Annotated in this window: 59 protein-coding genes (1 of these 59 cut by a window edge); 16 read left to right on the top strand and 43 right to left on the bottom strand. The window is 68.4% G+C overall.

What is annotated here, in order from left to right; all coding sequences use genetic code 11:
- The 3 genes in view from BMZ18_RS02725 to BMZ18_RS02715 are tightly spaced (each overlapping or abutting the next) and all read left to right on the top strand, a layout consistent with a single transcriptional unit that may run on beyond the window.
- Nucleotides 1-465 carry the 3' portion of a tripartite tricarboxylate transporter TctB family protein gene (locus BMZ18_RS02725; protein ID WP_068363637.1) on the top strand. It extends 90 nt beyond the left edge of the window, so 465 of the gene's 555 nt are visible here — the last part of the coding sequence; its start codon lies off the left edge, out of view; it ends in the stop codon at nucleotides 463-465.
- Nucleotides 465-1,970, top strand: a complete 1,506-nt coding sequence (locus tag BMZ18_RS02720) for a tripartite tricarboxylate transporter permease (protein WP_068363634.1) — start codon at nucleotides 465-467, stop codon at nucleotides 1,968-1,970. The genes BMZ18_RS02725 and BMZ18_RS02720 overlap by 1 nt, the downstream gene beginning before the upstream one ends.
- Nucleotides 1,967-3,220, top strand: coding sequence for an NADP-dependent isocitrate dehydrogenase (locus tag BMZ18_RS02715; RefSeq protein WP_068363631.1), 1,254 nt, complete (start codon nucleotides 1,967-1,969; stop codon nucleotides 3,218-3,220). Before BMZ18_RS02720 ends, BMZ18_RS02715 begins: the two co-directional genes overlap by 4 nt.
- A gap of 307 nt (nucleotides 3,221-3,527) precedes the next feature.
- On the opposite strand, the gene BMZ18_RS02710 is transcribed toward BMZ18_RS02715, so the two are convergent.
- Complete coding sequence (locus tag BMZ18_RS02710; protein ID WP_068363628.1) at nucleotides 3,528-3,827, bottom strand: hypothetical protein; 300 nt, start codon at nucleotides 3,825-3,827, stop codon at nucleotides 3,528-3,530.
- Between the two features lie 350 nt (nucleotides 3,828-4,177).
- Between BMZ18_RS02710 and BMZ18_RS02705 the strand changes: the two genes are divergently transcribed.
- The gene (locus BMZ18_RS02705) at nucleotides 4,178-4,546 is read left to right on the top strand and encodes a histone-like nucleoid-structuring protein Lsr2 (RefSeq protein ID WP_068363625.1); all 369 of its coding nucleotides are present in this window, start codon (nucleotides 4,178-4,180) and stop codon (nucleotides 4,544-4,546) included.
- Nucleotides 4,547-4,674: 128 nt separating this feature from the next.
- Here the strand turns inward: BMZ18_RS02705 and BMZ18_RS02700 are convergent, their stop codons facing one another.
- Genes BMZ18_RS02700 through BMZ18_RS19995 form a run of 3 tightly spaced genes read right to left on the bottom strand, consistent with a single transcriptional unit; the run spans nucleotide 4,675 to nucleotide 6,336 of the window.
- Nucleotides 4,675-5,232, bottom strand: coding sequence for a hypothetical protein (locus BMZ18_RS02700; protein WP_068363622.1), 558 nt, complete (start codon nucleotides 5,230-5,232; stop codon nucleotides 4,675-4,677).
- A complete protein-coding gene (locus tag BMZ18_RS02695; protein ID WP_068363619.1) occupies nucleotides 5,229-5,807 on the bottom strand; it encodes a hypothetical protein in 579 nt (192 codons plus the stop codon). The genes BMZ18_RS02700 and BMZ18_RS02695 overlap by 4 nt, the downstream gene beginning before the upstream one ends.
- A 25-nt stretch (nucleotides 5,808-5,832) precedes the next feature.
- Nucleotides 5,833-6,336, bottom strand: a complete 504-nt coding sequence (locus tag BMZ18_RS19995) for a lytic transglycosylase domain-containing protein (protein ID WP_068363616.1) — start codon at nucleotides 6,334-6,336, stop codon at nucleotides 5,833-5,835.
- A gap of 1,365 nt (nucleotides 6,337-7,701) precedes the next feature.
- Between BMZ18_RS19995 and BMZ18_RS02670 the strand changes: the two genes are divergently transcribed.
- On the top strand, nucleotides 7,702-8,946 hold the full coding sequence (locus BMZ18_RS02670; RefSeq protein ID WP_074921751.1) for a serine/threonine-protein kinase: 1,245 nt from the start codon (nucleotides 7,702-7,704) through the stop codon (nucleotides 8,944-8,946).
- Between the two features lie 9 nt (nucleotides 8,947-8,955).
- On the opposite strand, the gene BMZ18_RS02665 is transcribed toward BMZ18_RS02670, so the two are convergent.
- The 3 genes from BMZ18_RS02665 to BMZ18_RS02655 are packed head-to-tail and all read right to left on the bottom strand — an operon-like array spanning nucleotide 8,956 to nucleotide 11,890.
- A complete protein-coding gene (locus BMZ18_RS02665; protein WP_068365685.1) occupies nucleotides 8,956-9,903 on the bottom strand; it encodes an endonuclease/exonuclease/phosphatase family protein in 948 nt (315 codons plus the stop codon).
- Entirely contained in the window at nucleotides 9,900-10,559 is a 660-nt protein-coding gene (locus BMZ18_RS02660; protein ID WP_068365684.1) for a response regulator, read from the bottom strand. The genes BMZ18_RS02665 and BMZ18_RS02660 overlap by 4 nt, the downstream gene beginning before the upstream one ends.
- Nucleotides 10,556-11,890 carry an ATP-binding protein gene (locus BMZ18_RS02655; RefSeq protein ID WP_074921749.1) on the bottom strand — a complete coding sequence of 445 codons (1,335 nt, stop codon included), beginning with the start codon at nucleotides 11,888-11,890 and terminating at the stop codon, nucleotides 10,556-10,558. Before BMZ18_RS02655 ends, BMZ18_RS02660 begins: the two co-directional genes overlap by 4 nt.
- A 133-nt stretch (nucleotides 11,891-12,023) precedes the next feature.
- Between BMZ18_RS02655 and BMZ18_RS02650 the strand changes: the two genes are divergently transcribed.
- The gene (locus tag BMZ18_RS02650; RefSeq protein WP_068365682.1) at nucleotides 12,024-13,358 is read left to right on the top strand and encodes a PspC domain-containing protein; all 1,335 of its coding nucleotides are present in this window, start codon (nucleotides 12,024-12,026) and stop codon (nucleotides 13,356-13,358) included.
- Nucleotides 13,351-13,512 (top strand): hypothetical protein, encoded by a 162-nt coding sequence (locus tag BMZ18_RS19585; protein WP_156511650.1) that lies wholly within the window; start codon nucleotides 13,351-13,353, stop codon nucleotides 13,510-13,512. The genes BMZ18_RS02650 and BMZ18_RS19585 overlap by 8 nt, the downstream gene beginning before the upstream one ends.
- A gap of 28 nt (nucleotides 13,513-13,540) precedes the next feature.
- Here the strand turns inward: BMZ18_RS19585 and guaA are convergent, their stop codons facing one another.
- The 4 genes from guaA to guaB form a co-directional block, all read right to left on the bottom strand.
- Nucleotides 13,541-15,085, bottom strand: coding sequence for a glutamine-hydrolyzing GMP synthase (gene guaA / locus BMZ18_RS02645; RefSeq protein ID WP_068365687.1), 1,545 nt, complete (start codon nucleotides 15,083-15,085; stop codon nucleotides 13,541-13,543).
- 94 nt (nucleotides 15,086-15,179) lie between these two features.
- Complete coding sequence (locus BMZ18_RS02640; protein WP_068365681.1) at nucleotides 15,180-16,961, bottom strand: FAD-dependent oxidoreductase; 1,782 nt, start codon at nucleotides 16,959-16,961, stop codon at nucleotides 15,180-15,182.
- Nucleotides 16,962-17,057: 96 nt separating this feature from the next.
- Nucleotides 17,058-18,200: a GuaB3 family IMP dehydrogenase-related protein gene (locus BMZ18_RS02635; RefSeq protein ID WP_068365680.1), complete on the bottom strand. Its 1,143-nt coding sequence runs from the start codon at nucleotides 18,198-18,200 to the stop codon at nucleotides 17,058-17,060.
- Nucleotides 18,201-18,282: 82 nt separating this feature from the next.
- Nucleotides 18,283-19,749 (bottom strand): IMP dehydrogenase, encoded by a 1,467-nt coding sequence (gene guaB, locus BMZ18_RS02630; RefSeq protein WP_068105962.1) that lies wholly within the window; start codon nucleotides 19,747-19,749, stop codon nucleotides 18,283-18,285.
- Nucleotides 19,750-19,983: 234 nt separating this feature from the next.
- Between guaB and BMZ18_RS02625 the strand changes: the two genes are divergently transcribed.
- Entirely contained in the window at nucleotides 19,984-20,388 is a 405-nt protein-coding gene (locus tag BMZ18_RS02625; RefSeq protein WP_068105965.1) for a DUF5319 domain-containing protein, read from the top strand.
- Between the two features lie 67 nt (nucleotides 20,389-20,455).
- On the opposite strand, the gene BMZ18_RS02620 is transcribed toward BMZ18_RS02625, so the two are convergent.
- The 3 genes from BMZ18_RS02620 to BMZ18_RS02610 all read right to left on the bottom strand — a co-directional run bounded on the left by BMZ18_RS02620 (nucleotide 20,456) and on the right by BMZ18_RS02610 (nucleotide 22,821).
- Nucleotides 20,456-21,403: an anti-sigma-D factor RsdA gene (locus BMZ18_RS02620; protein ID WP_068366700.1), complete on the bottom strand. Its 948-nt coding sequence runs from the start codon at nucleotides 21,401-21,403 to the stop codon at nucleotides 20,456-20,458.
- Entirely contained in the window at nucleotides 21,393-21,974 is a 582-nt protein-coding gene (locus tag BMZ18_RS02615) for a sigma-70 family RNA polymerase sigma factor (protein WP_068102193.1), read from the bottom strand. Before BMZ18_RS02615 ends, BMZ18_RS02620 begins: the two co-directional genes overlap by 11 nt.
- Nucleotides 21,975-22,113: 139 nt before the next feature.
- Nucleotides 22,114-22,821 (bottom strand): hypothetical protein, encoded by a 708-nt coding sequence (locus BMZ18_RS02610; protein ID WP_139203791.1) that lies wholly within the window; start codon nucleotides 22,819-22,821, stop codon nucleotides 22,114-22,116.
- 329 nt (nucleotides 22,822-23,150) lie between these two features.
- Here BMZ18_RS02610 and BMZ18_RS02605 point away from each other — a divergent pair, with 329 nt between their 5' ends.
- The gene (locus tag BMZ18_RS02605) at nucleotides 23,151-23,444 is read left to right on the top strand and encodes a WhiB family transcriptional regulator (protein WP_068102197.1); all 294 of its coding nucleotides are present in this window, start codon (nucleotides 23,151-23,153) and stop codon (nucleotides 23,442-23,444) included.
- A 73-nt stretch (nucleotides 23,445-23,517) separates the two neighbouring features.
- Here the strand turns inward: BMZ18_RS02605 and groL are convergent, their stop codons facing one another.
- The 3 genes from groL to BMZ18_RS02590 all read right to left on the bottom strand — a co-directional run bounded on the left by groL (nucleotide 23,518) and on the right by BMZ18_RS02590 (nucleotide 26,794).
- Nucleotides 23,518-25,134: a chaperonin GroEL gene (gene groL / locus BMZ18_RS02600; protein ID WP_068366694.1), complete on the bottom strand. Its 1,617-nt coding sequence runs from the start codon at nucleotides 25,132-25,134 to the stop codon at nucleotides 23,518-23,520.
- An 81-nt stretch (nucleotides 25,135-25,215) separates the two neighbouring features.
- Nucleotides 25,216-25,515, bottom strand: coding sequence for a co-chaperone GroES (gene groES / locus BMZ18_RS02595; protein WP_027503792.1), 300 nt, complete (start codon nucleotides 25,513-25,515; stop codon nucleotides 25,216-25,218).
- Nucleotides 25,516-25,702: 187 nt separating this feature from the next.
- On the bottom strand, nucleotides 25,703-26,794 hold the full coding sequence (locus BMZ18_RS02590) for an LLM class flavin-dependent oxidoreductase (RefSeq protein WP_068366691.1): 1,092 nt from the start codon (nucleotides 26,792-26,794) through the stop codon (nucleotides 25,703-25,705).
- Between the two features lie 200 nt (nucleotides 26,795-26,994).
- Here BMZ18_RS02590 and BMZ18_RS20140 point away from each other — a divergent pair, with 200 nt between their 5' ends.
- Nucleotides 26,995-28,584 (top strand): Hsp70 family protein, encoded by a 1,590-nt coding sequence (locus BMZ18_RS20140; RefSeq protein ID WP_074921747.1) that lies wholly within the window; start codon nucleotides 26,995-26,997, stop codon nucleotides 28,582-28,584.
- A gap of 12 nt (nucleotides 28,585-28,596) precedes the next feature.
- On the opposite strand, the gene tsaD is transcribed toward BMZ18_RS20140, so the two are convergent.
- From tsaD to BMZ18_RS02550, 7 genes are read right to left on the bottom strand one after another with little or no spacing between them, the layout of a single operon-like run.
- A complete protein-coding gene (tsaD, locus tag BMZ18_RS02580; protein ID WP_074921746.1) occupies nucleotides 28,597-29,643 on the bottom strand; it encodes a tRNA (adenosine(37)-N6)-threonylcarbamoyltransferase complex transferase subunit TsaD in 1,047 nt (348 codons plus the stop codon).
- Complete coding sequence (gene rimI / locus BMZ18_RS02575; RefSeq protein WP_074921789.1) at nucleotides 29,640-30,104, bottom strand: ribosomal protein S18-alanine N-acetyltransferase; 465 nt, start codon at nucleotides 30,102-30,104, stop codon at nucleotides 29,640-29,642. Before rimI ends, tsaD begins: the two co-directional genes overlap by 4 nt.
- A gap of 14 nt (nucleotides 30,105-30,118) precedes the next feature.
- Nucleotides 30,119-30,802, bottom strand: a complete 684-nt coding sequence (gene tsaB / locus BMZ18_RS02570) for a tRNA (adenosine(37)-N6)-threonylcarbamoyltransferase complex dimerization subunit type 1 TsaB (RefSeq protein ID WP_074921744.1) — start codon at nucleotides 30,800-30,802, stop codon at nucleotides 30,119-30,121.
- A gap of 11 nt (nucleotides 30,803-30,813) precedes the next feature.
- Nucleotides 30,814-31,284 (bottom strand): tRNA (adenosine(37)-N6)-threonylcarbamoyltransferase complex ATPase subunit type 1 TsaE, encoded by a 471-nt coding sequence (tsaE, locus tag BMZ18_RS02565; RefSeq protein WP_068102211.1) that lies wholly within the window; start codon nucleotides 31,282-31,284, stop codon nucleotides 30,814-30,816.
- Nucleotides 31,277-32,350, bottom strand: a complete 1,074-nt coding sequence (locus BMZ18_RS02560) for an alpha/beta fold hydrolase (RefSeq protein ID WP_371828475.1) — start codon at nucleotides 32,348-32,350, stop codon at nucleotides 31,277-31,279. Before BMZ18_RS02560 ends, tsaE begins: the two co-directional genes overlap by 8 nt.
- On the bottom strand, nucleotides 32,347-33,501 hold the full coding sequence (gene alr / locus BMZ18_RS02555) for an alanine racemase (RefSeq protein ID WP_074921743.1): 1,155 nt from the start codon (nucleotides 33,499-33,501) through the stop codon (nucleotides 32,347-32,349). Before alr ends, BMZ18_RS02560 begins: the two co-directional genes overlap by 4 nt.
- Complete coding sequence (locus tag BMZ18_RS02550) at nucleotides 33,498-34,958, bottom strand: NAD(P)H-hydrate dehydratase (RefSeq protein ID WP_068360442.1); 1,461 nt, start codon at nucleotides 34,956-34,958, stop codon at nucleotides 33,498-33,500. The genes alr and BMZ18_RS02550 overlap by 4 nt, the downstream gene beginning before the upstream one ends.
- 32 nt (nucleotides 34,959-34,990) lie before the next feature.
- On the opposite strand from BMZ18_RS02550, the gene BMZ18_RS02545 reads away from it, so the two are divergent.
- Nucleotides 34,991-35,362, top strand: coding sequence for a cupredoxin domain-containing protein (locus BMZ18_RS02545; RefSeq protein ID WP_244516392.1), 372 nt, complete (start codon nucleotides 34,991-34,993; stop codon nucleotides 35,360-35,362).
- 107 nt (nucleotides 35,363-35,469) lie between these two features.
- Here the strand turns inward: BMZ18_RS02545 and glmS are convergent, their stop codons facing one another.
- Entirely contained in the window at nucleotides 35,470-37,332 is a 1,863-nt protein-coding gene (glmS, locus tag BMZ18_RS02540; protein WP_068360446.1) for a glutamine--fructose-6-phosphate transaminase (isomerizing), read from the bottom strand.
- Between the two features lie 91 nt (nucleotides 37,333-37,423).
- On the opposite strand from glmS, the gene BMZ18_RS02535 reads away from it, so the two are divergent.
- On the top strand, nucleotides 37,424-38,290 hold the full coding sequence (locus tag BMZ18_RS02535; protein ID WP_068360449.1) for a dienelactone hydrolase family protein: 867 nt from the start codon (nucleotides 37,424-37,426) through the stop codon (nucleotides 38,288-38,290).
- Here the strand turns inward: BMZ18_RS02535 and BMZ18_RS02530 are convergent.
- The 3 genes from BMZ18_RS02530 to BMZ18_RS02520 are packed head-to-tail and all read right to left on the bottom strand — an operon-like array spanning nucleotide 38,263 to nucleotide 40,441.
- Entirely contained in the window at nucleotides 38,263-38,526 is a 264-nt protein-coding gene (locus tag BMZ18_RS02530; RefSeq protein ID WP_068360452.1) for a hypothetical protein, read from the bottom strand. The two genes, BMZ18_RS02535 and BMZ18_RS02530, sit on opposite strands and share 28 nt — an antisense overlap.
- Nucleotides 38,523-40,130, bottom strand: coding sequence for a hypothetical protein (locus BMZ18_RS02525; RefSeq protein WP_068360454.1), 1,608 nt, complete (start codon nucleotides 40,128-40,130; stop codon nucleotides 38,523-38,525). The genes BMZ18_RS02530 and BMZ18_RS02525 overlap by 4 nt, the downstream gene beginning before the upstream one ends.
- Complete coding sequence (locus tag BMZ18_RS02520) at nucleotides 40,127-40,441, bottom strand: hypothetical protein (protein WP_074921741.1); 315 nt, start codon at nucleotides 40,439-40,441, stop codon at nucleotides 40,127-40,129. The genes BMZ18_RS02525 and BMZ18_RS02520 overlap by 4 nt, the downstream gene beginning before the upstream one ends.
- A 169-nt stretch (nucleotides 40,442-40,610) precedes the next feature.
- Here BMZ18_RS02520 and BMZ18_RS02515 point away from each other — a divergent pair, with 169 nt between their 5' ends.
- Nucleotides 40,611-41,651, top strand: a complete 1,041-nt coding sequence (locus tag BMZ18_RS02515) for an LLM class F420-dependent oxidoreductase (RefSeq protein ID WP_068102229.1) — start codon at nucleotides 40,611-40,613, stop codon at nucleotides 41,649-41,651.
- A gap of 67 nt (nucleotides 41,652-41,718) precedes the next feature.
- Here the strand turns inward: BMZ18_RS02515 and glmM are convergent, their stop codons facing one another.
- The 5 genes from glmM to BMZ18_RS02490 form a co-directional block, all read right to left on the bottom strand.
- Nucleotides 41,719-43,077 (bottom strand): phosphoglucosamine mutase, encoded by a 1,359-nt coding sequence (gene glmM, locus BMZ18_RS02510; RefSeq protein WP_068360457.1) that lies wholly within the window; start codon nucleotides 43,075-43,077, stop codon nucleotides 41,719-41,721.
- Nucleotides 43,078-43,210: 133 nt separating this feature from the next.
- The gene (gene rpsI, locus BMZ18_RS02505) at nucleotides 43,211-43,720 is read right to left on the bottom strand and encodes a 30S ribosomal protein S9 (RefSeq protein WP_139203828.1); all 510 of its coding nucleotides are present in this window, start codon (nucleotides 43,718-43,720) and stop codon (nucleotides 43,211-43,213) included.
- 44 nt (nucleotides 43,721-43,764) lie between these two features.
- Nucleotides 43,765-44,208, bottom strand: coding sequence for a 50S ribosomal protein L13 (gene rplM / locus BMZ18_RS02500; protein WP_068105976.1), 444 nt, complete (start codon nucleotides 44,206-44,208; stop codon nucleotides 43,765-43,767).
- Nucleotides 44,209-44,375: 167 nt separating this feature from the next.
- Complete coding sequence (locus tag BMZ18_RS02495; protein WP_068360496.1) at nucleotides 44,376-44,732, bottom strand: TraR/DksA family transcriptional regulator; 357 nt, start codon at nucleotides 44,730-44,732, stop codon at nucleotides 44,376-44,378.
- A gap of 142 nt (nucleotides 44,733-44,874) precedes the next feature.
- On the bottom strand, nucleotides 44,875-45,153 hold the full coding sequence (locus BMZ18_RS02490; RefSeq protein ID WP_068148789.1) for a WXG100 family type VII secretion target: 279 nt from the start codon (nucleotides 45,151-45,153) through the stop codon (nucleotides 44,875-44,877).
- A 256-nt stretch (nucleotides 45,154-45,409) separates the two neighbouring features.
- On the opposite strand from BMZ18_RS02490, the gene BMZ18_RS02480 reads away from it, so the two are divergent.
- From BMZ18_RS02480 to BMZ18_RS19270, 3 genes are read left to right on the top strand one after another with little or no spacing between them, the layout of a single operon-like run.
- Nucleotides 45,410-46,681: a TIR domain-containing protein gene (locus BMZ18_RS02480; protein ID WP_074921738.1), complete on the top strand. Its 1,272-nt coding sequence runs from the start codon at nucleotides 45,410-45,412 to the stop codon at nucleotides 46,679-46,681.
- A 23-nt stretch (nucleotides 46,682-46,704) separates the two neighbouring features.
- On the top strand, nucleotides 46,705-47,235 hold the full coding sequence (locus tag BMZ18_RS19275; RefSeq protein WP_139203787.1) for a hypothetical protein: 531 nt from the start codon (nucleotides 46,705-46,707) through the stop codon (nucleotides 47,233-47,235).
- Nucleotides 47,232-47,714, top strand: coding sequence for a hypothetical protein (locus BMZ18_RS19270; protein WP_139203785.1), 483 nt, complete (start codon nucleotides 47,232-47,234; stop codon nucleotides 47,712-47,714). Before BMZ18_RS19275 ends, BMZ18_RS19270 begins: the two co-directional genes overlap by 4 nt.
- Before the next feature lie 149 nt (nucleotides 47,715-47,863).
- Here BMZ18_RS19270 and BMZ18_RS02475 read toward each other — a convergent pair whose 3' ends face one another.
- The 10 genes from BMZ18_RS02475 to BMZ18_RS19580 all read right to left on the bottom strand — a co-directional run bounded on the left by BMZ18_RS02475 (nucleotide 47,864) and on the right by BMZ18_RS19580 (nucleotide 55,538).
- The gene (locus BMZ18_RS02475; RefSeq protein ID WP_139203783.1) at nucleotides 47,864-48,265 is read right to left on the bottom strand and encodes a hypothetical protein; all 402 of its coding nucleotides are present in this window, start codon (nucleotides 48,263-48,265) and stop codon (nucleotides 47,864-47,866) included.
- On the bottom strand, nucleotides 48,265-48,642 hold the full coding sequence (locus BMZ18_RS02470; protein WP_068360469.1) for a hypothetical protein: 378 nt from the start codon (nucleotides 48,640-48,642) through the stop codon (nucleotides 48,265-48,267). The genes BMZ18_RS02475 and BMZ18_RS02470 overlap by 1 nt, the downstream gene beginning before the upstream one ends.
- Complete coding sequence (locus tag BMZ18_RS02465) at nucleotides 48,643-48,963, bottom strand: hypothetical protein (RefSeq protein ID WP_139203781.1); 321 nt, start codon at nucleotides 48,961-48,963, stop codon at nucleotides 48,643-48,645.
- 175 nt (nucleotides 48,964-49,138) lie between these two features.
- Nucleotides 49,139-50,014, bottom strand: a complete 876-nt coding sequence (locus tag BMZ18_RS02460) for a phage major capsid protein (RefSeq protein WP_068360474.1) — start codon at nucleotides 50,012-50,014, stop codon at nucleotides 49,139-49,141.
- A gap of 132 nt (nucleotides 50,015-50,146) precedes the next feature.
- Nucleotides 50,147-50,584: a phage scaffolding protein gene (locus BMZ18_RS02455; protein WP_074921736.1), complete on the bottom strand. Its 438-nt coding sequence runs from the start codon at nucleotides 50,582-50,584 to the stop codon at nucleotides 50,147-50,149.
- On the bottom strand, nucleotides 50,581-51,918 hold the full coding sequence (locus BMZ18_RS02450) for a phage portal protein (protein WP_068360477.1): 1,338 nt from the start codon (nucleotides 51,916-51,918) through the stop codon (nucleotides 50,581-50,583). The genes BMZ18_RS02455 and BMZ18_RS02450 overlap by 4 nt, the downstream gene beginning before the upstream one ends.
- A gap of 92 nt (nucleotides 51,919-52,010) precedes the next feature.
- Nucleotides 52,011-54,062, bottom strand: a complete 2,052-nt coding sequence (locus BMZ18_RS19075) for a phage terminase large subunit family protein (RefSeq protein ID WP_139203779.1) — start codon at nucleotides 54,060-54,062, stop codon at nucleotides 52,011-52,013.
- On the bottom strand, nucleotides 54,059-54,496 hold the full coding sequence (locus BMZ18_RS02440; RefSeq protein ID WP_068360483.1) for a hypothetical protein: 438 nt from the start codon (nucleotides 54,494-54,496) through the stop codon (nucleotides 54,059-54,061). Before BMZ18_RS02440 ends, BMZ18_RS19075 begins: the two co-directional genes overlap by 4 nt.
- Before the next feature lie 284 nt (nucleotides 54,497-54,780).
- Nucleotides 54,781-55,038 (bottom strand): HNH endonuclease signature motif containing protein, encoded by a 258-nt coding sequence (locus BMZ18_RS20280; RefSeq protein WP_074921787.1) that lies wholly within the window; start codon nucleotides 55,036-55,038, stop codon nucleotides 54,781-54,783.
- A gap of 359 nt (nucleotides 55,039-55,397) precedes the next feature.
- Entirely contained in the window at nucleotides 55,398-55,538 is a 141-nt protein-coding gene (locus BMZ18_RS19580; RefSeq protein ID WP_156511582.1) for a hypothetical protein, read from the bottom strand.
- Between the last annotated feature and the right edge of the window lie 145 nt (nucleotides 55,539-55,683).

Below are 55,683 nucleotides of genomic sequence, written 5' to 3'. Positions count from 1 at the left end.
GTCGCAGGACTCGTTCTCGCACTGGCGATCTACCTGACCCACGGCATCCTCACGATGGAGGTGCCCGGCAGCGCTGCGACCCCCGGACCGGCCTTCTTCCCGGTGATCCTCACCGTCTGCGCGTACCTCCTCGCGATTCTGCTCGCGGTCCAGGTGCTGCGCACTCCCGACAGTCCCGACCCCGACATCGTTCAGCCGCGGGGCGGGAGGCACCGCACGCAGAGCGACTGGCGTGCGCTGGGCATCACTCTGGCCGCGTTCCTGCTCTTCACCGCGATGCTCGTCCCCGTCGGCTGGGTCATCTCCGCCGCCGTGTTGTTCTGGGGTGTCGCGTACGCCATGGGGAGCCCCCGGCCCACCATGGACCTCGGCATCGCCCTGGTCTTCTCCTGCGGGGTTCAGGCGTTCTTCTCCGCCGGCCTCGGCTTGAACCTGCCCGCCGGGATTCTGGAAGGACTTCTGTGATGGACAGCCTCGATCTGCTCCTGGGCGGCTTCGCTCAGGCCCTGACACCGATGAACCTGCTCTGGGTCTTCGTCGGAGCGTTCCTCGGCACCGCGGTCGGCGTCCTGCCGGGCCTCGGATCGGCCATGGCCGTCGCCCTGCTCCTTCCGGTCACGTTCTCCCTCGACCCGACCGGCGCATTCATCATGTTCGCCGGCGTCTACTTCGGCGGCCTGTTCGGTGACTCGACCATGGGCATTCTGATGAACACCCCCGGCGGTTCGACGGCCATTGCCACCTCGTTCGAGGGACATCGCATGGCGAAGCGGGGACGCGCGCCCCAGGCTCTGGCCACCTCGGCCATCGGCGCCTTCATCGGTGGACTCATCGCCACCACCCTCGTGGTGTTCTTCGCCCCGTCGCTCGCGGACCTCGCCATCAACTTCGGCCCCGCCGAGTACTTCGCTCTGGCGATCTTCGCGTTCATGGCCGTCGCGTCCGTCGTCTCCGACTCCGTTCTGAAGGGACTGGCGGCTCTGCTCATCGGGCTGAGCTTCGCCGTCGTCGGCATCGACGGCATCACGGGCACCCAACGCTTCACGCTCGGTGTTCCCGAACTGTTCGACGGGGTCAGCATCATCGTCATCACCGTCGGTGTGCTCGCCCTCGGCGAGGTCTTCTACGTCGCATCGCGTATCCACCGCACCCGTGTCCAGGAGATGGGCGGCGTGACCGGACGCCCCTATCTCTCGCGACGGGAATTCCGCGAGGCAATCCCAGCGTGGCTGCGTGGCACCGGCTTCGGCGTCCCGTTCGGGGTCATCCCCGTCGGCGGCGCCGAGGTACCGACCTTCATGGCCTACAGCGCGGAGCGGCGTCTCGACCGCAGAAGGAAAGACCCCCAGTTCGGCCACGGCGCGATCCGCGGCGTGGCCGGCCCCGAAGCCGCCGGCAACGCGACCTCGGGGACCGCGATGGGAGCACTGCTCGCCATGGGACTGCCCACGTCCGCGACCGCGGCGATCATGCTGGCCGCGTTCCAGCAGTACGGCCTCCAACCCGGCCCGTTGCTGTTCGAGCGCAACGCCGATCTGGTCTGGGCCCTACTCGCGTCGCTGTTCGTCGGACTGCTGATGCTGCTGATTCTCAACCTGCCGTTCGCACCCGTGTGGGCGAAGCTGCTGCTGATCCCGCGGCTGTACCTGTACGCCGGCATCACCGTCTTCTGTGCACTGGGCGTGTACGCCACCTCGGCAGCGGTCACCGACCTGCTCCTCGTGTTCGGCATCGGGTTCGTAGGATTCCTCATGCGTCGCTACGGGTTTCCCCTCGCTCCCGTCATGATCGGCGTCGTCCTGGGTCCCCTGGCCGAGACGAGTCTGCGTAACGCGATGATGTCCAGCGGTGGCGACGCCTCCGTGCTGGTGGGCAGCCCGATCACCTGGACGCTCTACGGCGTCCTCCTCGCGGTGCTGGTGTACACGGCATTCTCGCGCGTGCGCAACCGCACTCGGGCGGACACATGAGCAGGATCCGCGTCGCCGGTGCCGTCGCCGAACTGTGCGGGGACGAGATGGCGGCGGTGATGTGGCAGATGGTCACCACCGAGCTCGTGCATCCGTTCCTCGAGATCGAGATCGACCGGTACGACCTGTCCCTGGCTTCGCGTGATCGCACCCACGACCGGGTCACGGTCGCAGCGGGGCACGCCGTGCTCGAGCACGGTGTGGGCGTCAAGTGCGCCACGATCACCCCCACCGTGGCGCAGGCCGACGAGTACGGGCTCGCCGAGCGCTGGCGATCGCCGAACGCGACCCTGAGAACGATGCTGGGCGGCACCATCTTTCGATCTCCGATCATCATGGAATCGATTCCGCGACTCGTACCGGGGTGGCGCGAACCGATCGTCATCGCCCGGCACGCGTTCGGCGATCAATATCTGGCGGGTGAGATCACCGTGCCCGGGCCCGGCACCGTGACGTTGACGTACACACCCGACGACGGATCGGCCCCCGTCGAGCGAACGGTGGCCAGGTTCGCCGAGCCCGACGGCGGCGGAGTCGTTCTGGGACAACACAATACGACTCGCTCCATCGAGGAGTTCGCTCGCGCGACGTTCCGCTACGCGCTGGTGGTGTCGTACCCGGTGTACCTCACGACCAAGAACACCGTGCTGGCGACGTACGACGGCCACTTCACCGACGTCTTCGCCCGCGTGTTCCGCACCGAGTTCGCCGCCGAATTCACCGAGCGCGGCCTGACCTACGAGCACCGCCTCATCGACGACATGGTCGCCGCGGCCCTGCGGTGGCCCGGTGGTTACGTGTGGGCCTGCAAGAACTACGACGGCGACGTGCACTCCGACGTCGTGGCGCAGGGGTTCGGCTCGCCCGGCCTGATGTCGTCGGTGCTCCTGACCCCTGACGGCCGAACCTGCCTGACCGAAGCCGCGCACGGCACCGTGACGCGCCACTACCGCCGACACCGACGCGGCGAGGCCACCTCGACCAACCCCATCGCCGTCATCCACGCCTGGAGCAGAGCCCTCGCCCACCGCGCATCGCTGGACGGCAACGAACGGCTTCACGACTTCGCCCACACGATGGAACGCTCCGTCGTCGAGGTCGTCGACAGTGGCGTGATGACCGCAGACCTCGCCGCCCTCGTTGGCCCGGAACGACGACCCGTCTCGACCATCGACTTCGTCCGCGCGGTGGGCTCTCGACTCCACCACATTCGGAACACCAACCACGACGGGCGCCGATCCGACGCATAATCCGTGCATGCCGCACCGAATGCCGGCGCACGGGTCACACTGTCGCGTGCGCCCCGAGGCGGCCTACTCGACGCCCGCAACCCGAACGCGGACGACAGGTCGGCGCAGACGCCACGGCAGGAAAGCGCGAGGAGTGCGCCGAGCTCAACTTTGCTCGTCGCCCTGGCCGCGCATGGGTGATTCCTCGGTCAGGGTCGAGGGCTTCGCAATCGGGGTGTGACCGACCTCATCGCCAGTGCTTTCTCGGCACCAGCCGGGCGAACCGAGCACCTCGGCGGTTTCCGCGCGTGGACCGCAAGGTGGTTCGTCAGAACATCGCTAGCTGCGCGGGATCGCCCGGACCCCGCCGCGAGGGCGTGGTGCGAATCGCTGGCGGGGCGTAACCGGCGGCCACCAGAATCGCCGATCTCACCGCCTGGCGTTCTCGGGGCGAGAGCGACGGGCGGCGGAATTCCGCCAGCCATCGGTTGCTGCCGGGTTGCGGTGCGCTCACGACGCGATCGGTGAGCCGGTCGAGGAGAACGTCGACCCGATCTTGGAGCACCGTCGCAGCCTCCGTCACCGCCGCGGCGGAGACCGACGGCGGGACGCCTCGACGGCCGGTCACCGCGTCTCTTTCATCGCCGCCGTCGACTCGTCCCGCTCGACTACCGCAGCTGCGTTCGCGGTATGCGCAAGAACAATGGTCCGGCAGGTGTCAGCGACGAGTTCGTGGGGAAGCGGCGGCCCTGCCAGAGTTCTGATGCGCATGACTGCACTCTGCACTCCCCCACCGACACAGCGCTCACCCCACAAAGAAATCCCGTACCGGCCGCTCCGAATGGTTCAACCCTTCGACCTGAGTTCTGTCGAGAGCGCGGCAACATTGTGCTCCGCGCCGAATTTCGTAGATGCGCGAGAAGTCGTGATACAACTCGATCGATCAGTATTCGTAACGACGAACAGGACGATCACCCCGTGGCCAAGCAATACGTCATCGAATTGACCGACGACATCGACGGAACCGCCATCGCCGAAGGAACCGGGGAGTCGATCAGTTTCTCGGTCAACGGGATCGACTACAGCATCGACCTCAAGGACAAGAACGCCACCGAATTTCACCGCAAACTCGACTACTACATCCAGCACGCCGAGCGCGTGGGTGGACGTAAGCGCAAGGCCGCCACCCCGAAGCCGTCCGCGGCGGCCGAGTCGGCACCGTCGACGAAGCGAGATCCCGAGCAGACCCGCGCCATTCGCGAGTGGGCCAATGCCAACGGCTACACCGTCAACTCCCGCGGCCGCATTCCCGCCGACATCGTCGAGGCCTACGACGCCGCAAACTGATACGCCGCAAACCCCGCGTCGTTCTCACATCGCCGAGCCCCGCATCGCGTCACGCTTCAATGACGTGGTCGCTTCGGCTCCATCCGCTCCGCGTCCGGTAAATCAACTCCTGCCGGACGTGGAGCGAGTCAGCGAGTACTCAGCGCTCCGGTGACGGTGGTCATCTCCGTCGCCACGCGCCGAAGGTGCAGCACGGTGGTCTGGTCGGGCCCGGCCTCCCACGGCACCGGCGGCCCGGACCGAGCCCGCAGGTACCGCACGATGGACTCCACGGTGTCGGCGACCGCGGCGGCGAGCACCCGATACCCGGCAGCCGGGTCTCCACAGGAGCAATCGGCCAGCTGCAGCACGTCGCAGAGGTCGTCGAACGCGGCCCGCGCCTCCCACGACGCGGCGTCAGCGTCGCGGCCGAGCGCGACGTACCAGCTCTCCGCGGCCCGACACACCTGATCCCGAGCGGTGTCGAGTGCGCCGGCCAGCACCGGGTCGGCGTCGACGGTGCGGTGCACCAACCGCAGCGCGAACGCCACCGTCTGCACGTCCGCAGGTGTGAGGTCGTCCCCCCACGGCACGGCCAGCAACGCCGCGGTGGCCGCAGCTACCGGTGCGGTGTCGCAGCGACCAGGTCCGGTGTGTCGGGTGCGCATCGATCGGCCTCCGTCGTTGCTGTTGTCGTGGTCGGTCACAGGGTGCTGCTCAGGATGCGGTAGTTCGCCACTGTCCACGAGTCGTCGACCCGGTGCAGGGTGACGTCGGCGGTGTAGGTGGTGAACGGAGTGCTCTCCCGCGAGCGGTGCAACACCGTCTGGCTGATGGTCACCGGCACCGTCGCCGAGTCCCCGTCGACGACCGTTTCACCGGACGCCTCGACGGCGGCGGTGACGGTGTCGTCGCTGCGCGACCACCCCGCCCACTCGCTGATCGGCCTCGGAGCCGGATCGGGCGGTGTCGCGGCAGCGATGGCGATCGGCCCGGTCAGAAACGCGCTCTGGGTGTTGAGGGCGTCCCAGGTGGAGTCCTGCACCGACGGTTGCCAGGTATAGATGCCGGCCATGACCACGGTGGCCACCGAGGTCGGATCGTCGGAGATGGGGTCGAGGGCGAAGCCGGCGTCGGTGCCGCCCCGCTCGCCCTCACCGCTGGTGGTGCCGGTCAGAACGACCAGGGCGGTACCGACCGCGATGAGAGCGACGACGGCGACGGCCGCGAGGACCGCGGCGACGACGCCGGGTGCGCGGAAGGTGGTGCGGGAGACAGGCATCGGTGATGAGTCCGTTCTTCTGTCGTCAGCGCGCGAGGTCGTAGGCGGCGGCGGTGCCGGTGATAGTGGTGACGTAATTCTGTGTTTCTGCATAAGGCGGGGTTCCGCCGAACTGCTGGACGGCGCCGGGGCCGGCGTTGTAGCCGGCGAGCATCAACGCCACCGGATCACCGCTGATGGCACCGGATTCGATACCCGGCCTCAGCGTGTCGGCGACGGCGCAGTTGTAGCGGCCTTGCGCCATGACGGCGTCACCGACGTCGTTGGGATCCCCGGCCCCGGCAGGGCCGGTGACCTGCCCGGCCTCGTCGACCGGGTATCCGTAGGAGGCCCAGGTGCCGGGAAGGAACTGCGCGTACCCCTGCGCCCCGGACGGGCTGGTCAGCCCCACGGTGAACCCCGACTCCTGCTTCAGTTGCGCGGCGAGGATCGCCGGGCACAGCTCGCGGCACTGCGCCGCCGAGAGCGGCAACCATTTCTCGAATTCCGGCGGGATCTGCCCCGCGGCGAGGTCGGCGTGGTCGCCCAACCCGGCACCGGGCGCGGTGGTGCAGGTGCCGTTCGCCTTCGGTGCCGATCCAGCCCCGTCGGGGGCGGGTCCGTAGGTTCGGCCGGGTGCGGGCGGTCCGTGGCCGACGACGGTGACGTGGACGTGGTCGAAGTGGTTCTGTGTCGGTGATCACCCGGTCCCCGACCTTCAACAAGACGCCGTCGGCGAACATGTGGCCGTAGACGGTGGAGACGAGTTGGCCGTCGATGTTGTGGTCGAGGACGATTCCAGTTGCCGAACCCCGACGCGGGACCGGCCTGGGAGACGACTCCGTGGGCGTAGGCGTAGATGGGGGTGCCGATCGGGCCGGCGATGTCCATCCCGTTGCGGTGCGCCGCTCCGCCGACCGCAAGGCCGCCCCGCGGGACCAGGAGGTCACCATGTCCTGCTCGGCAGTAGTGAACTTGAGCTCGCCGGAGAGGCGTTCGACCTCACCGATGGGCAGACCCCCGCAGACGACCATGCCGAGCATGGTGGTCAGGGCGACGTACTCGGCTTTGATGTCCCCGGCGACGATCGGCGTCTGACCCCACGCGGTGGCCCCGAGCAGGACCTTCCGGATCAGCGAGGACTTACCCAGCCCGGGGAGGGAGAGGACGAACATCGACGGGTTGGCGATGTGGTTGTCACGGAAGTAGGCGAACGGATCGCACGCCACCGCTTCTCCGGTGACGGCGTGCTGACCGACGATGGTGCCCGAGTTCGGGGCGGCCGCACCGATGGCCCACGGGTTGAGCCCGCACAGCTGCACCGACGACGCCTCGTACTCGATCGGGGCGGGCACCGACGTCATTCGACCGCCGCCGGCGCCCCGCGCCCCGTCCGCCGTGGTCACTAGCGCCGACCGCCACGACGGGTCCGCGCGGTGATTCCCCTGCGGCGCAGCGGTGTTGGAGCCAGAACCGGCATCGTCGCTGTGGGTGTCGCGCCAGCGGGCCAGGCCGATCCCGATACGGCTGAGCTTTGCCGGTTCAGGCGCGTCGCCGGCCTCGATGCGGGCGGCGAGGTCGGCGTAGTCGAGGTCCGGGACGAACCCGCGCCGCCGCGGCGGCTCATCGGGATCGGTCGAGGCTCTGCGGGTGTCGGTGAGTGTCATCGGTGGTCGCCTCCTTCCGAGGGTGAGGGGGTCAGCTGCGGAGGGTGAGGGCGGAGGTGGTGATGTGGTCGGGCAGCAGCACCCCGAGTCCGAGGCCGGCGGCGAACCCGGCGTCCTGGAATCCGTGCGCGCGCCGCAGCCGCAGCCGGGCGCGGGCGGCGAGCGATTCGGTGCCCGAAAACCCCTGGTCGGACGCCTCGATCAGGACCGAGAGTCACGGAGAGCCACCGTCGGATAACCTCGACGCCGTGACGGATCCCCAGCCTTCCGGTGACGCCGCGACCCCTGCGCGCCGCACCCGCCCGGCCGTCGGACCCGACTATCTCCTGGCCGGTCGCTACCGCCTGGACAGCAAGATCGGCGGCGGCGGCATGGGCGCAGTCTGGCTGGCGAGCGACACCCTTCTCCGACGCAAGGTGGCGGTGAAACAGGCCACCTCCACCGTCGATCTCGAGCCGGAGGCGGCGCGCGAGGTTCGCGACCGCGCGCTCCGCGAGGGCCGGATGGCCGCGCAGCTGAACAATCCTCATGCGATCGCCATGCACGACGTCGCGATCGACGGCGGCGAGCCGTGGCTGATCATGGAGTACCTGCCCGCGCGCAGTCTCGCCATGGCTCTCAACATCACCGAGACGCTGCCGCCGACCGAGGTGATCCAGATCGGCGCTCAGATCGCCGACGCCCTCACCGCCGCGCACGCCGCCGGCATCCTGCACCGCGACATCAAGCCCGGCAACATTCTGGTGGCCGACCGCGGCAGCGCCCTCGGCATGGTCAAGATCAGCGACTTCGGCATCTCCCGGGCCAAGACCGACACGCACGAGGAGAACAGCGCCGTCATCACCGGCACCCCGGCGTATTTCGCCCCCGAGGTCGCGCGCGGCGCGGATCCCACCGAGGCGAGCGACGTCTTCTCCCTCGGCGCCACCCTCTACACCGCCACCGAGGGACAACCGCCGTTCGGCATCGACGCCGATTCCATCGCCCTGCTGCACCGGGTCGCCGGCGGTCGGATCACGCCGCCGCGGCGCAGCGGCCCCATGACGGCGACCCTGCTGCACATGCTCGAACCGGACCCGTCGCGTCGTCCGTCGATGGCCGAGGTCCGCGACCGCTTCGTCCGCCTGGCCGTCGGCAAGAACGGCAGCCCCTCCGCGGTGCTGAACACGCCGCTGCGTGCGCAGGACGGTCAGGTCCCGTTCTGGGCCTCCCGCGGAGCCCGGGTCCCGACGTCCACCCGCCGCGCCGAACGCATCCACGGCCGCACCATGACCGGTCTGCCGGCCGCCCCCACCGCCGTTCCTCTGGACCGGGTTCCGCGGCCGAGCGCCGACGGAACCACCCCCGATCGGGAGGCACCCCGGCCCACCTACGCGCCGCCCCCCTTCGAGCCGCCGACCCGCCGGTCGGGGCCGTCGGAGAACCTGGTGCTGTGGCTCGGTGTCGGCGCGGGTGTCCTGGTGCTGATCCTGGTGCTCGTGTTGGTGCTCTGACCGACCGACCTAGCCGAGCGCCAGGTCCACGACCAGCCCCCGGTGGTCGGAGCCGGCGATGTCGACGACGGCCCGGGACGTCGCGCCGACACCCCGCACCAGGACGTGGTCGATCCCCACCAGGGGTGGGTAGCTCTTGTCGGTGGGATAGGTCGGCACGATGCCCGCCCCGACGGCGTCCCCGACGTCGACGTAGCCGTCGGTCAGCAGCGCCCGGAACCGCGCGTGGGCGTGCGTGGCGTTGAAGTCACCGCCCACGATCACCGGCTCGGGAGAGCCTGCGGCCGTGCGGAGTTCGTCGCGCAGCATCGACATCTCCTGCGCCCAGACGGCCGTCGGCGTCGGATACGGCGGCACGGGATGCACGGCGTAGACCCGCACCGGACCGGTGCCGAGGTCCACGCGCGCGGTGACGCTCGAGAGCAGATAGCCGTCCAGTTCCCGGCCGTCGGTCACCGGAACGCGGCTGTAGATCCCGGCCCCCGCCCCGCCGGGATAGGGCATGACGAACCGGTAGGGCAGGACGTCGCCGAGCCCCGCGTCGTCGAGGGCGTCGACGAACTCCGGGGTGAGTTCCTGCGCGGTCAGCACGTCGACGCCGCGGTCCCGCACGGACGCCACCAGCGCCGCCGAATCCGCCTCCCCCAGCATCACGTTGGCCTGCATGAGGGTGATCGGCGTGCCGGACGGGGCATCCCCGTCCGCGACGTACAGGGGCACCACGACCGTCGCGGCGATCGCCAGTACCAGCGCGGAAGCCCCCGCGACCCACCAGCGCCGCGCCGTGAGAGCGAGGAGCATCCCCACGACGGTGCAGCACAACAGGATCGGCGCGAACGACGCCGGTCCCACCACGATCATCCGGGGAATGTCGACCCCGGACGTCGCGACGGCCACCACCCCGGCGAGCAGGCCGAGTGCGGCGAGGACGGTCGCGACCGGGCGCAGTCGCCTCATTCGATCCGGCGGCGGTGGGCCCACCGGGTCAACGCGTTGCGGTTGGACTGCTGCGTCTTCCGCAGCACGTTGGACGCGTGGGTCTCGACGGTCTTGACCGAGATGAACAGCGTCTCCGCGATCTCCCGGTAGGTGTACCCGCGCGCGAGAAGGCGCAGCACCTCGAGTTCGCGCGGGGTCAGCGAGTCCAGTTCCGGGTCCAGCGCCGGTTCCGGCGCCGAGGATCGGCCGGTGAAGGAGTCGAGAACGAACCCCGCCAGTCGCGGTCCGAACACCGCGTCCCCGCCCGCGACGCGGCGGACGGCGTCGGCCAGGTCCGCCCCCGAGATCGACTTGGTCACGTAGCCGCGCGCGCCCGCGCGGATGACGGCGATGACGTCCTCGGCGGCGTCGGACACCGACAGCGCGAGGCACACCGGGCCGTCGTCGATCGCCTGCAGGACCGCGACGCCGCCCCCGTCGGGCATGTGCACGTCGAGAAGCACGACGTCCGGCCTCGTCGTGGCGATGCCGCGCACCGCGTCCGCGACCGAGCCCGCCTCGCCCACCACGGTGATGTCGTCGACCCGGCCGAGTTCGGCGCGGACCCCGGAGCGGAAGACCGCGTGATCGTCGACCAGGAAGACGGAGAAGGTACGGGTGGCCGGGTCGGTCACGCGGATCGATCCTCTCGCTCGTGGTCACGACGGTCGTCGCGGTGGTGGTCCTCGACGGTGTCCTTCCGGCCGAGACCCCGGGGAACGACGATACCGATCTCGGTGCCGCGGCCGGGAGTCGAGCGCACTTGCACGGTCCCGCCGCGGCGCTCGATCCGCCCCCGCACGCTCTTGGCGAGTCCCTGCCGGTCCGGCGCCACCGCGGCCGGGTCGAACCCGCACCCGCGATCGCGCACGTAGACCTCGACGGACTCCTCGGTCACCTCCGCGTAGAGGTCCACCGAGGCGACTTCGGCGTGCTTGGCGGCGTTGACCAACGCCTCGCGGGTCGCCCCCAGCACGGCGGTGGCGGCCTCCCGACCCAACCCGCCCGCCTCCGGCGTGTCGTCGAGAGGAAGATCGCCCACCGTCACCGGGTCGACGGTGATGCCGTAGTGGTCCTCGACCTCACCGGAGATGGTGGTGAGCGCGCGCACCAGGCTCGCGTGATCCTCCCGGCCACCGCCGAACAGCCACTTGCGCAGCTCCCGTTCCTGACTGCGCGCAAGCCGCATCACCTCGGCCGAATCGTGCGATTGCTTCTGGATCAGGGCCAGCGTCTGCAGAACCGAATCGTGCAGATGCGACGCGATGTCCTCACGTTCCTCGGTGCGGATGCGCGCCGCCCGCTCGTCACCGAGGGCGCGCCAGAGCCGCATCCACAACGGCACGGTCAGGAGCACGATGCCCACGACCGTGACGGCCACGGCGACGAACGAGGACTGCAGTGCCGCCATGTCCGCGCGGGAGAGTACGACGACGCACAGCCCGACCACCACGAGCGTGGCGCCGGCGACGATGCGCGCCCAGCCCAGAACCGACGTGCGCTGTCCCCGCGGCGACGCCGATCTCGTTCCGGCCGAGTCGAATTCACGCCACACCACCGTCGCGCCGACCGCCACGACGACCACCGGGACGACGACGGCCGAGGACAGTCCGATGGGGCCGGACCCCAGTACGAGCGCGCCGAGGATGCCGAGCGCGGCGAGTCCCCACGCCCGACGACGTTCCCGGCCAGTCGGTTTCGTGGTGTCGTCGCCCGCGGAGGTGAACACCCACAGCAGGGCGTAAGCGACGATGCCGGCGCCCGCCATCGCACAGAGCACCGCGAACGTCGCGCGAACGCGGACCACGTCCACCGACAAGTGATCGGCGAGACCGCCCGCCACTCCGGCGATGACCCGTCCACCGGCTCGACGCCGCAGCACCGGCTGCGCGGTGTCCTGTCGCGCGGACCCGGCGGGCACACGCGTCGACCCGGGAGCGGGTTCGACGGCGGGCAGCGTGGACACGCCTTCGATCCTGACACGACGGACGGCGGAACGGTATCGGGGTTCACCCCCATGTCGCGGCGTCCGACGCGCGGTCCCGAATTCAGGGTTCGCCCCGATGTGCCGACCGCCGGCGATCACCAGGATGAATGCCATGACCACGCCCACCGCTTCCGCGCAGCTGTCCGAGATCTGGCGAACCCGACCGTCCCGGCTACGCGATGCCGGGCCCGGCGCCGGCGTCGCCGCGGGTGTCGCGCACCGCTACCGGGTCGATCCGGTGCTGGTGCGCGTCGCGTTCGTCGTCTCCACCCTGTTCGGCGGTTCCGGCCTCGTGCTGTATCTCGCCGCGTGGCTGACGTTCCCCCGAGCGGGCGAGACCACGTCCGCCGCGGAGTCGCTGCTCGGTCGCGGCCGCAACTCCGAGTCGCACACCACCGCCGTCGTCCTCGCGGTGGTGCTCGCGATCGCCCTGGTCAGCACCGGCCCGATCGGCGCCGGGTCGGGCCTCGTCTCGACGATCGCCATGCTGGGCGGCTGGTACCTCCTCCATCGTCGGACGCCGGAACCGCCGGCGGGCGTCGGCCCGCTCGTCGACTCCGGCGCGCCGTGGCCAGCGACGCCGCCGGCACCGGGAATGCCGCTGCCGCAGCAACACTGGCCGTCGCCGACGCCGCAGCAGTGGTCCCCGTACACCCGTCTCCCCGAGCGCTACGTCCCCGATCCGCAGCCCGCACGCGCCGCCGGTGATGCCCCGGTCTCGCTGAGCAAGGACCGCACCGACACCGCCGGGCCCACCGGAGCGACTCCGGCCGCACCGCCCGCCTGGGATCCGCTGGGCGTCGCGCCCTTCGCGTGGGATCTGCCCGAGCCCCGCCGCGCGGCCGTTCCGGCCGTCGCCGCACCACGGTCGTCGCACCTGACGTCCACCACGATCGGCATCGCCGTCGTCGCGTCGGCCGTCACGGTCGCCCTCGGCGCCGTGCTCGGAACCTCGTGGGTCTCCGCGACAACCGTCGGCGCCGTGGCCCTCGCCGTGATCGGGGTGGGGCTCGTCGTCGGCGCGTTCCGACGACGCGGCTACGGACTGCTCGTCGTCGCCGCCCCGCTCGCCGGCTTCGTCGTCGTGTCCGCCTTGGTCGGTATCGACTCCGGCGCCCCGCGGATGGGCAACGTGACGGCGGCGCCGACGAGCATGGCGGCCCTGGCCGGCTCCTACTCGACGTCCGTCGGCAACGTCGACCTCGATCTGCGCGGCCTGACGTTGACAGAGGACCGCCGGATCCGCGTGGACACGTCGGTGGGCAACGCGAGCGTCACCGTGCCGCCGTCGATGAACGTGGTGGTGAACTGCGATTCGAGTGTCGGCAACATGGACTGCATCGGCAGCCCGGGCCGGCGCGTCGACGGAACCGACGGGGCCGACGCCCCGGTGCTCACCATCGACGCCGACACCGCACTCGGCAACGTGGAGGTCACCCGTGGCTGAGCAGACGCCCCGCGTCGGGGACGACTCTCTCGGCGACGCGACGGACGACCGTCGCCGGGGCCCGTCGATCGTGCTGCTCGTCTCCGGCCTGGCGACGACGGCCCTCGCCGCCGTCGTCCTGGCCGGGGTCGATCCGACCCCGTGGTTTCAGTGAGACGTGACCGGACCCGACCGGGCGGGACTCACTCCCACTCGATGGTGCCCGGCGGCTTGCTGGTCACGTCGAGCACCACGCGGTTGACCTCGCGGACCTCGTTGGTGATGCGGGTGGAGATCCGCTCGAGCACGTCGTAGGGCAGGCGGGTCCAGTCGGCCGTCATCGCGTCCTCGCTGGAGACCGGCCGCAGCACGATCGGGTGGCCGTAGGTCCGGCCGTCACCCTGGACGCCGACGCTGCGCACGTCCGCCAGCAGCACCACGGGGCACTGCCAGATCTGCGCGTCGAGCCCGGCGGTGGTGAGCTCCTCGCGGGCGATCGCATCGGCGTGACGCAGGGTCTCCAGCCGGTCCGGGGTGACCGCGCCGATGATGCGGATCGCGAGACCCGGGCCGGGGAACGGCTGGCGCGCGACGATCTCCTCCGGCAGTCCCAGCTCGCGGCCGACGGCCCGCACTTCGTCCTTGAACAGCAGCCGCAGCGGTTCGACCAGGGAGAACTGCAGGTCCTCCGGGAGACCGCCGACGTTGTGGTGGCTCTTGATGTTGGCCGTGCCCGTCCCGCCGCCGGACTCCACGACGTCGGGATACAGGGTGCCCTGGACGAGGAAGTCGATGCTCTCCCCGTGCGCTGCGCTGTCGCCGAGCTCGGCCGACACGGCACCTTCGAACGACCGGATGAACTCGCGGCCGATGATCTTGCGCTTGGTCTCGGGATCGGACACGCCGTCCAACTCGCGCAGGAACGTCTCGACGGCGTCGACGGTCACCAGGCGTGCGCCCGTCGCGGCGACCAAGTCCTGCTGCACCTGCTCGCGCTCACCGGCCCGCAGCAGACCGTGGTCGACGAAGACACAGGTCAACCGGTCCCCGATGGCGCGCTGCACCAGCGCGGCGGCGACGGCCGAGTCCACACCGCCGGACAGGCCGCAGATCGCCCGCCCGTCCCCGACCTGCTCACGAACCTGCTTGACCAGGGCGTCGGCGATGTTCGCGGCGGTCCAGGCGGGGGCGATGCCCGCGATGTCGTGCAGGAAGCGCGAGAGCACCTGCTGGCCGTGCGGGGAGTGCAGGACCTCCGGGTGGTACTGGACCCCCGCGAGTCGGCGGGCGCGGTTCTCGAATGCGGCGACCGGCGCACCGGCGCTGGTGGCCACGACCTCGAAGCCCTCGGGTGCCTCGGTGACCGCGTCGCCGTGGCTCATCCACACCGGCTGCGTGCCGGGGAGCCCGTCGTGCAGGGTGCCGCCGGAGACGGTGAGATCGGTGCGGCCGTACTCGCGCGTGCCGGTGTGGCTGACGGTGCCGCCGAGCGCACCGGCCATGGCCTGGAAGCCGTAGCAGATGCCGAACACGGGGACGTCGAGGTCGAAGATCGCCGGGTCCAGTTGCGGCGCGCCCTCGGCGTACACGCTGGACGGGCCGCCGGAAAGGACGATGGCCGCCGGCTTCTTCGCCGCGATCTCCTCGACGGAGGCGGTGTGGGGCACCACCTCGGAGAAGACCCGAGCCTCCCGGACACGACGGGCGATCAACTGCGCGTACTGGGCACCGAAGTCGACCACCAGCACCGGGTTCGCGTTCCCGGTGGTTGCGGCGACCGTCTCGGCCTGGAGTGTCTCGTCCGTCTCGCTCACGCGGTCAGTCTAAAGAGCGCCGCATCGCTCACGCCGCGCCGGTGCTGCTGGGGACCCGGGTGTCCTCCTGCTGAACCGCCGGGGTGCGGGACCCACTCGTGATCGCGACGATGGGCAGCCGCAGCGCCGCGGGCGCGTGCTCGGGCACGACCGGGCTGTGCGGGGCGATCGGCTGCAGCCGTCGGTACTCCTCGCCCTGCGCCGGACGCAGGTCCTCCTCGCCCTTGTTCGGCCACAGCGAGGCCGCCCGCTCGGCCTGCGCCGAGATGGTCAGCGACGGGTTGACGCCGAGATTCGCCGACACCGACGAGCCGTCGACGATGCTCAGCGTGGGGTAGCCGTGCACCCGGTGGTACGGGTCGATGACCCCGTCCTTCGCGTCCTCGGAGATCACGGCCCCGCCCAGGAAGTGGGCGGTGAGCGGGATGTTGAAGATCTCGCCCCAGGTGCCCCCGGCGACGCCGTCGATCTTCTCGGCGATGCGGCGGGTGGCCTCGTTGCCGACCGGGATCCAGGTGGGGTTCGGCTCGCCGTGGCCCTGCTTGCTGGTGACGCGGCGGCCGAACGGCCCCCGCTTGGTGTAGGTGGTGATCGAGTTGTCGAGGTTCTGCATGACCAGCGCGATGATGGTGCGCTCGCTCCAGTGCCGGGTGTTCATCATGCGCACGAACCGGCGCGGGTTACGGCCCACCTCGCCGAGAAATTTCGCCCAGCGCGGCGTCCGGCCGCCGCCGTCGGTCATCAGCGTCTGCAGCAGGCCCATGGCGTTGGAGCCCTTGCCGTAGCGGCACGGCTCGATGTGCGTGTCCGACGTCGGGTGGAACGACGACGTGATGGCCACGCCGCGGGTGAGGTCCACCGAGGGATCGTGGGTCAGCTTGCCCGCACCGACGATCGACTCGGAGTTGGTCCGCGTCAGCCGGCCCACCGTGGGCGAGAGCTTCGGCAGCGCGTCGGAGTCCTTGTGCGCGTGCAGCAGCTGCTGCGTGCCCCACGTGCCGGCGGCCAGCACCACGTGCCGCGCGGTGTACTGCGTGCGGTCCTTGCGCACGCGGGCGCCGGTCCGCCGGGTGGAGACCACCCACGACCCGTCGGACTGCGGGGCGAGGTCGGTGACGGTCGTCATCGACATCACCTCGGCCCCACCGCGCTCGGCCAACCCGAGGTAGTTCTTGAGCAGCGTGTTCTTCGCGTTGTGGCGGCAGCCGGTCATGCACTCGCCGCACTCGATGCAGCCGCGCCGATCCGGGCCCACCCCTCCGAAATAGGGGTCCGGAACGGTCTTACCGGGCTCGTCGCCGAAGAACACCCCGACCGGGGTCTGGATGAACGTCTCCCCCACACCCATGTCCTCGGCCACCGACTTCATGACCTCGTCGGCCGGCGTCATGTGCGGGTTCTGCACCACGCCGAGCATCTTCTGCGCCTGCTCGTAGAACGGGGTGAGCTCGTCGTGCCAGTCGGTGATGTGTGCCCACTGCTGGTCCTGGAAGAACGACCGCGGCGGCTGGTAGAGCGTGTTGGCGTAGTTGAGCGATCCACCGCCGACGCCGGCGCCCGCGAGGATCAGGCAGTCCCGCAGCAGGTGGACGCGCTGAATGCCGAAGCACCCGAGAGCCGGCGCCCAGAGGAACTTCTTCAGGTCCCAGCTGGTCTCCGCGAACTCGTGATCCTCGAACCGACGACCCGCCTCGAGCACGCCGACCCGGTAGCCCTTCTCCACGAGCCGCAGCGCGGTCACGCTGCCGCCGAAGCCGGATCCGACGATCAGGACGTCGTAATCACGTGTGGGGGTCGACTGGCCACGCATGCGGGCACCTTTCGCCGGGATCGGTGAGGAACACCACTGATCCTAGCGTAGGTGTGAACGCCGGTGACAGAAACCGGCGGGGTCGTCGCGACGCGGTCAGCCGCGGATGTTCAGTCCCACCTTCTGGAACTCCTTGAGATCCGAGTAGCCCGACTTGGCCATGGACCGACGCAGGCCGCCGACCAGGTCGAGCGAGCCGAACGGATCCGTCGACGGGCCGAACAGCACCCGGTCGAGGCTCGGCCGATCGTCACCGAACGCGGCTTCGAGCAGCGCGCCGCGCGGCATCGACGGGTGTGCCGCCGCGGACGGCCAGTACCAGCCGCGGCCCGGAGCCTCCTCGGCCACGGCGAGCGGGGCACCGAGCACGACGGCGTCGGCACCGCACGCAATGGCCTTCGCCACGTGCCCCGACGTCGTGATGTCGCCGTCGGCGAGCACGTGCACGTACCGGCCCCCGGTCTCGTCCAGGTAGTCCCGACGCGCCGCGGCGGCGTCGGCGATGGCCGTGGCCATGGGCACGCCGATACCGAGGACCTCGCCGGTGGTGGTCGCACCCTCGGTCGAGCCGTAGCCCACGATGACACCCGCGGCGCCGGTCCGCATGAGGTGCAGCGCGGTGCGGTGATCGCTCACGCCGCCCGCGACGACGGGCACGTCGAGCTCGGCGATGAACGTCTTGAGGTTCAGCGGCTCCTCGCCGCCGGCGGACACGTGCTCGGCCGAGATGATGGTGCCCTGCACCACCAACAGATCGACCCCCGCGGCGACGAGACCCGGGGTGAGCGCGAGCGCGTTCTGCGGACTGACGCGCACGGCGACCGTCACTCCCGCCTCGCGCACCGTCGCGACGGCGGCGGCCAGCAGATCCGGCTGCAGCGGCGCGGCGTGCAGTTCCTGCAGGAACGCCACCGCGGCGTCCGCGTCGACCTCGCGGGAGGCGATGTCGGTGAGCCGCTCGATGGCTGCGTCGACGTCCGCGTGGCGCGCCCACAATCCCTCGCCGTTGACGACGCCGAGGCCGCCTCGCTTGCCGAGCTCGATGGCGAACGACGGCGAGACCAACGCGTCCGTCGGGTGGGCGACGACCGGGATGTCGAACCGGTAGGCGTCGAGCTGCCAGGCCGTCGAGACGTCCTTCGACGAGCGCGTCCGCCGCGACGGGACGATGTCGACGTCCTCGAGTTCGTAGGTACGACGGGCCGTGCGGCCCATGCCGATCTCCACCAGGTCGCGCACGCGCGTGCCTTCTTTCTTCGGAGTCCGACCCCCCAGCGGGTCGCTGTGAGGGTCGCTGTGGGGTCGCTGGGTGCAGCCGGAATCAGCGAGCGGTGTAGTTGGGGGCCTCGACGGTCATCGTGATGTCGTGCGGGTGGCTCTCCTTGAGACCCGCGGAGGTGATCTGCACGAACTGCGCCTCCTGCAGGTGCTCGACCGACGTGGACCCGGTGTAGCCCATCGCGGCCCGCAGACCGCCGGTCAGCTGGTGGATGACCTGCGAGAGCGGCCCGCGGAACGGCACCCGGCCCTCGATGCCCTCCGGCACCAGCTTGTCCTCGGCCAGCACGTCGTCCTGGAAGTACCGGTCCTTGGAGAAGGACTTGGCGGCGCCGCGGCCCTGCATCGCGCCGAGGGAGCCCATGCCGCGGTAGCTCTTGAACTGCTTGCCGCCCACGAGGATCAGCTCGCCCGGTGACTCGGCGGTGCCGGCGAGCAGCGAGCCCAGCATGGCGGTCGACGCACCCGCGGCCAGCGCCTTGGCGATGTCGCCGGAGAACTGCAGGCCACCGTCGGCGATCACGGGCACCCCGGCCGGCTTGCACACCGCGACGGCCTCGAGAATGGCCGTGATCTGCGGGGCACCGACACCGGCGACGACGCGCGTCGTGCAGATCGAGCCCGGTCCGACACCCACCTTGACCGCGTCCGCGCCGGCCTCGACCAGCGCACGGGCGCCGGCGCGGGTGGCGATGTTGCCGCCGACCACCTGCACCCGGTCGCCGACCTCGGCCTTGACCTTGCTGACCATCTGCAGCACCTGCGAGTTGTGGCCGTGGGCGGTGTCGACCACGAGCACGTCGACGCCCGCGTCGGCCAGCAGCATGGCGCGGGACCAGGAATCGTCACCGACACCCACGGCGGCACCGACCAGCAGGCGGCCGTCGCGGTCCTTCGTCGCCAGCGGGTGCTGCTCGGTCTTGACGAAGTCCTTGACGGTGATGAGGCCCGTCAGCATGCCCTTGCCGTCGACGATGGGCAGCTTCTCGATCTTGTGGCGGCGCAGCAGACCCAGGGCCGCGTCCGCGGTGACCCCTTCGCGCGCGGTCACCAGCGGCGCCTTGGTCATCACCTCCGCGACGGTGCGGGACTGGTCCACCTCGAAGCGCATGTCGCGGTTGGTGATGATGCCGACCAGTTCCCCGCGCTCGTCGGTCACCGGCAGACCGGAGATGCGGAACTTCGCGCACAGGGCATCGACCTCGGCCAGCGTGTCCGTGGGCTTGCACGTGACCGGATCGGTCACCATGCCGGCCTCGGACCGCTTGACCACCTCGACCTGCGCGGCCTGATCCTGCGCGGAGAGATTGCGGTGCAGCACGCCCATGCCGCCGGCGCGGGCCATCGCGATGGCCATGCGGGCCTCGGTGACGGTGTCCATCGCGCTGGACACGAGCGGCACGCGCAGCCGGATGTCCCGGGTCAACTGGCTCGAGGTGTCGACCTTGCTGGGAATGAGATCCGACGCGGCCGGAATGAGCAGCACGTCGTCGAAGGTGAGTCCGAGCATGGCCACCTTGTTCGGATCGTCGCCGCCGGTCCGGACCGCGGGTGCGACGTGGTCGGCGACACCGGACCCCGCCGTGCTCGAGATGTCGGGTGTGGTCATGTGAGCGGCCCCTCCTGAAGTGACGACGTGCCGTTCCGGCCGGTCCCGATCGTATCCGCCGCCCATGTCACGGAACGACCCGCATCGGCCCGTAGCGGTGGCGCGGACGGGCCCTCGCTGCGTACCGTGGTCGACGTGCGTGATCAATTGCCCCCCGGTCTCCCCCCGGACCCGTTCGCCGGTGATCCCGCCGACCCGTCGGCTGCTCTCGACGCGATCGAGCCCGGTCAACCCCTGGACCCGCAGGAGCGACTGGCCGTCGAGGAGGATCTCGCCGATCTCGCGGTCTACGAGGCGCTGTTGGCCCACCGCGGCGTACGCGGCCTGGTGGTGTGCTGCGAGGACTGCCAGCAGGACCACTTCCACGATTGGGACATGCTGCGCGCGAACCTGCTGCAGCTGCTGGTCGACGGCACCGTGCGTCCGCACGAGCCGGCGTACGACCCCATTCCCGACGCCTATGTCACGTGGGACTACTGCCGCGGATACGCGGACGCCTCGATGAACGACGCGTTGCACGGCGACGGCTTCGACGCCTGAGCCTCCCCCAGCACGACGAACGCCCACCGACCGCGAGGTCGGTGGGCGTTCGTCGTGTGGGCCGTCTCTAGTTTGGTGTCGCGTCGCCGAGGTCCGGTGCCACCGTGGGCACGGTCGGCACGGTGGTGGGCACGACCGGGAGACGAAGGATCTCCGGCGGCACCGTCACGGTGGTGCTGGGCGCGGGCAGTCCCGGCAGCGCCGTGGGCAGCGGGAACGGAAGCGACGGCAGCGGCGGCAACGACGGAATCGACGGCAACGTCAGATCCGGCGTCTGCAGCGGAATGTCGGACGGCAGCGGCGACAGATCCTCGGGAATCTGCGGAGCGTCCGGCACGGCGGTGTCCGGCGTGACCGGGGCCGCGGGCGGCACCGGAATCGCCGGCGGCGTCAGCTTGGACAGCTGCTCATTGAGTCGGGTCCACCACCCCAGCAGCTCGGCACGCTGCTGCTCGTCCCGCACGGCCGGCGTCCGGGTGGCGGCTTCGGCGAGCAGGGTGCGCGCCTGATCGGCGTCACCACGAGCGAGGGCCGTCTCCACGTTCTGCAGCGCCGACGTGGTCTCCACGCGCGCTGCCGTGGATTGCGCCTCCTGGGTGAACACGACTTCCTTGACCTTCCACAGCGGGTCGCCCGGCTCGGCCCCGAAGGACACCGCGGACACTCCGCCGGCCAGGAACGCGACGGCTGCGGCGGCCCCGACGACCGGGCGCAGAAACCGGAGTCGGCTGCGGGCACGGCCGCGGTCGGCCGCGTCGTGTGCTCGGTCCATGGCTGCCTGGATCTCGTCGAGCGAGGGACCGGCCGGCATGGGTGCGGAGACGATGTCCTCCCGCCACTCCGCCAGCAGCGCGGCCAGGCGGTACTCGTCCGCGTCCGCCGTGGCGACCGGGCCGTTCCCGGCGATCGCCTCGATGAGGGCGTCGTCCCTCCGCACGGCCATCAGATCGACGGGATCGTTCTCGTCGTCGAGCGACCGGTCGCGGTCCGCGCCGCGCCCCGTGTCACGGGCCATACTTGTCACCTGCTCCCACTACAGCCGTCTTCAGCTTCGCCAATGCCCGGTGTTGCGCCACACGAACGGCGCCCGCGGTGCTTCCCACCGCGGCTGCCGTCTCCTCCGCCGACAGCCCGACCACCAGGCGAAGCACCAGAATCTCGCGGTGCTTCTCCGGCAGGGTCGAGAGCAGCTCGGTCATGCGGCGTCCTGCCTCCGAGTCCAGCGCCCGTTGCTCGGGGCCTTCCTCGGTGGACATGACATCCGGAACATCGGCCATGGGTTCGGATTTGTTACGCGACGTACTGCGATGGGCGTCGGCGACCTTGTGCGAGGCGATCCCGTAGACGAACGCCATGAACGGCCGGCCCTGATCCTCGTAGCGGGGCAGCGCCGTCATGACGGCGATGCACACCTCCTGAGCGACGTCGTCGGCGGACATCTGCCCACGATCACCGGCGCCGACGCGCGCGCGGCAGTAGCGGACCACCATGGGGCGCACGGTCTCGAGCACGATGGCCATGGCGTTGCGATCGCCGAGGGCCGCCGCCGCGACGGCTGCGTCCAGCCGCTCGTCGGTGACGGTCATGAACTCACCCCCGCGACGCTGCTCCCGACCCGCCCGTCGACCGGACGTGCTTCCCGGCCGACACCGCCGACCGGGAACAGACTCAGGATAGTCGGCGCGGAAGTTCGTGTGACCGAACAGTCCGCTTCTGCGCCGTCGCTCATCGGAACGGCCCACCCCGCGCACGCAGGATCGCCGCGAACCGGGCGCGATCCGCCGCGGCGATCGGGTCCCCCACCGCGTCTCCGATCGCCGCCGCCGCCCAGGCCAGCGGCAGGAAACCGCCGTCGTCGGCGTCCCGACGGGCTCGCTCCGCCCGTCGCGCCACCCCGTCTCGCCCGGCCACCAGCGCGGCCGCCGCGCCGACCACCGCCGACTTCACCCGGTGCCGCGGTGAGGCGAGGTCCGCGGCCAATCGAGCGGCGTCGTCGGCCCAGAACTCCGCGGTGGCGCCGTCGCCGCGCGCCATGGCCAGTTCGGCGCGCACCCACCGACACCGCACGCCCGCGCGGTGCGCCTCTTCGTCCGGACCGCAACGGTCGAGGATCGCCACGGCGCGATCCAGCAGGACCTCGGCTCGTCGATACCGGCCGGGTCCGAGAGCGTCCGCAGCGAGACCCACCACCGCGTCCACCGCGGCCACCGTGGCGACGCGCAGCCCCACTTCGGCCACGGCCCTGCCGTCGAGGACGGCGGCCCGCGCGTGATCACCGCCCTGACGCACCAGGGACGCGCTCAGACACCAGGCCGACGACCGGACCACCGGGTCGGGCGAGACACACAGCGCGGCGGCCTCGGTGTGGGCGCGGGCGTACCACCCACGTCCCCCGACCTCCGCCGCGCGCCGCCAGGCCTCGAGATCAGTCACGAGAGCCACGCTAACGAGTCCGCCCTCCGGAGAGTTTTCCCAGTGTTCACACGGGGCGCCCCGAGCCGTGCAGTAACGCACGGTGGTCGCCGATGTGACGGCGGCGTTACGGGCGTGGCGCGGTGTCCGCGGCACCAGATCCACGTGACGGTCACGTTAAAAAATCGGCCGTGGACTGTGGAAATCACCACGAATCCGGACTGTTGACGCTCTTTCGGACCGCTTCGTACGGTTGCTCTGCTCCTGGTGAGAGGCCTCACCGGAGCCGGTGACCGTCGCCCCGCGAGATCCGCACACCACCGGTTGCCACCCGAACGCAGGAGGACGCCATGCCCCAGCCCGAGAACCTTCCCGGACCGAACGCCGACATCTGGGACTGGCAGATGCACGGTTCGTGCCGAGGCGTCGACTCGTCCGTGTTCTTCCACCCGGACGGCGAACGCGGGCGTGCCCGCGCGCAACGCGAGGCCCGCGCGAAGGAGATGTGCCGAGAATGCCCCGTGCTGCGACAGTGCCGGTCGCACGCCTTGGCGGTGAACGAGCCCTACGGCATCTGGGGTGGGCTCAGCGAGACCGAGCGCGACGCCCTCGCCCGCCGCAGTCGCCGACGCATCGCGTCCTGATCCCCCGCACGACGACCGAGACCCCACCGGATGGATCCGGTGGGGTCTCGTCGTACCGAAGGGGAAAGCCCGCCTAGTGGCTGTGGCCGTGCCCGTGGCCCTCGTCGCCCTCGTCCTCGACGGGCTTGTCGACGACGGTGGACTCGATGGTCAGGATCATCCGCGCGACGGACGCCGCGTTGACGACGGCGGAGCGGGTGACCTTGACGGGGTCGATGACGCCGTCGGCAACCAGGTCGCCGTACGTGAGCGTCGCGGCGTTGAAGCCGGTGGTGTCCTCGGCGTCGGCGAGCTTGCCGACCACGACGGACCCGTCGACACCCGCGTTGGCGGCGATCCAGAACATCGGAGCCCGCAGGGCGAGGCGGACGGCCTCGACGCCGATGGCCTCGTCACCGGTGAGGCCCAGGCCGCCGGCCAGTCCGCGCGAGGCGTGGACCAGCGCGGCACCGCCGCCGGGGACGATGCCTTCCTCGACGGCCGCCTTGGCGGCGTTCACGGCGTCCTCGACTCGGAACTTGCGCTCCTTGAGGTCGGTCTCGGTGGCGGCGCCGACCTTGATGACCGCGACACCGCCGGCCAGCTTGGCCAGCCGCTCCTCGAGCTTCTCCCGATCCCAGTCCGAGTCGGTGGCCTCGATCTCGCGACGCAGCTGGGCGACGCGGTCGGCGATGGCCTCCGCGGTGCCCGCGCCCTCGACGATGGTGGTCTCGTCCTTGGAGACGACGACGCGACGAGCGGTGCCGAGCAGGTCGAGGCCTGCGTCCTTGAGCGTGAGGCCCAGGTCGGCGTTGATCACGGTGCCGCCGGTGACGACGGCGAGGTCCTCGAGGAACGCCTTGCGGCGGTCGCCGAAGAACGGCGCCTTCACCGCGACGGCCTTGACCGTCTTGCGGATGGAGTTGACCACCAGGGTGGACAGGGCCTCGCCCTCGACGTCCTCCGCGATGATGAGGACGGGCTTGCCGGCCTCGGCGATCTTCTCGAGCAGCGGCAGGAAGTCGGGCAGCGACCCGATCTTGTCGCGGTAGAGCAGGACGCGCGCGTCCTCGAGCACCGCTTCCTGGCTGTCGGCGTCGGTGACGAAGTACGGCGAGAGGTAGCCCTTGTCGAACTGCACGCCCTCGGTGACGACGAGTTCGGAGACCAGCGAGCTGGACTCCTCGACGGTGACGACGCCGTCGGTGCCGACACGGGTGAGTGCCTCGCCGACCATCTGTCCGATGACCTCGTCACGCGAGGACACGGTGGCGACCTGGGCGACGGAGGTCTCGCCCTCGACCGGCACCGCCGCGGCGCGCAGCGCCTCGGAGACGTGGTCGACGGCCTTGCCGATGCCGACGCCGAGCGCGATGGGGTTGGCCCCTGCGGCGACGTTCTTCAGACCTTGGCGCACCAGTGCCTGGGCCAGCACCGTCGCGGTGGTGGTGCCGTCGCCGGCGACGTCGTTGGTCTTGGTGGCGACGCTCTTGACGAGCTGCGCGCCGAGGTTCTCGAACGGGTCCTCGAGCTCCACCTCACGGGCGATCGAGACACCGTCGTTGGTGACGGTCGGTCCCCCGAACGCCTTCGCGAGCACCACGTGGCGGCCGCGGGGTCCGAGGGTGACCTTGACGGCGTCGGCGAGCTTGTCGACGCCCTTCTCCAGGCTGCGCCGGGCAGCCTCGTTGAATTCCAGATGCTTGGCCATACGGCTGACGGCTCCTCGTCGGTCGGACGTAACGCAAGCCGCCCCGGGCCACTAGGGACACCGGGGCGGAGAGCGTGGGGCTTACTTGGAGATGACTGCCAGCACGTCGCGTGCGGACAGGATCAGGTACTCCTCGCCGGCGTACTTGATCTCGGTGCCGCCGTACTTGGAGTAGATAACGGTGTCACCCTCCTTGACGTCGACCGGGATGCGGTTCCCCTTGTCGGTCACGCGGCCTTCGCCGACGGCGACCACGGTGCCCTCCTGGGGCTTCTCCTTGGCCGTGTCGGGGATGACCAGACCGGAGGCGGTCGTCGTCTCGGCCTCGACGGCCTGGACGAGGATCTTGTCCTCGAGCGGCTTGATGTTCACGCCTGCCACGATGAGCCCTCCACTTTCACACGTTCGGTGTCGCGGCCGAGGGTCGTCCTCGGCCGTCGTGTCTTCATGTCCACCTGCGCGAGCAGGATCACTTGCCGTGACGCTGTGGGTCGACGTCCCGTCGTCGCGGGTGCCGGGCCGTCGTCCCTGGCGTCGACTAGCACTCTATACATGCGAGTGCCAGCACTCAACCTCTTCGACTGCCCGATGTCTCGGCCATGCGCTCCCGCACGCGCGGGGCCACCTCGGTGCCCAGGAACTCGATGCTGCGCAGCACCTTCTCGTGCGGCAGGGTGCCCACACTGATGTGCAGCATGAACCGGTCCAGACCCAGCAATCGGGACATCGACACGATCTTCTCCGCCACCGTGTCCGGGGATCCCAGCACCAGGGATCCGGCCGGTGACCGCGCCGCGTCGAACTGCCCGCGGCCGAGCGGCGGCCACCCGCGCTCACGGCCGATGTGGGACATCGCCGTGCGGTACGGATCGAAGAACTCGGCCGCCGCAGCGTCGTCGGTCTCGCCGACGTAGCCGTGCGCGTGCACCGCGAGCGGTGTCGGGGGCTTGCCGAACTCGTCCAGCGCCCGACGGTAGAGGTCGCCGAACGGCGCGAACCGGGCCGGCTCGCCGCCGATGATCGCCAGCGCCACGGGTAGTCCGTAGGACGCCGCCCGGACGACGGACTGCGGGTTGCCACCCACTCCCACCCAGACGGGCAGCGGGTCCTGGTGCGCGCGCGGGTAGACGGTCTGCTCGGCGAGGGCCGGCCGGTGCCGACCGCTCCAGGTGACCCGGTCGGAGTTCGCGATCGCCACCAGCAGGTCGAGCTTCTCGGCGAACAGCTCGTCGTAGTCCTCGAGCCGGTAACCGAAGAGCGGGAAGGACTCGGTGAAGGAGCCGCGGCCCGCGATCACCTCGGCGCGGCCGGACGAGAGCTGATCGAGCGTCGCGAAGTCCTGGTAGACCCGCACCGGGTCGTCGGAACTGAGCACGGTCACCGCGCTGGTGAGACGAATGCGCGACGTGCGGGCCGCGATCGCCGCGAGCACGACGGCCGGCGCGGACGCCGCGAAGTCCGCGCGATGGTGCTCGCCGACGCCGTAGACGTCGAGGCCGACCCGGTCGGCCAGCTCCGCTTCCTCGACCACCTCGCGGAGCCGCTGCCCGTGGCTGCGAACGGTGTCGACCCCGACCTCGGGGTACGTCTCGGCGAAGGTCGTGATGCCCACCTCGAACGGCGCGGGGTCGGCATTCCGGGGGTCCGACTGTTCTGACACGCGGGTTCCACATCCTTTTTCTCGTCGCGACGAAGGCGCTCGTCGGAGCGGGTTCTCCCGCCGCCGACACCCACAACGTCGCGAAACGGACGCGCTATTTCGCGCGAAGTTCGGTAACGTTCCCATAACGGCGCTCGCGACGTCTCGTCGGCGTGCCCGCGACACGACCCGTCGAACGAATCGAAGGAGGTGCTCACACCGTGCCCCACGTCGGCAGTACTCGGCCCGACCCGGCCGATCGTCCCGCGACCACCCTCGGCGTCTCGGCCGGTTCCGAGGTGGTGTGCTGCGCCGTCCTCACGACCACCGAGACCGGCCGCGAGATCTTCGACTACCGCACCCTCACGGTCGACGGCGTCCGCTCGGACCCCGCGGAACTGGTCACCACCTCGCTCGCCCTGGCCACCGACCACCTGCTGCGCGACGGCGCGGCCGACCGGCCCCGCGTCGGCGTCGCGCACCGTCCGTCGTCCCGGACGCGCCCCCTGCTCGCGGCACTGCGCAGGCACGACGCCTCTCTCTCCGCCGACAACCTGGTGACCGACACCGACGCCGCGCTCTGCTGGCTCCGACACACCGGCGAGGTGGCCCGGTTCGGCCACATCCTGCTCGTCGACGTCGGCGCGAGCGGAACCTCCGTCAGCGTCGTCGATCAGGTCGACGGCACCGTGCGCGCGAGCACCCGGACCGACGCGATGAGCGGACGGGTGGTCGAACGCGCCCTCGCCGCGACGGTCGAGTCCCGGCTGCCGGCCGTGCACGTGCTCGACCGCGCGCTGGTGGCCGCCCGCCTGACCACTGCGAAGGAGAACCTGTCCTCCTCCGAGAGCAGCAGCGTCGACCTGCCCGGCGGCGAGACCGTCACCGTCACGCGCGCGGACCTCGACGACGCGCTCGCCGCGCCGCTCCTCGCCTTCCGGGCGGCGATCACCGATCTCGTCGAGACCGCGATCGTCCTCCACGGCGAGTCGGCGCGACCGGACGCCGCCGCCGTGATCGGCGGAGGTGCCTTCGTCCCCGCCGTCGTCGATGCCGTCGCCGACACCGTCGACGTTCCCCTCGTCACCACCACCGAACCCGACGCGGCCGTGGCCAAGGGCGCAGCCCTGCTCGCGCGCACCCTGGCTCACCCTGCCCGGTCGGCGGCGCCGTCGGCGTCCGGCGTGCGGACCGCCGGTGCGGTCGCCGTCGCCTGCGCCGTGCTGGCCGTCGTCCTCGCCTACGGCGTCCAGGCGCTCACGCCGATCGACGGTCCCACCGTCACCACCAGCGCCGCCACCGGTACCGCAGACGAGCCCGCCGTGACCACGTCCACCACCGTGGACACCCTGCCCGCTCCCCCGCCCGCCCTCACCGGCGGCTGGGAGGACCCGGGCGCGGCCGCCGCACCGCCCGCCTCCCCGTACGACTACACCGCGCAGCCGCCGCCGACGTACGACTACACCGCGCCCCGGCCGAGGCCGTCGACGCCCGCCCCGGCGACCTCCACGACTACCGAGAGCACGGGTTCGCCGACGCCCACCACTCCCAGCCTGCGACCGGCGCCGGACCTGCCGGTCATCGACATTCCCGGACTGCCGGGTCTGCCGCCGTGGTGGGCCACGCCGCCCAGCACCGCCCCGGTCGACCCGGGTCAGGCCACCCCCGACCCGTCGGCCACCGCACCGACCGGCCCGACCCCGGTTACCCCTCTCCCCGCGCTGCCGGACGGCGTCACAACGGTGCCGGTGCCCCAGCCGAACACGGCGACGGTGCCCCTCGTTCCCTCGACGCCCGCCCCCACCCCGTAGGAGGCGAGCCGGTCACGGCACGAGCGAGGTGGACACCGGCAGCCCCGGATCCGTTGCCGAGGTCAGCGCGGACGGCGAGGCGCCCGAGGCGGCGATGTGCGCGCCCAGGGTGGCGATCATGACGCCGTTGTCCGTGCACCGCCGCGGCGTCGGCACCCGCAGCGTCACACCCGCTGCGGCACACCGTTCCTCGGCGAGGGAGCGAATCCGGGAGTTCGCCGTCGCTCCGCCGCCCAACACCAGAGTGTCGATGCCGCGGTCCTCCAGCGCTCGAATCGCTTTGAGCGTCAACACGTCCGCCACGGCCTCCTGGAAGGACGCGGCGACGTCGGCCACGACCACCGGGGTCCCGGATCGCTCCGACTTCTCGACGTACCGCGCGACGGCCGTCTTCAGGCCGGAGAACGAGAAGTCGTATCGCGCGTCGCGCGGACCGGTCATCCCGCGAGGGAAAGCGATGGCGGTCGGATCCCCCTGTGCCGCCAGTCGATCCAGCACCGGCCCACCCGGATAGCCGAGACCGAGCAAGCGGGCCACCTTGTCGAAGGCCTCGCCCGCCGCGTCGTCGACGGTGCTACCGAGTTCGACGATGGGCTCCGCCAACGACGACACCTCGAGCAGGTGCGTGTGACCTCCGGACACGAGAAGCGCGACGCACTCGGGCATCGGGCCGTGTTCGAGCGTGTCGACGGCGACGTGACCGCCCAGGTGATTGACCGCGTAGAACGGCACACCCCACGCCGCCGCATAGGCTTTGGCCGCCGCGACACCCACGAGCAGCGCCCCCGCGAGACCGGGACCGATGGTCACCGCCACGGCGTCCGGGCGCTCGATCTGCGCCGCCGCGAGCGCCCGCCGCATCGTCGGCACGATCGCCTCGAGGTGCGCACGCGAAGCGATCTCGGGCACCACACCGCCGAACCGCGCGTGCTCGTCGACACTGGAGGCCACCTCGTCGGCCAGCAGGTCGCACGTCCCCGCCGCCGGACCGCTCTCGTGATACCGCACGATGCCGACTCCTGTTTCGTCACAGGAGCTCTCGATACCCAGGACGATCACGAGGGCTGCCCTTCCGTCGAGCCGCCGGGTTCGCGGCGCATCGTGTACGCGTCCGCGCCCGAGGGGCGGTAGTAGTTGCGGCGGGTGCCGACGACGGAGAATCCCGTCGATCGATACAGGGCCAGCGCGGCGTCGTTGTCCGTCCGGACCTCGAGGAACACCGGGCCGCCGTGCGCGTCGGCCGCCGCCAGCGCATCGGTCAGCAACGCCCGGCCGATCCCCCGGCGCTGCGCCGACGGATCGACACCGATCGTGTGGATCTCCGCCTCGGCACCGGACCCCGTGCCCAGCAACGCGATTCCGGCGTAGCCCATCACGCCGTCGTCGTCGTCACGCACGACGCGATATCGCACGTGCGGGCTCCGCAGCTCCTCGAGGAACGCCTCCTCGGGCCACGGCCCGTCGCCCGGGAACAGGATTCGCTCGAGCCGGGCACAGCCGGCCGCATCCGCCGGAACCATCGGCTCGATACCCGTCACGACCGCGCTGCACGATCGGCCGTGGCCACGGCTGCACGATCGGCCGTGGCCACGGCGTCGGGCCGGCGGAGATACTGCGGCACCGGCTCGTCCGGCCGATCCCCGCGGCGCAGCGCGGCCGCTGCCACCGCGACCAGCGACTCGGGCGACGGGCTCTCGACCGGCTCGACGGGCAGGTCCACCATGTCGACGTGCGACGCCGACCCGGCGACCACCTCCGCCGCACCCACCTCGACGTCGCCGGGCGCCGACACCGCCGGACCGGCCACCGCACGGCCCCCGACGAACCGAGCCCAGTAGACCTCCTTGCGTCGGGCGTCGGTGATCACCAACACCTCCCGCTCGCCCGGCACCGCCGCGGCGATCGCGTCCAGACTCCCAACCCCGTGGACCGGCACCCCCACCGCGTCCGCGAACGCCATTCCCGTGGCCATGCCCACCCGCAGGCCCGTGAACGGGCCGGGGCCGATGCCCACCACGACCGCGTCGAGGTCGGCGGGACCCACGCCGGCCTCGGCCAGGCACTCGACGATCTGCGGAGTCAACACCTCGGCGTGCAGGCGGGCGTCGACCGTCACCCGCGTGGCCAGGCCGACGGGGGCCGCGGACGGGTCGGCATCGAGCCGCACGAGACCGGCGGTCACCGCGGGCGTGGACGTGTCGACGGCGAGAACAAGCACGGATGTCCAGGTTACTCGCCCGGACCGCGGTTCCAGTGCCAGGTGGCCGTGCGGACGTCCGACTCCGGTTCCCGACGCAAGCGGATCAGCAGGTGGCGATCGGCGAGCGTCTCCGCCAACCCTTCGCCCCACTCGACCACGACCACCGAGTCGGCCAACTCGGTGTCCAGGTCGAGAGCGTCGAGCTCGTCGGTCGCCGACGCTCCGGTGCCCAAGCCCAGGCGGTAGGCGTCGACGTGCACCAGACCCGGACCGGTGTCCGACCCCGGCCGGTGGGTGCGCGCGATCATGAACGTGGGCGAGCTCACCCGGCCGATGACGCCGAGACCGCGCGCGAGACCCTTCGTGAACGTCGTCTTGCCCGCGCCCAGCGGACCGTCGAGCACCACGACGTCCCCCGCGACGAGCTCGGCGGCCAGCCGTTCGCCGAGCTGCTCGGTGTCCTCGGCGGTCGCGAGCACGGCCGTCTCCTGCTCAGCCAACCGTGACCCTCCTCGGCGACGCGTCGATCCGGCCGCTGCGCACCCGCGCGACCAGCCGGTCGAGGGCGTCGTTCACCTCGTCCGGGAACTCCAGCTGCACCAGGTGGCCCGCGCGCCGGACCCGCACCATCTCCGCGTGCGGGAGCATCTCGGACAGCTCGCGGGACTTGTCGAACGGGATCACCCAGTCGTCGTCCCCGCACAGCACCAGCGTCGCCACGTCGGCGATCACCGGGAGCGCCGCCCGCTCGTCGTGCAGCTCGAGTGCCTTCAGGAAATTGACCATGGTGGTGACCGACGTGTCGTGGATCATCTGCTCCGCGAACGCATCCAGCGCCGGAGAGACGGTGGTGCCGAACGACGCCGCCCGCAGCACCGGCGCGATGACCGACCGCACCGCACCCCGACCGAACTGCACCACACCGGGCGCGGAACGCACCGCGAGGCGGAACGCGTCGACGGCCGGGTTCTGCAGATTCCGGCCGAGTCCGGTGGTCGCGATGCCCGCCGCCGTCGTCGACACGAGGGCCACGCCCACCACGCGGTCGGCCACGGCATCGGGGAAGAGACGGCAGGCGGCGAGGACCGACATCCCGCCCATGGAGTGACCCACCAGGATCACCGGGCCCGTCGGCGCCACCGCCCGGATCACGTCCGCGACGTCGGCGCCGAGCCGAGGTATGTCGCAGTCCTCCGGCGCGACGTCCCCGGACCGCCCGTGACCGCGCTGGTCGTAGAACACCATCCGGACGTCGTCGCCCCACCGCGCCGCGAGGTCACGACGCTGGAAGTACCAGCACTCCATCCGCAGGCAGTACCCGTGGACGAAGACGACCGTCAGCGGAGCCGTCGTCGGCCCCACTTCCCGCACCGCCAACGGGACGCCGTCGCTCGCCGCGACGATGCTGCCGCGATCGAACTCCACCGCCGCGAAGTCCTCGGGTCGCTCGACGTCCGGCACCGGATCCCCGACGCGGCGGCGGACCGCGGCGATCCCGGCGACGGCCGCCACCGCCGCGACGCTCGCCGCACCGCCCACGATGCCGACCAGACGTGGGCCGATCACGCGGCACCACCGCGGTACGTGCGCTCGACCCGCCCGCGCACGCCCGTGACCACCTCGTAGTTGATGGTGTCCAGCAGCTCGGCCCAGTCCTGCGCGGACGGCTCATCGTGATCGCCCGGGCCGAAGAAGTAGGCGTCGTCGCCGACCTCGACGTCACCGTCCGGACCGACGTCGATCACCACCTGATCCATCGACACCCGGCCCACCGCGGGGTGTCGGCGACCGCGCACCGCGACCTCGTATCGGCCGGTCAACCCCCGGACGACGCCGTCCGCGTACCCGAGGGGCACCAGGGCGACCACCGTGTCCCGCGGCGCGATCCACTGATGCCCGTACCCGACGCCGCCGCCCGCGGGGACGTTCTTGAGCAACACGACGGTCGCACGCAGCGTCATCACCGGGCGCAGGTCGAACGATCCGAGGTCGGGGGCGGGCGAGAGTCCGTAGACGGCGATTCCCGGACGCACCAGGTCGTAGGCGAGGTCGGGGCGCAGCAGCGTCGCCGCCGAATTGGCCAGATGCCGCACCCGCGGTGCGACGCCCGCCCGCGTCATGGCGTCGACGGCGGCGTCGAACCGTCGCTTCTGCAGGTCGGTCACCGGGTCCTCGGGATCGTCGGCCGCGACCAGGTGAGAGAACGCCCCGCGCACGTCGAGCACGCCCCGCTCGTGCGCGAGGAGGTCCAGAGCCTCGTCGACCACGTCGGGCGCCAGACCCCCGCGGTTCATGCCCGTGTCGAACTTGACGCTCACCGTCGCCCGGCGCCCGGCCGTGCGCGCCGCCTCGGCGACCGCGGCGATCTGACGCGGGGTCGACACCCCGATCTCCACGTCGGCCTCGATCGCCGCACGGAAATCCGCGCCCGGGGCGTGCAGCCAACACAGCACCGGAGCGTCCACTCCGGCCGCGCGCAGGGCCAGACCTTCCCGCACCGTGGCCACACCCAGCTCCGTCGCGCCCGCCTCCAGGGCCGCCCGCGCCACCGGAACCGCACCGTGGTTGTAGCCGTCCGCCTTCACCACGGCCATGACGCCCGCCGCTCCCGCCCGGGCGGCCAGCACCCGCACGTTGTGGGCCACGGAGTCGAGGTCGATCACCGCCTCGGCCTGGGGACGGGCCGTCGTGCCGGCCGTCGGGGTCGCGGTGCTCACCGCGGTGATTCTGCCATTCCCGCCTCGCCCGCTCGTGCCCGCAAGGTGCCCACCGCGTCGCGTACGGCGCTCAGCAGGACCGACGCCGAGATCGGTGTCGGGGCCGGCCGGGACGATCCGCCGGCCGCGAGAATCGCCGCGAGCGAATGCGCCCGGGCGGCGGCGGTGGCCGCCACCAGCGGGGACAGGCCCGCGGCCAACAGCGCCCCGGCCATGCCGGCGAGGACGTCCCCCGATCCTGCCGTCGACGACCACGACGACCCCGCCTCGTCGACCATCACCCGGCCGTCGGGATGCGCGACGAGCGTCGCGCGACCCTTGAGGAGAACGGTCACGCCGCGGTCGGCGGCCAGCGCACGGACGGCCGCCACCCGATCCGGTCCGGGGTCCGAGCCCGTCAGACGCGCGAATTCCCCCGCGTGCGGCGTGAGCAGGGTGGGTGCGCCGCGCCCGTCGAGCAACTCGGGGCGCGCGGCGAGAACCGTCAGTCCGTCCGCGTCGACGAGCACCGGCAGATCGGTGGCGAGGATGCCCGCGAGGCGCTCCGCGGCGTCGTCGTCCGTCCCGAAGCCCGGCCCCACCACCCACGCCTGGACGCGCCCCGCCTCGTCGACGGACCGGGCCGTCACCACCTCCGGGTAGTGGTGGAGCACCTCGGCTCCCCCGGTCCCGACGTAGCGCACCATTCCGGCCGTCGCCGCCACCGCCGCGCCGGTGCACAGCACGCCCGCGCCCGGATACTTCTCGCTGCCCGCCAGCACGCCCACGACGCCCTGGCTGTACTTGTCGTCGTGCGGGCCGGGCACCGGCCACACCGCGCCCACCTCCGCGTCGTCGGCGCAGGCGAGCTCGGTCGTCGCGTCCGGCATCCCGATGTCGACCACCACGACCCGGCCGCACCGCGGCGCCGCGAGCAGATGGACCAACTTGCGCACTCCGAACGTCACCGTCACCGCCGCGGACACCGCCGGGCCGTCGACTGCCCCGGTGTCGACGTCGACCCCCGACGGCAGATCCACCGACACGATCGGCGCCGTCACCGCACGGACGTGCTCGGCCGCGGCCGGCCGCAACGCACCCCGTCCCGACAGACCGACGATGCCGTCGACCACCAGATCCACCGCGCCGAGCCGCGGAACCACCCGGCCTCCGGACGCCGCGAACGCCGCGAGGCCACCGCGATGGGTCCGGTCGGGAGCCAGCAGCACCGCGGTCACCGCCACCCCGCGTCGTCGCAGCATCGCCCCGGCGAACAGGGCGTCGCCGCCGTTGTCGCCCGAGCCCACCAGCAACCCCACCGCACGCCCCGCGACGGCGCCGCACCGCGTCCGTAACTCGGCCGCGACCACCCCCGCCAGGCCGAACGCGGCGCGTCTCATCACCGCGAACTCGGGTGCCGCCGTGACGACGGGACGTTCCAGCGACCGGGCCTCGTCGGCGGTGAACACGTACTCCATGACCCCACCGTAACGAGGTCTAGCGTGGAGACATGGCCCGCTCCGAGATGCCCCACCGTCGCCTCGCCCTCGTCGGAACCGTGGCGGCGCTGGCGATCTCGCTCGCCGCCTGCACCGAGGACCCGCCACCCGCCGAACGACCCACGGGACCGAACGTCGTCACCGTCGCCGACATGGCCTACAGCCCCGCCACCGTCACCATCTCCCCCGGCGACACCGTCACCTGGTTCTTCGACGACGACCGCATGGCCCACAACGTCGTCGGCATCGACAACGCGTCGTCGCTGCTGCACAGCCCGATGATCGCGGCCGGGCAGTTCAGCCAGACCTTCGACGACCCCGGCACCTACAACTACTTCTGTACCGTCCACCCCAACATGACCGGGGTCGTCATCGTGCGCTAGCAGCGCTACTCGACCGTGTTCTCGGGTCGATCCGCTCCGCTACTCGACCGTGCCCTCGGGTCGATCCGCTCCGCTACTCGACCGTGTTCTCGGGTCGATCCGCTCCGCTACTCGACCGTCACCGACTTGGCGAGGTTCCGCGGCTTGTCCACGTCGTACCCCCGCGCCTGCGCGACCTCCGCCGCGAACACCTGCAGCGGGATCGTCGACAGCAGCGGCTGCAGCAGCGTCGGCGCGGCCGGGATCTCGATCAGGTGGTCGGCGTACGGCCGCACCGTCTCGTCGCCTTCCTCCGCGATGACCACCGTGCGCGCCCCCCGCGCCTGGATCTCGCGGATGTTGCTCAGCAGCTTCGAGTGCAGCACCGCCCGCCCCTTCGGCGACGGCATCACCACGATCACCGGCAAGCCGTCCTCGATGAGCGCGATCGGCCCGTGCTTGAGCTCGCCCGCCGCGAAACCCTCGGCGTGCATGTACGCCAGTTCCTTCAGCTTGAGCGCACCCTCGAGCGCCACGGGATATCCCACGTGCCGACCGAGGAACAGCACCGTCGGCGACGTCGCCAGCTCGCGCGCGAGCGCCCGGACCGGCTCCACCGTCTCGAGGACCGCCGCGACGTGCGCGGGCATGGCCTCGAGATCGCGGTACTCCCGTGCCACCTCGTCGGGGTACTTGGTTCCGCGTGCCTGCGCCAGCGCCAGGCCCACCAGGTAGTTGGCAGTGACCTGCGCCAGGAACGCCTTGGTGGACGCGACACCGATCTCCGGCCCCGCCCGCGTGTAGAGGACGGCGTCGGCCTCACGGGGAATCTGCGAGCCGTTGGTGTTGCACACCGCCAGCACGCGGGCCTTCTGCTCCTTGGCGTGCCGCACGGCCTCGAGGGTGTCCGCCGTCTCGCCCGACTGCGAGATGGCCACCACCAGCGTCGATCGGTCCAGCACCGGGTCGCGGTACCGGAACTCGCTGGCCAGTTCGACCTCGACGGGCAGGCGGGTCCAGTGCTCGATCGCGTACTTCGCCACCAGTCCGGAGTGGTAGGCGCTGCCGCAGGCCACCACGAAGACCTTGTCGACGTCGCGCAGTTCCTGGTCCGACAGTCGTTGCTCGTCGAGGGTGATCCGCCCCTTGTCGAAGTGCCCGAGCAGCGTGTCCGCGACGGCCGCGGGCTGTTCCTGGATCTCCTTGAGCATGAAGTAGTCGTGACCGCCCTTCTCGGCGGCCGCGAGGTCCCAGTCGATACGGAACGGGCGACCCTGTGCCTCGGTCCCGTCGAAGTGCGTGATCGAGTACCCGTCGGCGGTGATCACCACAACCTGGTCCTGACCGAGCTCGACGGCGTCGCGGGTGTGCTCGATGAACGCCGCCACGTCGGAGCCGACGAACATCTCGTTCTGTCCGACGCCCACCACCAGCGGCGTCGAGCGACGGGCGGCGACAATGGTGTCCGGGTGGTCGACGTGGGTGAAGACGAGCGTGAAGGCCCCTTCGAGACGACGGAGGACCGCCAGCGCGCTCTCGACGAAGTCACCCGCCGTCGGACCCTCCGCGTACGCCCGGGCCACCAGGTGGACCGCGACCTCGGTGTCGGTGTCCGACGCGAACTCGACTCCCTCCGCCTCCAGCTCGGCGCGCAGCGGGGCGAAGTTCTCGATGATGCCGTTGTGCACCACGGCGACCGTGGCGTCGGCGTTGCGATGCGGGTGGGCATTGCGGTCGGTGGGGCGACCGTGGGTGGCCCACCGGGTGTGCCCCATGCCGGCGGTGCCGACGAATGTATCGCGGCCCAGATCGTCCAGTTCGGCGTCGAGGTTGGACAACTTGCCGGCCTTGCGCTCGACGGCCATGCCGCCCGCGCCGTCCAGAACGGCCACACCGGCGGAGTCGTATCCCCGGTACTCCATCCGCCGCAGCGCCTCCACCACGATCGGCAGCGCAGGCCTGTGTCCGACGTACCCGACGATTCCGCACATGGGCGACAGCCTACGTCGGCACGGACCGCCCTCCGGCCACCCACCGCGAGTCCCTCCCCCGCACCCGACGGGCTCGGATACGGTTGACGACGTGCCGAAGACGCAGAAGTTGGTCACCGACCTCGCCAAAACCGGTCCGCATCGCGTGGTCCGGGGTGACCTGGCGCTGGCCGGCCTTCCCGGTGTGATCTACGCACCCAAGGAGGGCACCTCCCTCCCGGCCGTCGCGTTCGCTCACGGCTGGATGTCGTCGTCGAAGAACTACGACTCGACTCTGAAGCACCTGGCCTCGTGGGGCTTCGTCGTGGCCGCGCCGAACACCCAGCGCGGTCCGGTCCCGTCCCACGCCGCTCTGGCCCACGATCTGACCGTGGCGCTCGACATCTGCGCGGGCATCCGTCTGGGCACCGGGGACATTTCCGTGCACCCGGACAAGCTCGCCGTCGTCGGTCACGCCATGGGCGCCGGCGCCGCGGTCCTCGCCGCGTCGAAGCGGTCCGACATCCGCGCGGTGGCCGCTCTCTATCCCGCCCCCACCAGCCCGCGCGTCCTCACCGACGGGATCGCCGACGCCGTGACCGCACCGGCCCTCGTGATCGGCGCGCCGACGGAACTGAACTCCCTCACCGCCGAACCGGTGGCTCTCGCGGGCGCCCTCGGCGGCCCCACCGTGCTACGGGTGATCGACAAGTCCGTCGGCGACGGCATCGTCGAGGGCCGCAAGCTCGCGAGCTTCTTCGGTGTCGGCAACGCACAACCGAAGACCCGTAAGACCGTGCGCGCCCTCCTCACCGGGTTCCTGCTGCACCGTCTCGCCCGGCACGAGGACTACGAGGCCTTCTCCGACCCCGAGGTCGAGTTCAAGGGCACGCGGGTCCTCGACCCGAACGAGCCGACCGCCGACGTGCCCGTCAAGGGCGGGGCTCTGCGTCAGCTCAGCCATCTCGCCGGTCGCTGAGGCGCCGGCACCTCCCGACGGGCGTCGTCCCTCGCCACGGGCGTGGCGCGGTCACGCACCGAGCGCATGATCGGGTCGATCGCCGCTCGGTGACCGTCCGATGCTCGTGAGTCGTCCGAGCGCGCGTGCGCGTCGCGGGCGGCATCGCGCCGCAGCCGCTCCCGCAGGCGCGCGGTGGAGCGACGGTGCTCGGCAACCACCTCGTCGATCAGCGCTGCGACGGTCCGGTCGTTCACAGCGGTCCTGCCTCGGCCAGCGCCGGTCGGGGGCCCGCGACCGGGTCCGAGGCCGGCTCGACCGGCGGTTCCGGTGACGGCCCGGGCGGGACGGACGGGGCCGCGGCCGGGGCGTCCGGAACGCAGTCGGCCGGGGCCTCCGGCGGCGGCGGCGCGTCGACGGGTGTGGGCTCGGGCGGTGCCGGATCGACGGGCGGTGCCGGATCGACGAGCGGTGCCGGGGCGACGGGCGATGCTCGGTCGACGGGTGGTTCCGCAGGGTCGACAGGCGGTGCCTGGGTGGGCTCCGAACCGGCAACGGGGCCTGCTCGGAACTCGATCGACCCGTCGGCGTGCACCTCGAGACGAGCCCGATGACCGGCCCACTCCGCCTCCGCCCGACCGAGGTCCGACGCGGGCGTCGCGTCGATCGGACTCCGTGCCCCCGGCTCCGACCCGCGCTCCGGCTCCGACCCGCACTCCGGCTCCGACACAGGCCGGACCTCTGCGGACTCGCAGGGCGTCTCGACCGCCCCCTCGTCGCTGGACAGCACCAGGGACACGGCCTCGGCCACGGCCGTCCGCACCACGTCGGCCAGGCGCTCGTCGGACACGGCGTTCACCGACGCGTCCGGCACCGACGCGGCCGGCACCGACACCGACGCGGGTGCGGCGGAGACGGCAGGCACGGTCGGCACGACGGATCCTGCCGGCGCCGCCGGCCCCGGCTGCTCCGGTGCCGCGACGGCCGGGGCCGAGGATGATCCGGTCCCCGACGGGCCCACACACTGCTCCGCCGCCGCCGGCGTGGTCGGCAGGGGCTCGGTCGGTAGCGTCACCGAGTCGGCCACCGTCGGATACGGGTCGGTGCAGAGATCGTCGAGCGCCGCGTCGACCACGTCGAAAATGCGCTCGATCGCGGCGTGGCTCTCCGAGCACAGGTCGTCGAAGCTCGTGGTGGCCTCGTCGACCGCGGGAAGGAACACCCCGTCGACCCAGTTGCGGCACGCCGTCACCACGGCGTCGACCACCTCGGGGCGTTCCCACAGTGCCACCGGACCCCGAGCGGCGGCGGCGCCCAGTTCGGGAACGAGCGCAGTGAGTCGGTCCACGGTGTCGACCGACCACGTCGACGGATCCTGCGTCGCCCCCACCACGGTCGCGTGCGCGTCGTCGAGGTCTCGGCCGGCGACGTCGCGGCGGTCGTGATCGGCGGCCGCGACCGCCTTGTCCTGCACGATGGCGCGAAGCCCCTCGGCCGCGCGGTCGAGCGTGCTCGCGGCCAGCTCGAGATGGTCGACGTCGAGCGAGGCCCTGGTCGACTGCGCCGCGAGCACGTCACCGGCCGCGGTCGCTGCCGCACCGGTCCAGACCGTCGTCAATCCCGTGGCCGCCTCGGTGCGCGCGGCGAGTTCCGCGCGCAGGGTCGTCGCCACGTCGCGGCACCGAGCGGCGTCCGCACGCAGCACGTCGGTATCGAGTCCGCGTTGCGCGTCGTACCGCGCGCACAAGTCCAGGTAGGAGGGGCCGGTCCCGCCGGCCTCGTCCCGCCAGGGCACCACGCGGTCGAAGAAGCGCAAGCCGACCGCCCCCTCGTCGAGAATTGCCTCGAGCGGGCCGCTCACCGGTCGCCACCCGCCGCCCTCAGCGACGCCGCCCCCGAGGAGTCTGCCGCTTCGGCGGACGCCACCGCCGTCCCGACGGCGTCCGCCGCCGACCGCGTCACGCGGTTCCACGACGCGAGACCGTCCGCGAGTTCGCGCAGTCGGGCGTCGATTCGCACGGCGCGCGCGCCGTGGTCGCGCCCGGCGTGCGCCGCATCGAACGCCCGGTTCGACAGCCCGCTCAGCGCACTCTCGGCCCGGTCCGCCGACTCGGTCATCGCGCGCGCCGCCGCCCTCGCCGCTGCCGGATCCATAGTCGTCTCGTCGCCCATCCACGTCCCCCGTCGTCGCCGACACCCTCGTGCCCCACCCGACTTGGACGCGCCGGGGCACCTCGGCGGTTCCACGCTCTCCTACCGCCCCCGCACCGTCGCGCTACCGGGCGGTAACGTCCGACGCACAGCGGGTGACCGACACCGGCAAGAGATGTCGAGGAGACTCATGCGAATCGGGATGCAACTCAACTACTCGGGAGGCTTCGAGGAGACCGTCGAGGAAGTCGGCGCGCTCGAACGGGCCGGGATGGACATCGCGTTCGTTCCCGAGGCGTACTCGTTCGACGCCGTCAGCCAGATCGGCTTCCTCGCCGCCAAGACCTCCACCATCGAGTTGGCGTCCGGCATCTTCCAGATCTACACCCGGACCCCGTCGCTGCTCGCCATGACAGCGGCCGGTCTGGACTACGTCTCGGGTGGGCGCTTCGTCATGGGTATCGGCGCGTCGGGACCGCAGGTCATCGAGGGCTTCCACGGCGTCAAGTACGACGCTCCGCTCGGGCGCACCCGCGAGATCGTCGACATCTGCCGTCAGGTGTGGCGCCGCGAGAAGGTGCAGTTCGACGGGAAGTACTACCAGATCCCGCTTCCGGCGGACAAGGGAACCGGCCTGGGCAAGCCGCTCAAGCTGATCAATCATCCCGTGCGCGAGTCGATTCCGATCGTCATCGCCTCGCTCGGGCCGAAGAACGTCGCGTTGACGGCCGAGATCGCCCAGGGCTGGGAGCCGATCTTCTTCCATCCGGAGAAGGCCGAATCGGTGTGGGGCGACTCGCTCGCCGAGGGCAAGGCCAAGCGCGATCCCGCGCTGGGAGAACTCGACGTCTACGCGAGCCCCACGGTGGCCATCGGTGACGACGCCGATCAGTTCCTCCCGTGGATCAAGCCGCAGCTCGCCCTCTACATCGGCGGCATGGGCGCCAAGGGCAAGAACTTCTACAACGACCTCGCCGTGCGCTACGGGTACGAGGCCGAGGCGGAGAAGATCCAGGACCTCTACCTCGCGGGCAAGAAGGAAGAGGCCACGGCGGCGGTGCCCGACGAGTTGGTGCGGTCCATCTCGCTGATCGGCACCGAGAGCTTCGTGAAGGAGCGGCTGGCCGCGTTCGAGGCCGCCGGCGCCACCACCTTGAACATCCACCCGATCGCCTCCGACAGCGCGGGACGGGTCAAGCAGGTCGAACTGCTCAAGTCGCTCATCGGCTGACGCGGGACCGGCGACGGCCCGCGGGCGTCGTCGCCGTCGGTCGGCCGGCTGTCCTCGGGCAGGACCGTCAGCGACCGACGGCGGCGACCCGCTCGGCGATGCGGCCGGCGAGCCGCTCGGCCGTATCGGTGTCGGCCGCTTCGACCATCACGCGCACCAACTGCTCGGTGCCCGACGGACGCAGCAGCACCCGGCCCTCGTCACCGAGCTCGTGCTCGGCCGCGTCGACCGCCGCGGTGACCTCGGCGGCGGCGGTCGCGGCCTGCTTGTCCTCGACCCGCACGTTGATCAGGGTCTGCGGCAACGTCCGCATCACGGAGGCGAGCTCGCGCAGCGACCGCCCGGTCGACGCCATGCGGCTCATCACCTGCAGGCCGGTCAGGACGCCGTCGCCCGTGCTGCCGAACGCCGGGATCACGATGTGGCCGGACTGCTCGCCGCCGAGACCGTACTCGCCGGCGCGCAGCTCTTCGAGGACGTACCGGTCGCCCACGGCGGTGGTCCGTACGGTGATGCCGGCCTCGCGCATGGCGAGGTGCAGACCGAGGTTGCTCATGACCGTGGCGACCAGAGTGTTCTGCGGCAGGGTGCCGGCGTCCTTCATGGCCAGGGCGAGGATCGCCATGATCGCGTCGCCGTCGACCACGTCGCCGTTCGCGTCGACCGCGAGGCATCGGTCGGCGTCGCCGTCGTGGGCGAGGCCCAGATCGGCACCGTGCTCGAGCACGGCCCGCTGCAGGACGTCGAGGTGCGTGGATCCGCAGCCGTCGTTGATGTTCAGCCCCGTCGGCTCGGCGTTGATGGCGACGACGGTGGCGCCGGCGGCGCGGTAGGCGTCGGGCGCCGCGGAGGAGGCCGCGCCGTGGGCGCAGTCGACCACCACGGTGATGCCGTCGAGCGTGGTGGGAACGGTCTTGGCGAGGTGGTCCTCGTAGCGGGACAGCCCGTCGGGTGCGGTGCGCACGCGACCGATGTCGGCCCCGGTGGGCCCGGCGGGAGCGGCGTCGAGCAGGGCCTCGATGCGGTCCTCCTGCTCGTCGGCCAGCTTGACTCCGCCGGCCGCGAAGAACTTGATGCCGTTGTCGGGCATGGCATTGTGCGACGCGCTGATCATGACGCCGAGGGCAGCGTCGTACGCGTCGGTGAGGTAGGCCAGCGCCGGGGTGGGCACGACGCCGACGGTGAGGACGTCCATGCCGGCGGACGACAGGCCCGCCACGATGGCGGCTTCGAGCATCTCCCCGCTTGCCCGAGGGTCGCGGCCGACGACGGCGACGGGCCGGGACGCGGACCCGTCCGGGGCCGTGCTCGTGTCCGAGGCACCCAGGACGGCGGCGCCCGCGCGGCCGAGGCGAAGAGCGAGATCCGCGGTGACGTCCGCGTTGGCGAGGCCTCGAACCCCGTCGGTTCCGAACAGTCGGCCCATGGCGGTTACCTCTTTCGAGCGGTGGTACGGGTGACGCGAGTGGCGTACGAGCGGGTCCGACACGACGCAGGCGCTCGCAGCCGTCCCGTGAGGGACCGGCCGGAGCGCCTGCGTCGGGTGAAGTGCCGAGGAATCAGCGCTTCGAGTACTGCGATGCCTTGCGGGCCTTCTTCAGGCCGTACTTCTTGCGCTCGACCGCACGCGGGTCGCGCGTGAGGAAGCCGGCCTTCTTCAGCGCCGGGCGATCGTCCGGGGTGGCCTCGATGAGGGCACGGGCGATCGCGAGACGCAGGGCGCCGGCCTGGCCGGAGGGGCCACCGCCGTGCAGGAGACCGGTCACGTCGAAGCTCTCGGCGCGCTCGACCAGCACGAACGGGCTCTTGATGAGCTGCTGGTGCACCTTGTTCGGGAAGTAGTCCTCGAGGGTGCGGCCGTTCAGCGTGAACTGCCCGGTGCCCGGGGTCAGACGCACGCGGACGACGGCTTCCTTACGACGGCCGACGGTGGTGACGGGGCGGTCGATGTAGACGGCCGGACGGGCCGCTGCCTCGATGTCGGAGACGACCTCGGGATCCTCGACGGAGACGAACTCGTCGGCGATCTCGACGTTCTCCTCGGGGGCGAACTCGGCGGTCTCGGTCACGACGTTCTCGTCGACCGACTGCTCGGGGGTCTGCTCGGGGGAGGTCACTGGGCCACCTGCTTGATCTCGAACGGAACGGGCTGCTGAGCCGCGTGGGGATGGTCGGGGCCGGCGTACACCTTGAGCTTGCTGGCGATGGCCGTACCCAGCTTGTTCTTCGGGATCATGCCCTTCACGGCCTTCTCCACGACGCGGTCCGGGTTCTTGTCCATGACCTCACCGATGCTGCGCGCGCGCAGACCACCCGGGTGGCCGGAGTGGTGGTAGTGGAACTTGTCCGTCCGCTTGTTGCCGGAGATGGCAACCTTGTCGGCGTTGATGATGACAACGAAGTCACCGCCGTCGACATTCGGGGCGTAGGTGGGCTTGTGCTTGCCGCGCAGCAAGTTCGCTGCCTGGACGGCAAGGCGGCCGAGAACGACGTCGGTGGCGTCGATCACGTGCCAGGTCCGGGTGGTATCCCCGGCCTTGGGCGCATACGTGGACACGAATGACTTCCTTGTCTCATCGTCGATGTGCTGGCCGACGTCCGATCGGTGGTTCCCGGCGGCCAGTGGAGACCCGAGAGACCGGCAGACACGCATCGAGGTGACTGCATGTATCGAACGCCAACGGAGTACCTTACCGGCCCGCCGGATCGCAGGTCAAAACGCTGTCAGCGGCGGACGGAGTTGCACTCGATGCATCGACGGGCCGCGGGAAGCGCGTCCAGCCGCGCGTCGGCGATCTCGCGTCCGCACTTCTCACACATCCCGTAGGTGCCGGCGTCGATGCGCGCCTGCGCCTCGTCGAGCTCCCGGAGTTCCTGCCGGGCGTCCCGCAGCATCGACGCGACGGCGGCGCGTTCGAACGCGATGGTGGACCCCTCCGGATCGTGCTCGTCGTCGTCGGTGGTCCAGCGTGAGCCCTCGACGATGGCTCGATGCTGGTCCTCGAGGGACACGACGCGTGCCGTCGCCTCGGTGCGGGCATCCGCGAGCCGTGTCCGTGCCACGGCGAGGTCGACGGTCATGCACGCGAGTGTGCCCGCACCCACCGACAGAATCGCGTTCGTGACCGGCCCCGCACCCCCGACACGACCGTTCCCGCCGTCCGGCCCGAGGTCACCCACTCGGGGCGACCGGGTTCCGAACGGCGGGAACGGTGAGCGACAGCTAGACGAACATTCCCCGATTGGCCGCCTCACGTGCCTGCATGTCGGCGTTCCCGCGGCTCACGGCCGTCCCGACCTGTTCGAGCACCTGATTCAGTTCGAGCGCGGCAGCATCCCACTGCCGCTGCTTGTCCTGGTAGGACTCCGACGCGGCGCCCTCCCAGTCGGCGACGAGCGGGGTGATGATCTGCCGCAGCTCGTCGAGCTTGGCGTTGAGCGCGGCCTGCTTCGCATCGATCTGCGCACTGACCTGATCGATCGCTCCGAAGACGTACCTCATGTCGATTCCTTTCTCGATGGTGAACGGGCCGCGTCAGAGGTTCAGCGACCCGGCGACGCTGACCGCCCGCGTGTTGTCGTCCTCGGCCGCGGCGTACGCGGTGCCGGACGCCTTGATGGAATCGCCGATGGCTCCCAGGGCGACCTGCAGTCTGCTGGCCCGAGTTTGGGGTCATTTGTGACAGGTTTCGAACCCTCCCACGACACGTCACCACACGATTGGGGACTCCATAAGAACCGACCGGTAAATTGATCGCATGGCAGTCACCGAGTACGGGCAAGCGTCGGGATTTTGGAGTTACGTCCATGACGACAACGAAGCCGAAGATGGACGAATTCTCCTGCTGGCTGACCGGCTAACGAGCCGCTACAAGGTGCGGACCGGCCGAAATCTGCGATTGTTCACTGACCGCAAGATCGGCTGGGGCGAGGAATGGGAGCGGGTGATCAACGATGAACTGACAAGCGCCACCTTCCTCATCGCCGTTGTAACACCCTCTTATATTCAGAGCGCGGCCTGCCGACAAGAATTGCTACAGTTCTACTCCAACGCCAAGACCCGAGGCGTAGAAGAACTCGTACTTACTATTATCTGGTCCGACGTCCCGGACTTGTCCACCGAATCACCGGACCCCCTTATCAAAATCGTGGCCTCAAAGCAGTTTGAACATTTCGAAGACTTGAGCCTACAGGAACCCGATCACAGCGATGTTCGCAAATTTGTCAATAGACTCGTAACCGAACTCCTTAGGATCGAACGCGCAGTCGAAGCCAAGCCGGAAATCCCCCTCTCGGAGATTCCGCAAACTGAACCACCACCGGAGGGCGCAGACGAGAGGCCGACCTCTGACGAGGGGCTGATTTACGAGGACGAAGAACCGGGCATCCTCGATGCCAACGCTTCGCTGGAAGCCCATATGGCAGAGTGGTTGATCGTTATGGACGAGATACCGCCCATTATGAATGAAGTGAAAGCAATTACCGCCGAGTACACTCCGCTCGTCACAAGGGCACGAAATGGATCGTCCGGCAGTCAAGGAGCGCAACAAACACTCTCCGTCCTGCACCGCTACGCGGCGGAACTGAATCCTGTGGCTGACCGCATGCTGGCAAAATCGCAAGAATACTTACAAAAAGCACTCGAGGTGGACCAACAGGTCAGAATCATTCTTGCCAGTCACGCCGAGCAGTATGTTGGTCCCGGCCAAAACCCCATCATAGACGGAGACCACCAGGCGTTGCGCGAATTGGCAGCAACGGGCGCGGATACCGTTACCGCTATCGAAGATTTCCAGAAGGAAATTGCCCCGGTCGCTAAACTAAGCCAAAGCGTTCGCAAACCGCTAGGCAAACTTCACAAAGCCTCCCAAAACTTGATCGACACACAAGCGACATTCGACGACTGGGTAACGCGAGTCGACACGATGGAATCGATCGCACTTGCCCGTGAGGCACTTCACAGCGCCCTTCAGGAGACAGCCGAGATTGACCAGCCAGGAACAGACTCGGATGCGGAGCGCGGAGAATGATTTGGTGGTTCGAATGGATCAAAGTGGCTGCCACACTGACCGGTCCTGCACTCGCGGCAGGGCTGGTCTGGTTGGGCTGGAGTCGAACCGATAGAGACGCCAAATCACGCGACGAAGACAACTGGCGAAGGACAACGCTGGCTAACGCGGTTACCGACCTCATCAGCGTGGCGGAGGACTTAGTTGCCGAGCCAACAAGCATCAAAAACGTCCAGCAGGTGAGGGATCATTCCTCGAAACGCGCAGTCTTGGGCCAAAAGGTACTTATGATCGACATGTGCGGTAGCGCAGAAATGGCATTACTTGCAAAGCGTTACGAGATGTCCATTATTGTTTACAGCAACTGGAGCAACAAGGCTTTCGCGGGCGGCACGGCCGACCTCGACCTGCTTGCGGAGGCAGGATATCAGGGTAAGTTGGCAGAACACGGCAACCAGGTTGTTTACTATCGCGAAAAACTGGCGCAAGAGTTGAAAAATGACGTTATGCCGCGACGTTCACGTCTTTCAGCCGCAGAGCGCGCATCGGCCAACCCCGAAGAAAAGCGACCATGACTCCGCAGATTTATCTTCTTTCCGCCGGCATCGCTGCGGTTGCGGCAATACTGGCATCAATCATCACAAACTCCATGGCAAGTAAGCGCGAACACGACGCTTGGCGTAGAGAAGAAATCACCACACTCTTCGCCAGCATTCTGACAGAAATCGGAGAAATAAGAGAGGAAACTCGACAACGAACGCGAACCATGAATGAGATCAACGAGCGAATCCAAAGACTTCGTTCATATTCGTTTCAGATTTTGCTTCTGGCCGACGATAAAACACCCGAAGAATACCTTTCGGTTCTTACCAACATGCAAATCGCAGTGCGCAAAAACTATTCAGAAGCCAAATTTGTAAACGACGCGGAATTGTACGCAAACGTGTTTCCCGATGCTTTGAAATGGATGGCAACAGCCGGGCGTCGCTTGGCACGTCGCGATCCTGGCAGAAAATTCTTACGCCGACGCAAAGACATGGACGTTAAAGCCTAGTCGCTTGCCGCTCGATACGCACCCGATATTGGTATTTGTGATACAATTTCCGTATTGCTTTCACGCAATGACCCATTGGGTAGATGGGTCCTCCTTTTGAGAACACCCCGGTTTCTTCGCACTGGCATGTGGACCGGGGTGTTTCTCTGTCAGTCGACCAGTTCGAGGTACAACTCGTACCCGGCGATCTCCCCGTGCAAGTCGACCTGAGTCGTCATGCCGGAGATGTTGAACCGCTCCTGCTCCCAGCGCTCGCCTGTCCAACGCTGGTAGTACGGCTTGCCGGTCTTGCTGCGGAGGTTTCCGGCTCGTTGATCCAGCGACCACTCCCCTGTCGGCACCTCGAGCCTCACGAACTTCTTGTAGGCGTACTCGGCACCGAACATCTCCAACGAGTCCTCCGGCGAGACCGCTGAGACGGCGCACGCCGTTGTGTCGTACTCCAGGTAGTCCCAGTCCCTGACCGTCTCGTTCGTGCCCTCGTCAATCGTTGTGTGCTGCGAGTAGATATCGACCAGTGACGGGTAGGACCGCACGATGAACGACGGCATCAGAACGTCCACCAGACCGGCAATCGGCGCTCGTCAGCAATCGACCTCGTAGTGACTGACCGGCTGCGGTTCCAGGACAAATTTCTCACTGCTGCCAGTGTCAGACGGGACACCGCAAAGTTGTGGTCGCCAAACGTCACGGTCACCTTGTCCTGTTTGGACGCTTCCACGTTGGCCTGAGCGAACACGTCCGAGTTGTCCATGTAGGCCGCTTGCCAGGCCACGGCGTAGGCCGACCAGGCCAGATCGGACGGCAACGTGATGAGCGATTCCGGTCTACCGGCGCAGACCTCAAAGACGGCCTGAGCGCGCCGGATCAGCGCGTCGTCCACGGTGTAGCCGGTGATGCGGGAGACGTCTTCTACGGTCGCCAGCATCTAGATCAGTCCTCGCTTGACCTCGATGACGGCCAGGTCCGTCAGGTCGTAGTTGGTGCTGCCGTGTCGACGTAGTTTCGCCTGGACCTTGTAGTCCCCGACCATGGTGAACGGCGAGACAGGGCCGAACTCGTAGGCAATGTGTCCCTCGTAGACGTTGGCGATGTAGCCGGTGCCGCCCTCGGTGAGCGTGCCGTCCGGTGCCGCGAACACCACATCGACCGTGAACTCATAGGGTCTGAGGTCTCGCGGCTGACGACGCTCGTCCACCACCTTGATCAGCAACTCTTCTGCTGGCGCTTGGCCTAGGTAGTAGGTCATAGGATCACGACCTTGACGTGCTTGCGCTCGAGCGATGCCAGGATGACCGGCACGCTGTGAGTGACTGTGATGCGTTTGCGCGGAAGTACCGCTGTCAGTTCGAGTTTCGTGTTTGTCATAGTGAATCAGCAAAGGGCGGCAAGATGTGTGATCCTGCCGCCCTCCGTGCCTGGAATCAGGCTGCTGTTACCTCCAATACGCCGAACGCTTCCTTGCGACCCACGGCGAACGCCTTACGGGTACGCATCTTGATATGCGGCTCGTCGGTGGCAAAACCGGCATCGAAACTGATCAGCGACTCGATCGGTGATCGGTCACCCACGATCAAATGCTTACGGTTGCCCACGATCAGCAACGGATTGCCGGTCGGGTTCCAGGTGTTGGTTGCGCTGGTCTTCGCTCCGTCCGAGAAGCGGATCTCGTAGCCGAACAGCGTCTGTGGCTGTCCTGCTGATACCTGCTCGATGAACAACGGACGACCGTTGCCGTCCACCAGTCCGCGCAACTGCGACTTGAACGATGTGTGAGCGATGATGATGGTGTCCGGATCGGCCCAGTAGCGACCGTTCTCGGCCTTGGCTACTACGTCACTGAGCATGGCGTAAGTCAGCGCACCTGCTGTCTTGATGACTCCGGTGCCGACCTCTTTGTAAACACTGGTGAACGGAACCGTCGTGCCGTTGCCGTTCGCCGTTGTCGCCAGGCAGGCGTTGTCGAACTTGCGGGCGTAGTTCGTGGCCCAGCCATTCTGGTACGCGGTGATCACGTCTACGTGCGCGTCGGCAATGTCCTCCTCGGCCACGATGACGCGTCCGCCGAACTTCACGGCGTCGAGTAGCACGTTGTCGAGCAACGGCTGATCTTCTGGGTACAGACCGCCCTTCTCGATTGCTACTACGTCAACATCTCCTAGACGTGGTGTCTTCTGTGTATCTGAGGTCATGTTGACTCTGCGTCCAACCGCCTCCACCGCCGAGAACTGCTCGACAGTCTGAATTACTTCGCTTCCGTACTCCTCCGGTACCCAAGCGTTTGCGTTGATTCTTGCCATTTGTGTTTCATGTATCTCCTAATAAAATTTACAAGTTATAGTCCTGCATGGACATTGGAAGTCGTCTCAGCCTCTCGCGTTGACGATATGAACATCTCGTTCGTTGCGCTAATTATACCAAATTTCGTTACATCAAGTATTGCGTGTTTGCTGTAGCAGTTTCTCTGCCGAGGACAGCGCACGCTTCGGTACCGGGCGCTCTGCTGCGTCAATCTTCGGCGCTCGGCGCTTGGCGTCGAAAAATTCAGGGAATTCCTCCTTGACTGCTACCAACTGCTGATCGAAACCAACAAGTTCGCCGTCATCGCCAAGGTCAATCTTGCTGGTGTCCAGCACCTTGACGATTTTCGGGTTAGTAGCGCCGTGCTCGGACAATGCCGCCCCGATCTTGGATGAGATGTAGGACGACTTGTATTTGCCTGCCGCCTGACTGGTCGTTTCCAACTGCTCTGTCAGTTCCTTGACCTTGTGGCGATTGCTTGCGGCCTCTTCGTTTGCCGACTTGAGCGCCGCCCGTAGTCCGTCAATATCTACTTCCGTGCTCTCGGGTGTTTCGTTCGTATCTGTCATGCTGCTGTTTCTCCTTCGATGTTATTTATATTTTCTTGCTTGTTCAAAAGACCTGCCGTCTTCCAAGTTTCAATCTGCTCGGTGTCGTAGCCCTCTTCTGCTAGCACCTGTTCGACAGGAAGGCCGGCTTGGACCTTTCTGTTCGCAATTTCCCATCGCTCCGCCGTGTCGATGGACTCGATCTGACGCCAATGGACTTGCACGTCACCGGGAATCTTGTTGATCGCCAGGACGAACAGGAAGAGCCGGCGCAGGGTGTTGCCGATGCTCAGTTGCCTCGTGCGCGTCTTCTTCACCAGCGGAGCCTCCGCCGCTCGTACCGCCTGACCTGACACGTTGGTCGCCACCGCCTCGAACACGTGGAACGGCGTGCTCGTCACAGAGGCCATGGCACGCACGTACTCGCGGTACGGGTCGATGAACGACTTAGGGTCAGCCGCCGTGAACTGGCCTACCTTCTCGACGTTCTGCAACCACCACACGCTGCCGGGACTCGAGTCGAGTACGTCGTCATCGTCTGTCTCGTCCGTCAGCGAGACCGGAGTGCCCTCGTGCGATGCCGCCAGGGCGTAGCGGGTCGGGAAACCGTAGTGATCTACGGATGCCATCTGGCTGATCAGCAACTTGTTGATCATGTCCTGAGCGCCGTAGGCCGCTAGATGTTCGGGCCTGCCGTACTGGTCGATACCTGTGGTGAAGTGGAAGACGGGAATCTGACCGAACTCGTTCGGAACGGTGCCCTGCTCGTCGGTCTCGTCATCAATGTAGGGCTCGAAGTCCGAGTCTTTGACCGTGAACGGCAGTCGCTCCGACGCACTGAGATACTTCTCGATCCTGTCGGCGTAGAACAGGTTCAGACGATGCCGCGTCTTGCCGTCGATCTCTACCGGCCACAGTTTCGCGGCTACGTGTGGCTTGCGCGGGTTCTCAGGGTCATAGATGACGACCGTAGACAACGGGCTGTTGTAGTAAATCTGCGTCTGGCCGGTCTCGTCGGGCCACGCGATCAGATACGCACTGCCGTAGATCAAGGTCTTCGTGATTAACTGCGTTAGTTCGAGTTCCAGGTTGTTTTCCTGGAAGACAGAACCGATCAGAGTTTGAGCGGAGGCCTCCGTTCCGGTTACGCCGGTCACTTCGAGCCTGTTCGCCACTGCATCCACGGGCGTAGCCGCGTAGTTCACGCGAAATTGATCGCCCGACTTGGCTAGTTCACGCTTGACCGCCGGGGACGCGAAAATCTCTTCTACCGTACCGTCGTAATACGCTTCGGCTAGTAGGTAGCCGTCCTGCTTGTCAAGAATAGTCTGTACTGCTGTCGTGAGGTCTGACATATAATGTGCTAATAATGCTCCAATTCGTAAGATTCTATTTGAAGTGTTAGTTCACTTTGCACCCATTTTACCATTTAAAGCGATTTCATGCGTCAGGCAATGTAACGCTTGCGCTTTGCCGTCGGTTTGCGGCTCGGTGCTAGTAGGACGTGGATGCCCGTGCCTGCCGCGTCGATGAGGTCGTCATGTGCCACCTTGGGGAACGCGAACATCTGATCTTCGAGGGCGGCGAACCGTCTGGTGTGCCTGACCTGATGCTTGCGGTAGTAGTCGAGCATGCGTGCCGCCCTGGCCGTCTTCGGCTCGGTGTGATGGATCGGCACGTAGCGAGCCTTGATGCCGTCGAAGACCTGAGACCACACGTGACCACCTTGATTCGTCTCCACCAGCACGGCTGCCGCCTCGAACGACTCGATGAGGTCGTTCACACGCTCCGTGAGCGCCGTAGAGACAAGTTTGACCTGTTCGGCATGGCGAACGTAGACCAGACCGTCACGGCCCAGCGACAGCACAACTAGGCCGGTGTAGTCGCTGCTGGTCTTCGTGCTCACTGCCGGGTCCACGCTGATGATGGTCAGCCCGTAGTCACCCTCACCGATCACAACGTCTTCGTCAGCCCAGTACGCCGCATCAGCGTTGACGGGCCGGTTCATCATGTTCATGGCGAACGCTCGTGTGTTGCGTACCCGGTTCAACTCGGCCATCGGCTTGAACTCCGGCCACCAGGAACGCTCGGTGCCGTCATCGTCGGTCAGGATCGCCGGGTAGTAGTGGACCGTGATCTGCTCGTCCACGATCCAGCGAAGTTCAGGGTCAAGAGAGTCATAAAACGACACATCATCAGTAGGCCTGACTATTGCCTGCTCCCCGTTGTTTCGCTCAGGAGTGCCATGTAGTCGATGCCATTCGATGTTCTCGGCACTTTGAAAATCTGACACACATTCATTGTTGGTAGATGTATCCCCGAAAACCCCGATTGATTTAAACCCGGCCTTGCCCTGGCTTGTACCGGCCTCGGCTCGCTCGGTCAAACCGTGATCATGTTCCGATCTTTGCAAATCTTCGCAATGTAACGATGCTGTATCAGAATGAGCCTGATCGGATGGGTTTGTACCAATTGACTTCTGCCCGTTCGTTTGCTCGGAAACGTCGATCTGAGTGCCGATTGCTACCCCCTCTAAAACCGATTCTGCGGCCTCAAACGGCTTCCCCGGGACCGAGTGGCCGGATGGGGTTACAATCAGTTCTAGAGCGTCTGAGGCATGTGTTCCTGATTTGGTTTTGGATAGGCAAACCTTATCTGAACTTACATAATCAATATTATCGGTCGACATTATCGACAATGATTTATCATTGCCAAAATTATTGACAATCTCGCGGCTGTCTGAGCCGGCCTGAGCCTCGTGGACCTTGCGGCACTGGTCGATAATCGAACCGGCCATCGTGGTTGTTCCCACGAGAACGACCGAGGCTCTACTAGCCAAGTAGAAGATGCCGTCGAGCAGTGTGCGCTTGCGCTTCTCCGCCTCTGCCGCCGAGTAGTTGGACTCAGTAGGTTCCACGTCATCGAGCAAGATCAAATCTGGTCGCTGGTCCCCTAACTTCAATCCAAGACTCTTGCTGTCCACACCCTTGGCTGAGAACGAGAACCCGTTGGCCTGTTGGATCAGATCGTTGGACTGGCTGACGTACCTCTTCACCTGGCCGCGCATCAGCGGACGGCAGAGGTCGGGGAAGTCTCGCTTGAGCAGGTCGTTGTGATCGAGTTCGGCCTTGAACGAGTTCAGATGCTTCGTGGCCTGGTCAGCGGAGTCGGAGAAGGCCGCGATGAACCTCAGATGCCCGTGCGCTGCTGCCCAGAGCGGCAGAATCTTGAACAACCACTGGCTCTTACCGGCCTCACGCGGAGCGATCCAACAGTCTCGGGCCGTATGTCGACTGGTCCAAGTGGTTCGGGCGTACTCCCCTAGGTCCCAGTGAAAGTCAGAGAAACTGGGCGGATTGTCTTCGAAGCGGATGCTGTGCAACAGGTAAACCACCGCGAACAACATTGGATCGTCTCTGGTCAGCAACCGTCTACCGGCTGATGTGGCTAACAGGTCTCTCGGGAACCGGCTGATGTAGTCGAGCGGCTGAACGGTCACAATGAGCCGGCCTGATACTGCTCATATAGTTTCAGTGCTTCTACATCGGTCATATCTTCCGCTGCGGGACGAACCGACGTGGCCTTGCCCTGGATTGCTCGGATCGCGTCGGTCGCCTTGCGAATGGCGTTGGTCAACTTATCCAGGTCTGCCGGGGTCAGGCTGCGGTCCTCCATCAACTCGCGGCTTCGCACGATCGCCTCTTGATAGACGATGATCTGCTCGGTGTCCCCATAGAACGAATTGAATTCTGCCGCCTTGGACTTCAGTTCATCGAGTTCGATTTCGATGCCCTGCTCCTCACACCACCTCTTCAGCGTGGCCCATGAGCCTGGGTATCCAAGTTCGCGCTTGGCGGCTGCGATGCCGATATCGCCTGCCAGTTCTGCTGCCTGACGTTGTTCTTCCTCTGTATATTTCGCTATTCTAAACATCTTCTTTCTGTTGGAATTTGATTGAGTTTTGGGTCGTCAATCTCGACCGTTCAGTAAACGAACACGCGTCGACTTAAGCATAGGAGCGGGTTAGCAATATTCACACTTGCTTCTATCTTACTGCTAACCCGATCCGCTCTACGCTTCCGCGTCTTCTATGTCGAACTTCTGTACTGAGAACTTCGAACGTTCTGCTACGAACTGACGGGCTTGTTTCTTTGTGTGGAAGTCTGCTACTACCAAACTGCCGCCGCGCTCGTCGTCTACTACTACCGTGAATCTCTTCATACTTCCTCCTTTGTTTTACATATTCTGCATACCACTACCCCGCGAAATTTGTAATGATTGCTCGGTGTTCTTTCATGACCTGCCGCGCAGAACTGCTTACGGTCTTCCTTGATCTGGGCCATGTTCTCGGCATGAGTGCCAGCCGAAAGGTGCTCAGGGTTGATGCAGTCTCGTCTGCAACCGCGAGCGTGCATCACTTCCCTACCAACCGGAACCGGGCCGTGCGCCTGCTCGTAGGCCACTACGTGAGCCATCCTAAGCCGATTGCCCCGCCTGACTCTGGCGTAGCCGTTGCGGTCCCGTGCCGTCAGGGCGTAGACGTGACAACCGTTGGCATCCACCGCATAGAGCATCCGCTTAACCGATTGAGTCACACCACTTTGTCCGTTCGTCTCTGATGTAGAGATGACTCGGGTTGATGCAGTCCAGCCGTCTGCATGATCTTCTGACGACTCTGCCGCCCGGAATCGGCCCCACGAACTCGCGGTACACCACCCGGTTGACCAAGACTCGCTGTCCGGTATCAGTCAGCACCGGAGCGCCGTTCGAGTCGTGTCCTCCGACCCAGATGTAGCACTGTTCGTCCCGGTAGAACGGCAGCATCCGGATGCGCTCAGCGAGCATGCCTAGCCGCCAAGTCCTCGAACAGACGCTTGATGTAGGCCTTCGTCTCGTCTACCGACCGGTCCCGCTCAATGATGCCGCTGCCACGCTGTGCCGGATCGGCTGACACTTCGACCAGGATCACAGCCACGCTAACCGCAACTTTTCGTTGTGATCGCAATCCTGTTCGTCACACTCTAAACAGATTTCTAGCATATCGTCTTCACTCATAATGTTCCTACGTTGGCATAGATTAGTCTTTCGACTGAGCCACATCAATTATAACACAATTGCGT

This window comes from Rhodococcoides kroppenstedtii, from assembly GCF_900111805.1.
In the GTDB taxonomy this organism is placed as follows: domain Bacteria; phylum Actinomycetota; class Actinomycetes; order Mycobacteriales; family Mycobacteriaceae; genus Rhodococcoides; species Rhodococcoides kroppenstedtii.
This window is presented reverse-complemented; position numbering and strand designations above follow the sequence as displayed.

What these genes read in the sequence shown, in the direction of transcription:
- BMZ18_RS02720 (WP_068363634.1), top strand. Translation starts at nt 465, where the DNA reads ATGGACAGCCTCGATCTGCTCCTGGGCGGCTTCGCTCAGGCCCTGACA.
- BMZ18_RS02715 (WP_068363631.1), top strand. Translation starts at nt 1,967, where the DNA reads ATGAGCAGGATCCGCGTCGCCGGTGCCGTCGCCGAACTGTGCGGGGAC.
- BMZ18_RS02695 (WP_068363619.1), bottom strand. Translation starts at nt 5,807, where the DNA reads ATGCCTGTCTCCCGCACCACCTTCCGCGCACCCGGCGTCGTCGCCGCG.
- BMZ18_RS02665 (WP_068365685.1), bottom strand. Translation starts at nt 9,903, where the DNA reads ATGAGGCGACTGCGCCCGGTCGCGACCGTCCTCGCCGCACTCGGCCTG.
- BMZ18_RS02650 (WP_068365682.1), top strand. Translation starts at nt 12,024, where the DNA reads ATGACCACGCCCACCGCTTCCGCGCAGCTGTCCGAGATCTGGCGAACC.
- BMZ18_RS02640 (WP_068365681.1), bottom strand. Translation starts at nt 16,961, where the DNA reads ATGCGTGGCCAGTCGACCCCCACACGTGATTACGACGTCCTGATCGTC.
- guaB (WP_068105962.1), bottom strand. Translation starts at nt 19,749, where the DNA reads ATGCTCGGACTCACCTTCGACGACGTGCTGCTCATTCCGGCCGCGTCG.
- BMZ18_RS02620 (WP_068366700.1), bottom strand. Translation starts at nt 21,403, where the DNA reads ATGGCCCGTGACACGGGGCGCGGCGCGGACCGCGACCGGTCGCTCGAC.
- BMZ18_RS02615 (WP_068102193.1), bottom strand. Translation starts at nt 21,974, where the DNA reads ATGACCGTCACCGACGAGCGGCTGGACGCAGCCGTCGCGGCGGCGGCC.
- BMZ18_RS02605 (WP_068102197.1), top strand. Translation starts at nt 23,151, where the DNA reads ATGCCCCAGCCCGAGAACCTTCCCGGACCGAACGCCGACATCTGGGAC.
- groL (WP_068366694.1), bottom strand. Translation starts at nt 25,134, where the DNA reads ATGGCCAAGCATCTGGAATTCAACGAGGCTGCCCGGCGCAGCCTGGAG.
- rimI (WP_074921789.1), bottom strand. Translation starts at nt 30,104, where the DNA reads ATGGTTCCGGCGGATGCGGCCGGCTGTGCCCGGCTCGAGCGAATCCTG.
- BMZ18_RS02550 (WP_068360442.1), bottom strand. Translation starts at nt 34,958, where the DNA reads ATGGAGTACGTGTTCACCGCCGACGAGGCCCGGTCGCTGGAACGTCCC.
- BMZ18_RS02545 (WP_244516392.1), top strand. Translation starts at nt 34,991, where the DNA reads ATGGCCCGCTCCGAGATGCCCCACCGTCGCCTCGCCCTCGTCGGAACC.
- glmS (WP_068360446.1), bottom strand. Translation starts at nt 37,332, where the DNA reads ATGTGCGGAATCGTCGGGTACGTCGGACACAGGCCTGCGCTGCCGATC.
- BMZ18_RS02520 (WP_074921741.1), bottom strand. Translation starts at nt 40,441, where the DNA reads ATGGGCGACGAGACGACTATGGATCCGGCAGCGGCGAGGGCGGCGGCG.
- BMZ18_RS02515 (WP_068102229.1), top strand. Translation starts at nt 40,611, where the DNA reads ATGCGAATCGGGATGCAACTCAACTACTCGGGAGGCTTCGAGGAGACC.
- glmM (WP_068360457.1), bottom strand. Translation starts at nt 43,077, where the DNA reads ATGGGCCGACTGTTCGGAACCGACGGGGTTCGAGGCCTCGCCAACGCG.
- BMZ18_RS02495 (WP_068360496.1), bottom strand. Translation starts at nt 44,732, where the DNA reads ATGACCGTCGACCTCGCCGTGGCACGGACACGGCTCGCGGATGCCCGC.
- BMZ18_RS02490 (WP_068148789.1), bottom strand. Translation starts at nt 45,153, where the DNA reads ATGAGGTACGTCTTCGGAGCGATCGATCAGGTCAGTGCGCAGATCGAT.
- BMZ18_RS02480 (WP_074921738.1), top strand. Translation starts at nt 45,410, where the DNA reads ATGGCAGTCACCGAGTACGGGCAAGCGTCGGGATTTTGGAGTTACGTC.
- BMZ18_RS19270 (WP_139203785.1), top strand. Translation starts at nt 47,232, where the DNA reads ATGACTCCGCAGATTTATCTTCTTTCCGCCGGCATCGCTGCGGTTGCG.
- BMZ18_RS02475 (WP_139203783.1), bottom strand. Translation starts at nt 48,265, where the DNA reads ATGCCGTCGTTCATCGTGCGGTCCTACCCGTCACTGGTCGATATCTAC.
- BMZ18_RS02470 (WP_068360469.1), bottom strand. Translation starts at nt 48,642, where the DNA reads ATGCTGGCGACCGTAGAAGACGTCTCCCGCATCACCGGCTACACCGTG.
- BMZ18_RS02465 (WP_139203781.1), bottom strand. Translation starts at nt 48,963, where the DNA reads ATGACCTACTACCTAGGCCAAGCGCCAGCAGAAGAGTTGCTGATCAAG.
- BMZ18_RS02460 (WP_068360474.1), bottom strand. Translation starts at nt 50,014, where the DNA reads ATGGCAAGAATCAACGCAAACGCTTGGGTACCGGAGGAGTACGGAAGC.
- BMZ18_RS02455 (WP_074921736.1), bottom strand. Translation starts at nt 50,584, where the DNA reads ATGACAGATACGAACGAAACACCCGAGAGCACGGAAGTAGATATTGAC.
- BMZ18_RS02450 (WP_068360477.1), bottom strand. Translation starts at nt 51,918, where the DNA reads ATGTCAGACCTCACGACAGCAGTACAGACTATTCTTGACAAGCAGGAC.
- BMZ18_RS02440 (WP_068360483.1), bottom strand. Translation starts at nt 54,496, where the DNA reads ATGTTTAGAATAGCGAAATATACAGAGGAAGAACAACGTCAGGCAGCA.
- BMZ18_RS20280 (WP_074921787.1), bottom strand. Translation starts at nt 55,038, where the DNA reads ATGGCTCACGTAGTGGCCTACGAGCAGGCGCACGGCCCGGTTCCGGTT.